The following is a 57,671-nucleotide window of genomic DNA, read 5'->3' as shown; positions in this document are numbered from 1 at the left end:
AATTGAGGAACAGAAAGGACAAGGCATTGGATAAGGACAGTGTCCTTTAATAGAAGGGCATTAGCCATATAAAACCAAATAGAAATTGCTCCGTGAGCCGGTCAATATAAAACGCAGGCGTTGGAAAAATCCATAGAACTTAATAAAGTAGAAAAGCAAAAAGGAAGCAGTTATAGACAGATCATGAAGGCTACCTCCATTTTTGGAGGGGTACAGGTCTTTAATATCCTAATTTCTATTTTGCGATCCAAAATTATGGCGGTGCTACTAGGTCCTGCCGGCGTTGGTATTTTGGGATTGCTCAATACTACAATATTATTAATCAGTTCGTTGACGAATTTTGGCCTTGGAATCAGTGGCGTAAAGGACATTGCCACGGCGAAAGATTCCAATGATGAATTCCGCTTGGCCAAAACGATAAGTGCACTTAACCGATTAATTTGGCTAACAGGAGTTGCAGGTTCCTTGATTACACTCTTTGGGGCGAAATGGCTGAGTCAAATGGCTTTTGGAAATACAGAATATACCATCGCCTTTATCTGGTTGTCCATAACCGTACTTCTAAAGCAATTGGCCAGTGGCCATTTTGTGATTTTACAAGGATTACGGAAACTTAAGGACTTGGCAAAAGCCAATATGATCGGTTCCGCCATTGGCCTTGCATTGTCGATACCTTTTTACTACTATTTGGGTCTGGAAGGGATAGTGCCAGGTTTGGTGATAACCGCTCTAGCAACTTTTATCGTTGCACTTTATTTTGGTAAAAGCATTAAAAAAGAACGGGTTCCTTTACCTTTCAAAGAATTGAAGGCGGAAGGAAAGGGCATGATGACCATGGGTTTTATATTGAGCCTCAGCGGAATTATGGTATTGGGCGAATCCTATATTTTAAGGGTTTTTATCAATTATTCCGGAGGCGTGGAGGAAGTAGGGCTTTACAATGCAGGAATTGCCCTGATAACTACGTATGTTGGATTGCTTTTTACGGCGATGGAAACTGACTATTACCCTAGGCTTGCTTCCGTGGCCTTAAATAATTCAAAGGCAAATGAACTAATTAACCAACAAACCGAAATAGCCTTGTTGATTTTGGCACCGGTATTGGTGGGGTTAATGGTATTTATCGATTGGGTCATTATCATTCTGTATTCTTCAGAATTCCTGGCAGCCAACGTAATGATTTATTGGGCCTTTTTAGGACTCTTCTTTAAGGTTCCCGCATGGGTGATAGGCTTTATATTTATTGCGAAGGGAAAAAGTAAACTGTTCTTTTGGAACGAGTTGATTTCCAATCTCTATCTCTTGCTATTCAACATCCTAGGTTATCATTATTGGGGGCTGGAAGGTTTGGGAATTTCCTTTTTGGTGTCGTACATGGTTTACCTAGGGCAGGTTTATTTTATAGCCAGTAGAAAATATCGGTTTTCCTTCCAAAAGGGATTCTCAAGGATTTTTGGTTTGCAATTCATCTTTGGAGTGCTGTGCTTGGTCGGTATTACTATGTTGAATACACTTTGGATGTATATCTTGGGCGTCCTTCTTATCCTTTTGTCCGGGTATTTTTCCCTTGTGGAACTGGACAAACGACTAGGGCTAAGGCAACTCATTTCGGGGTTTTTTGGTAAGAAATAAGGAATCGGCAGAACTAATTACAATGAGCGATATTAAAAAACTGGCACTTTATGGGGTTTTGTTCGTTCTGATCTATTTAGGACCTGTACCTGTGGGCCCAACCACGTTTTCCCAATTCTGGAAGATTCCCCTTTTTCTTTTTTTGGTTTGGCAGGTTTTGATCATCCGTAATCGGAGAAAACCGAATTTCTTAAAATGGTCCTACGCCAGGGCCGGAAAAAACCTGGTGACGGCAAACTTTTCAGTAAGCTATTTTGCCAGCATCATCGATTTTGTCCGATACATGATGTTTCCGCTCATGTTCGAATATGCTATGATCAAGATAAAGGACCTTAGGAATTTGGACAAGATTCTTTTAGGTTTTGCCCAGTTCGTGATTTTGTCCGGGATTCCCTTTATTTTGGGCATTTTGGAAACCAAGGCAAAGGATACGGTAGACTATGAAAGCTTCGGTACTTTTTCAGGTATGTTCCAAAATACGCACGGTGCCGCCATTACTACCACCACCGCAGTTTTGATAATGATCGCCTTTTTAAAGGCAAAATCGAGTATCATCAAGTATACGAAATTGAATTACGCCATCGTCGCATTTGGTATTTACCTGGTTTACTTGACCTATGTTAGAACGGGATATGCCATGTTGGCCATTGGGCTCGTTTTCTTGTTTCTTCCCAAGAAATTCTCCATAAAGCAAATCGCTACGGCGACCCTCGCCGTTGCGGTATTGGGCGTTGGATTCTTTTATCTTTTGGAAACCAACGAGACATTTTACAACCGGATTTTTGACATACGAAACGGTAAACAGACCGCAGCAGGCTCTGGCCGACTCATTTTTTGGCAAACGGCAGTTGAATTATGGTACAGTGGAAACCTTTCTGAAATGCTCTTTGGTTTTGGCTTCGATGCCTTGGTAGACAAGATAAAGGAGGCGACCGGGATACGCGTGTACGCCCATAACGAGTTTTTTACCCAATTGGGCCAGAATGGGGTTTTGGGAATCGTTTTTTTCTTCGGATACCTTATTTCACTCTTTAAATTTATCTGGAAAAGAAAGAATAGACCTTCGTATCGCTTGGCATTGTCCGTATATTTTCTGTACCTGTCCTTGATGCTGACCCAAGGGGGAATGTGGTTTGAGCTGGATGTCTTTATGGTACTTGTCTACGTAAAACTGGAGTTTGAGGACATGATGTTTAAAAAAGTGAGCGTTCTAAGAAAAAAGAGGAATATGGAAAAATCATATATACCTGCCACCGCGCATTAAATCCCTTAAATGTTATTGACCACCCATGGCAAAGATTCTTGTGACCGTACCAAACCTTAAAACTCCGGGAGGGGTAAGTTCCTTTTGGAATGCCCTCTTGCCCGAGTTTCACCTAAAAAAGGATTTGAAAGTTACACCTTTGGAAATAGGAGGGCATGGCAAAAACCCCCTAGGTCCATTTTTGGATCAATGGAAACTTATGGGTTCCCTTAAGAAGGTAGATTTGGTGGTACTCAACCCTTCCCTAGGAGGACGTAGTTTCTTTAGGGACGGATTGTTCGCCAAACAGTTGGCCGTATGGAACAGGAAGTTTGTGGTCTTTTTTCATGGCTGGGACCTGGATTTTGAAAGGAAGGTAACCAAGAGCTATGTAGGTTTTTTTAAGGGTTCATTCGCTAAAGCCGAACAGATTTTCGTCCTCTCCAAGGATTTTGAAACCAAACTCCGGGAATGGGGCTATACCGGCAAAATATCGATAGCGACCACGACCATTGAACGTGGGCTGATTACCGGTTTTTCTATCAAGGACAAAAATGAACATATTAGAAATTCAGGAAAACTTCGAATACTGTTCATGTCCAGATTGGTAAAGGAGAAAGGTATTTACGAAACGATCGATGCCTTTAGAAAGCTCCGGTTGTCGTTCCCCAACATCGAACTTTTTATTGCCGGGGACGGTGCGGAAATGGAGTTGGTAGCCAATGAAACCAAGAACGATGCTGATATTGTACTGCTAGGACATGTGGAAGGAGATAAAAAAAGGGACCTATTGATGAAATCCCATGTGTATTGCTTGCCCAGTTACACGGAGGGGCTGCCCACATCGGTTTTGGAAGCAATGGCCTTTGGAATGCCCGTAATTACGACGGCTGTTGGCGGACTGAAATATTTTTTTAAGGATAAGGAGATGGGCTATTTTGTGGATTTGGAGAAGAAGGAGGATATGGTCCATCGGCTGAAAGATTTGATTTCAGATACCGAAAGGATGGTCACAATCGGCACTAATAATCATGGGTATGCCCTCAATTATCTCACGGCGGACAAGGTCGCCCATCGCTTGGCCGAATCTTTTAAAAGTATTATCGGGCGTCCTTAATTCCCTCATAATCCTATGAATGAAGACAAAAATTTAAAGCGGATAGCATCGGTTTGCATGAAGGATGATCTGTCATGTTACGACCCGTACGATATATGGATGACCGATTTGGGCATTCAGGTAAAGTCTTTGTTCAATAAAAACAAGTATTTGGGAATACTTCCCGCGGCCGGTGTAACGTTCTTTGACCATTTCCTAAACAACAATACCCGGCTCGGATACAAAAGAAGGGAATACCCAACCGCAAGGGCCATGGCGGCACTTACACTTTTGAATCTCTATAAAAGAGAAAATAAAGAAGAATTGTTGCAGGGTGCCAAATTGCATTTGGACTGGCTACTTGAGAACACCTGTACAGGCTATGCCGGACTCTGTTGGGGATTAGGCTTTAAATGGGCCGCCGGCGAGGGTTTGGACTACAATGAGAACACGCCGTTCAGTACCCACACCCCCTATGCCCTGGAAGCGATACATACGTATGTGCAAATAACCAAGGATACGAGCTATATACGGCACATAAAAAGCATATTTGATTTTTATGAAAACGACATAAAGGTCCTTTATGAAGACGATACCGAAATGGCCACCTCCTACGGCCCGTCCAAGGACAGACTGGTCACCAATGCGGTTTCCTACACCATGTACGCCTATGCTATTTTTTTAGGCTATTTCACCGATAAAGAAGATGCTATCAAGGAAAAAATTGGCAAGTTGTACGCCTTTATTCAAAACAGGCAGCGAAACGATGGTTCATGGTTGTATTCGCCCGAGGATGAAGATTCCTTTATAGATTGTTTCCATAGCTGTTTCGTGCTTAAGAATATCCATAAAACGCATCAAATTGTACCCTTAAACGATGTGAAGAAAACCACAAACATGGGCTATGATTATTTAAAGCTTCATTTTTACGCATCTAAGGATGGACTTTTCAAGAGATTCAGCCTTAGCAACAAACCGTCCATTATAAAATACGATTTGTACGACAATGCGGAGTTTTTACATTTGGCCGTGCTATTGAGGGATCTTGATTTTGCCCAGAAACTGGCAAGTGCCATAGATGTAAAGTTTGGGAAGGGAGAAGACATTTATTCGGTCATTGATATGTTCCATTTCCGGAAAAACAAAAACACCTTACGCTGGGCCAAAATGCCCTATTTATATGCGCTTTCCGCATTCCATCTTTTTCAAAAATAAAACTTTAGAGTCCCGATGATGTTCATTTTGTAGTGAATAAACGTCGTTCGTCTAGCGGCATTCCTTTTTTTGAAACGGTTATTTTTTGTCCATTTTCATTTTGTCCATCGCTTATGGTGTTTAATCGTGTTTTTATGTTATTGCAGTTACGATGGATTTTCTTTGTCCTTGGTAACTTTTGCATGAAAACACTAACAAACTAGCTATATGTGCGGAATTTTAGGATCGGTAAACATACCCTTTTCGGAGGATATCCTCGCTTTGATCGCACATAGGGGTCCGGACGATTTTGGTATCGAAAGGTTCCATAGTGGCGAACACGAAGTGCATTTTGGACATCGCAGGCTCTCTATAGTCGATTTGAGTCCAGCAGGGCATCAGCCCATGGTTTCCCCTTGTGGAAATTATGTCCTCATTTTTAACGGTGAAATTTATAATCATCAAGAATTAAGACAACGGTTACCCAAAAATTTCGAATTTAAGGGGCATTCGGACAGTGAAACCCTGTTGTATTTTCTCATTCATTTTGGAGAGCAAGGCATTGCGGACCTTAATGGAATATTTGCCTTTGCCTTTGCGGATAAGGCGAAGAAGCGAATGGTTTTAGCCCGGGATCCCTTTGGTGTAAAACCTTTGTATTATTCCCATAGTGACAACGGACTTGTTTTTTCATCTGAAATTAGACCGATTCAGGCACTCCTGAATGAGAACGAACTCGACGGACAGGCACTAGCCAGTTTGTTGAGATTGCGATACAATGCCGCTCCTAGGACACTTTTTAAAAACGTTCAAAAAGTCCCTTCCGGTCATAGTATTACTTGGGATATTTCCGATGCCAAAATCACCCATGAATCCCATTTTTATGCTTCCCAATTGCCCAAAACCATAAAAGGCGGTAAAAAGGAATTGGTTGATAATTATGGAGCAAACCTTGAAGCGGCCGTAAAAAGACAATTGCTATCCGATGTTGAAGTAGGGGTATTGCTAAGCGGGGGCATAGATAGTGCCTTGATCGCGGCCCTGGCAAAAAAGCATTATCAGGGCACCTTAAAGGCCTTTACCATTGGTTTTGAAGGAGAATTTGATGAGGACGAAATAGCGGACGCCAAGGAAACTGCAGATCTTCTTGGCCTGGAACATCATGTTGAAAAAATATCATTCCACGATTTTCTAGGATTGATAAAGGAGTGCTCCCGCATCGTGGAGGAACCCTTGGCAACCACTTCCATGATTCCTATGTACTATTTGGCCAAATTGGCCTCCTCACATGTAAAGGTCGTATTGACCGGGCAAGGTGCCGATGAGCCTTTGGGAGGCTATACCCGGTATCGCTCTGAAATCATTAGAGAACATTTGCCTTCCCCGATAAGGTCTGTATTGAAACCTACATTTCAATTCTTGGGAACCAAGAACGATCAATGGATCAGAGGCGCAAAAACTATGGAAATTTCGATTGAAATGGAACGGTTTTTATCAGTCTATGAAATTTTCGAGAAGGAAGAAATAGCACGATTGATAGGTGAGGATGATCATCTCAGTGAAGGTTTGATCGGTCATTTTTATGATAGGTTGGACTGTAAATCCCGTATACATCCCGCTGAAAAATTGATGGCTTTGGACACCCGACTCAACCTGTCTGACGACCTATTGAACTATACGGATAAAATAACGATGAATTTTGCGTTGGAATGCAGGGTTCCCATGTTGGATTTGGAATTGGTTCGTTTCATGGAATCACTTCCATTGGAACGGAAAGTCAACTACAGGGAGGGAAAATTGATCCATAAGGCATTCGCGGAAAAATTCTTGCCCAAAAAGATTATAAATAGGAAGAAAAAAGGCTTCCAGTCCCCAACCAATACATGGTTTAGGGAAGAAATGGACCTCTTGAAAGGGTTGCTGCTAGATACAACATCTTCGTTCGCAAAGGTTTTTAATTTAAAATATGTAGACCAAATTTTAAATGCTCATACCTCTGGTTTCAACAAAGAGAAACAGATTTTTCTTTTGTTGGGCATTTATTATTGGTTTGATTCTAATGACACTAACTGAAAAAAATATGGTTTGGGAAATGTTGAACGGGGTCAAGACCGCTGTTCCCAATTCACGCGAAGAACTACTGGAATATGTTTTTGAAAACAAAAATATTCTGGTTGCCGTAAATGCCGAAAAAATCCATCATGCCACGGACCTTTCAAAGGAAATTATCAACAGGAATGTGGGGTATCCTGATGGCGTAGGTGCTGTTTGGGCCCTCAATAGAAAGGGACATAAAAATGTCCAGAAAATTCCGGGATGTGAGCTCTGGTTGGATATTGTGGCCAAATACCATGACAGCAAGAGTTTTTTTCTCATGGGGGGGGAAGATGCGGTTATCAACAAAACGGTGGAGCTTTTAAAAACACGGTATCCCAATATGAACCTAGTAGGATACCGTAACGGTTTTCTAAAGGATCAAAAAGAAAAGGAAGACCTATTGGAAGAAATTGCTTTAAAACGCCCCGATGTGGTCTTTGTGGCCATGGGCAGCCCCAGACAGGAGCTTTTGATGGAAGAGATGGCGAAGCTACATGCTGCTGTCTATCAAGGACTAGGCGGAAGTTTTGATGTTTTTACCGGCAAAGTTCACAGGGCACCGGAATGGTGGATCAAAAATGGCCTCGAGGGTGTTTACAGGACCATGAAAGAACCCAAGAAGCGTGTAATGAGAGATATTAGGGTATTGCCCTTTTTTATGAATTTAATATTGAACAGGCTATGATACATCTCGCAAAAGCATCCGATCTTAAGGCTTGGAACGGTTTCCTCGAGGAGGAGAAGGAGCGACAGCTTGTTACCATTGCCCACAACCCTTCCTTAGGACGCATTTTAGCCAAGACCTTTGGTTACAAGGAAGAGAATATGTTTATCATGAAGGATGACCAGATCATTGGTGTCCTTCCCGCTGTAAAGGTGGGTAAAAAACTAGTATCCATGCCCCATTTTTCATATGGTGGTCCTATTTTTTGTTCCAAGTCCAAGGAAAATCTAGAGGTTTCCAACCTTTTGAACGAAACCAGTTTTGAGGTCAGGGGGCTACAGAAGGTGACGGATAATTTTTATGCCAATAAAATCCTGTCCAAGGTGAAACTCAAGAATTGTCCGGAAGAACAGTTTATGAACATATCTTCATCGGCGCGTAGAAAGATTAGACAGGCTCGAAAAAGAAATTTTCAAACGAAGCATGGAGGCTTGGAGCTGCTGGACGATTTCTATAAAGTTTATTCTAAAAGAATGTTCCAAAAAGGTTCTCCTCCGTTGGGGAAGGATTTTTTTAGGAACCTCTTGTCGGATTATGAACATGGCAAGGCCCAAATATCCGCAATATATTCCAACGGGAACGTTGCGGCAGCCGGACTAACGCTATGTTACAAGGATTTTAATGAACTATGTTGGGTAAGTTCAGACAAAAAGTATGACAGGTATAATGTAAACTCTTTGTTATACTGGAATATCATTAAGGACTCCATTGCAAATGGTTACTGTTATTTTTCCATGGGAAGGTCCACGGTCAATAGTACCAACCACAGGTTTAAAAAACAATGGAACCCCATAGAATTGCCACTGTTTTTTAACCACTCCCATTCCGTAGGAAAATCAATTAAGGAATTCACGTTTTTAACGAAGCTCTGGAAGCTCCAGCCATTTAAAACATCCGTTCTTTTTGGGAAATACATCTCCAAATATGTGTATTGACGTCGAATGGAAACCAAAAAAAATAAAATGACCAATAACCCTAATGATACAGTTCATCAACGTGCTGTTTTGGAGTTGTGCCAGGATACAAACGTTTGGAATTCCTTTTTGGAACATGAAAAGGAACACCAAATGGTAACCATAGCGCATAACCCATCCTTGGGCGAAATATTGGAGAAAAGCTTTGGGTATAAGTCCTTTAACTATGCAGTAAAGGAACATGGTGAGGTGATAGGGCTTTTTCCAACCGTTCAAATAGGGAGGAAATTGGTTTCAATGCCCCATTTTTCCTATGGAGGCCCATTCTTAAAACATACTGTTAAAAGGAAGTATAAAGTATCCGAGATGCTCCCTACCAAAAAGTTCGAGGTTCGATCTTTTGAAAAATTGACGGGGGAGGTATTCGATAAAAAAATCAGCTGTGTCGTACCACTACAAGCTACGGTCAAGGAACAGATAATGACCTTCAAACCCAAACTGCGCCAAAAGCTTCGGAAGGCCTCAAATCTGGATTTTTCGGTCAGGGTAGGCGGCTTGGAACTGTTGGATGATTTTTATGATTTGTACAGTAAAAAGATGTTGAAATTTGGGTCTCCTACCATAGGTAAGATTTTTTACAAAAACCTCTTGGAATACTATCAATTTGGTGAGGCGGGGATTACCGTACTTAATAATGGCGATAAGGTGATTGCTGCGGGGTTTTCCTTGTCCTACCTGAATTTTAATGAAATCTGCTGGTCTGCCACGGACTGTGCCTATGACAAACACAATCTACATGCCCTGATCTGTTGGGAAATGATGAAAAACTCCATTGGAAAGTATGACTACTTCTCTTTTGGTAGGTCTACGAAGGAGAGCAACAACCATCGATTTAAAAAACAGTGGAACCCCTTGGAGCTTCCCATTTATTATAATTATTCGGAGCCTGTGGGAGCATCTCTGAAGGAAATGACATTTCTAACAAAAATCTGGAAATTACAGCCTTTAAAAACTTCGGTATTTTTTGGGCACTATATTTCAAAATACGTTTACTAGATGAATATTCTGACTTTTGACATTGAAGAGTGGTATCATATTTTGGACAATCCGTATACAAAAACCCCTAAGGAATGGGCCAATTTTGAAGCGCGGATCCATCAAAATATGGAAACCATCCATGATATATTACATACGGGAAACCTGAGCGCAACATTTTTTGTTGTGGGTTGGATAGCAGAAAAATTCCCTGAGGTGGTGCGTGAAATTGCCTCAAAGGGATATGAAATTGGTAGTCATACCCATTTACATCAATTGGCCTACGAACAGGATAGAAAGACTTTTAAAAAGGACGTAGAAAAATCCATAAAGACCCTGGAGGATTGTACCGGGAAAAAAGTCCGCGCATTCAGAGCTCCCGGTTTTTCCATTACTGAAAGCAATAAGTGGGCATTTGAGGTTTTATATGAATTGGGTATCACGGTCGATTCCTCCGTGTTTGCTGCCAAGAGAGGTCATGGTGGACTATCCGAATACGGGACAAGTAAACCTTCCCTACTTAGATACAACGGTGTGGAGTTAAAGGAATTCCCTATTAATACGCACCCTGTAATGGGTCGGCAACTTATCTTTTCGGGTGGAGGATATTTTAGGTTATTTCCATATCCGTTTATCAAGCAATTCAGTAAAAATTCGGATTACATAATGACCTATTTCCACCCAAGGGATTTTGATCATGGACAGCCCATTCTACAGGGTCTTTCTCCATTCAGGAAATTCAAGTCTTATGTCGGCCTTAAAAATTGCAAGTCAAAATTGGAGCGATGGATCCAGGACTTTGAATTTGTGGACCTGGATACCGCGATAAGGCAAATAGATTGGGCCAGGGTAGCCACTGTGGAATTGGAAGCGGCGGAACAAGAGTGCGTCTCCCTTTTGTCAACAAGGGCCTAAAAAGGACTATATCCAACCGAAGAAATTTGAAGATGAAAAAAATAACCATTATTGCAGGTGCAAGACCCAACTTCATGAAAATTGCACCAATTATTCACGCATTGAAGGAGGCCCAGGAAAAAGGCAAAAAAATTGATTATAGGCTGATCCACACCGGTCAACACTATGACGAGAAAATGTCCGGTAGTTTTTTTGAGCAACTTCAAATTCCGGAACCCCACGTAAACCTTGCTGCTGGTGGAGGTACGCAAGCGGAACAGACTGCAGCGATCATGCTCAAGTTTGAAAAGGAACTCTTGGAAAACCCTGCGAATTTGGTCTTGGTTGTAGGCGATGTCACCTCTACCATGGCCTGTGCAATAGTAGCCCAAAAACTCCATACAAAAGTGGCCCATGTAGAGGCCGGAATACGATCAAATGATTGGAGTATGCCCGAGGAAATCAACAGGCTTTTGACCGATGCCATCACCAATTACTATTTTACCACTTCAGAATTGGCGAACCAAAACCTTTTGGCAAGTGGGGCAAATCCTGAAACAATTTTCTATGTAGGTAATACAATGATCGATACGCTTTTAAAGCAGCGCCCCCGTTTTAGAAAACCGTCTTTTTGGGACGAGCTTGGATTGCAGGATAAAAGTTACATGGTCATGACCTTACACAGACCGGCCAATGTAGACGAGGAAGCGAATTTGAAGACCCTCATCGATGAGATCATTCTGCATTCTGCACCCTATGATTTGGTATTTCCCGTACATCCTAGAACGGCGAAAGTTTTGGAAAGACTTAAAATTGCTGACAAACGCCTTCATTTGGTGGAACCTATGGGATATTTGGAATTCAATTACCTGGTAGAACGCGCCATGGCCGTTGTTACGGATTCCGGTGGTATTACCGAGGAAACCACCGTGATGGGTATTCCTTGTATGACCCTTAGGGACAATACGGAACGACCTGAAACGATTACCATTGGAACCAACGAACTTTTGGGTACTGATCCAAAGGCCATTAGGCCCGCCATGGAAAAATTGCTATCCGGGAATTGGAAGGTGGGTAGTATTCCACCGCTTTGGGATGGCGCCACGGCCCCCCGTATTATCGAAAATATATTGGGATTGAACGAATTATAATTAGACGGCAGGCAATTATCCGTAGCTTCGTCCGTTGAAGCCTGCAAAAAATTACTAAAATTCTGCGGTTCAATATAATCAAACAGTATCCTAAAATAGAGGTATGCAGCGTTTATTGGAGTTCTGTTTTTTCATTAAGTGTATCTAAAAGATTGCACGTACATTATGAGTGAAAGGCCATATATCTTAGATTTTAAGGAGGAGGACGAAACCGTTTCCATCCAAGACATACTTTTGAAATACACTCGGTTTTGGCCATGGTTCTTGGTTAGTTGTGCCATTTTTTTAGTGCTGGGGCACTACTATAGTAAATATGCACCTAAGACCTTTTATACAGAGGCCAAGATCAAAATTTTGGATGATGCCAAGGAACCCAAAATCATACCCAATGATAGGGTCGTAAACAATCCAAACCTTGGGTTGAACCTGGAAAACCATATAGAGGTTTTAAGATCTTACCGACTTTTAGGTGAGGTTGTGGACGAATTGGGACTGGATATTGATTATTACCAGTCCAACAACTTGGTGTTTTCCCAAATTTGGACGGCTCCTTTCGTTTTGCAAAAGCTTATGGATGATGAGGAAATCTCCAATCCATTGATCTACGAAATAGAAATGACATCCGCAGGATTCAATATTACGGATGCCGATGGTAACTTCTACCTTGTTTCTTATGAGGAAGAACGTGACCGAGAATTTAAATTGCCCTTTCGGATCATTTTGGGAGATATTGACCATGTAAATAGCCATAAAGATATTGTATACCGAGCAGTGCTACGTTCAAAAAGACAGGCCACCATGTTATTGTCAGAGGCATTGAAAATTGGAACATCTGAAAAACAAAGCGATGTAATAACACTTTCCATGAAAGGCAACAGTACGCAACGTACAGAAGCAATTTTGGATGCCATCGTTTACAAATTCGATAGCAACAGTTTGGAGGACAAACAACTTGTGGCCCAACACACATTATCCCTTATTGACCAACGATTCAAGGATTTGTCCACGGAATTGGATTCCATCGAATTGAGCAAGGAGGACTTTAAGAAATTGGAAGACCTTTCCTATATACAGGCCGATGCCAACGCGAGCTTGAGTAAGAGGACGATTAGTGAGAGTGAGGTATTACGATTAGAAACACAACTATCTTTGATTGGCATTTTAAAGAAGTCGTTGTACTCAGATGAGGCCTACGGCCTTTTGGCGGCGGATATAGGTCTAGCAAACCAGGCTTTGAACACTATGGTCCAGGATTATAACGAGTTGGCCAGGGAACGCCAAAAATTAATGCTTTCCGTAGGCAAGGACCACCCGAACCTCAAAAACCTTTCGGAGCGATTGGATTTTGCCAGGGATAACATCCTTAAGACAGTTGGGGTTTACGAGGCACAGATGAGAACTTCCTTGCGCACCTACAATGAGGAAAAGAGTAGGGCCGGTTCTGAATTTTCACAAATACCGGAACAGGAGCGAATTCTTCGATCTATTGAAAGACAGCAGAATATCAAGGAAAACCTTTATTTATTGCTCTTGCGAAAGCGGGAGGAAGCGGCCATTGACTATGCGGCACCCGCCTCATCGATCAAAGTAATCGACTACAGTGTTAGTGGACTTAAACCCGTTTGGCCCAAAAAAGTGTTGGTGTATCCAGTTTCACTGCTATTGGGTTTCATTTTGCCCTTTACCTTCATATTTTTCAAATCTTCCATGGATACCAAAGTCCAAGGTAGGGAGGAAATCGAAAAAATCAATCCGGAGATACCCACATTGATAGAGATTCCCTTTTTTAAGTACAAAAAGAATATGCACGGATTCCAAGAGGGCTCTGCATTGGCGGAATCGTACCGAATCTTAAGCACCAATACAGATTACCTAGTTCCCAAAAAGGAAGGTGGAAAAGTCGTTTTTGTGACTTCCGCGATCAAGGAAGAAGGTAAGACCATGACCGCCCTTAACTTATCGTTGGCCTATGCCAGTTTGGGAAAAAGGGTTCTATTGGTTGGGGCGGATCTCCGCAATCCAAAGTTGCACAGTTATATGGATTTGGATAGGAATTCACCTGGGCTTTCGGATTATTTAAAAAATGCTTGGTTTGATTTTCAGGATGGTATCCAATTCGGTTTTAAGAAAAACTTTAATCACCACGTTTACCTAAGTGGGTTTATTCCAGAAAGTGCCCCTGCGCTACTTTCCAATAAGCGTTTTGCTGAATTTTTAGAGGAAGCCAAAAGAAGTTACGATTATGTTGTAGTGGATACCGCACCTACAATGTTGGTTACGGATACCTTCCTTATTTCGGACCTTGCAGATGTCACCTTATTTGTGTTGCGTTCAGGTATGACGGACAAAAACCTATTGCATTTTTCAAAGGAATTGCACAAAAACAAAAAGCTAAAAAATATGGCCTATGTAGTGAACGCCGTGGGTAACCTCAAGCATAGGAAGTACAATTATGGCTATGCGTATGGCTATAATGGCTAATTGCCTTCTTCAACATTGATAGGTGTAATTCAAGGAGTTTGCCTAGGCAGATATAACCCTTTTTTAAATAAGGAACTTTGGTGAAAAAAGTTGGATTCGTTTATTCTACAGATGCACCAATGTACAATTGGCAGCAGCGATTTGTCAAGAGTGTCGTGGAAAACCAAAACTTTGAAACGGTGTTTCTTTACTTGGACCAAGCTTTCAAACGAGAAACCGCACCAAATTCCACTATAAATTCGCTCGCCGGAACGCTTTTAAATCTTCATTTGGTTTTCGAAAAAAAACTCTTGAACACCATGCAACCAATATCGGTTACATCGGATTTTTTAAAAAGTACCTATCCTTCTATTACAACCATCAATGTAGCCTCCTTAAGGAAAGATGGTCCTAAAAACCCTGATTTTGAGGTTATCGTAAACCTAACCGATGTTTTGCTATCGGAAGATGATATTAATGCATCCAAAAACGGTGTCTGGAATATACTATTTTCCGATGCCGAACAAAATAGACGCGGTCCCATTGGTTTTTGGGAGGTTTTGGAGGGTGATTCGGGTATCGGGGCAACTTTATGTACCATTGCCGACAACAACCAAGATCGTTGTAACATACGAAGTACGTGCTTTTTTAACCGGGCATGGTCCATGTCCGAAACATCTAGAACCGTAACCGAGGGAGCCGTTTCCATGGTGTTGAAGGAATTAAATGCCCTGTCTGATGACAATCGGACTATTTCCTTAAAACCCGATTCCCAACTTCCAAATATGAAATATCCAGGATTTTCAGATGTTTTTAGGTATATGGGTAGATTTTATAATGGATTAGGGGCCAAGGCATTAGAGAAATTGGGGAATGCTTTTTTTGGAATACGGCCGGAAAAATGGTCACTTTTTTTAGGTTATGGCGATTTTGAAACCGCTTCGTTGGACAAATTAAAGTCGGTCCCCATGCCCAAGGACGAATTCTGGGCGGATCCCTTTTTATTTGAACACGAAGGGAGGGACTATGTGTTTTTTGAGAACTATTCCTATCATACCAAAAGAGGAAAAATTTCTTGTGGAATTTTGGAAGGCCCTACCTTGAAAGATGTCAAAGATGTAATGGTAAGGGATTATCACCTTTCCTTTCCTTTTATATTCAGGGAAGGGGAGCATATTTATTTGATGCCCGAAACTTCGGCGAATAAAAGGTTGGAGCTTTACAGGGCTGTCGATTTTCCCGTTTCTTGGGAACTATACAGTACCGCTTTTGAAGGGGAACTTGTGGCCGACCCTCTTTTTTACACTGATGCCGACAATCAACGGTGGCTCTTCATTAATAAACAGGCGGACGGGGCGTCACCTATGAACAGTGAACTATTCATCTATCGGGCAGATTCACTACATCTGAAGGAGTTGGTTCCCCATCGCCAAAACCCGGTAATTATTGATGCCCGTGTAGCGCGCAACGGGGGTGGTATTTTCAAAAAGGGCAATGTACCCTTTAGACCTTCACAAAGAAATGAGGATGGGATTTATGGTAGGGCACTGAATATCAATCAAATCAAAAAGTTGAGCTTAGAGGAATATGAAGAAGCGGTGACGGCAGTTTACCATCCAACTTTTGACAAAGGCCTTATGGCCATGCACCATCTACATCAAACCAAAAAAGCCTTTGTTTTTGATGCAGCCTACCGTAATTCCTTAAAAATGAAATCCTAAGGCAATGATTATTGGGGCAATCCGCTCCAAATCTCAACATCGTCTATCCACTGATGCATTGGGTGGGTATTTCCATAAACTTGGGTAAGTATGATAAAATCCAAATTGTCGCCTCTGTTGGTAGTAGCACCGTAATGCTCCGCTACCAAGTTTCCGTTCACCCGCATGGAAGCATAACCATCTGAATCTTCGCTCCATTTTAAAAAATACTCAACCTTGAACCATTCCTCCCTAGGTATGGGCACCTGATAGTTTCTAACTTGCCAGATAGGTTCCGTAGGGTTTATGTCTCCTTGAAGTAGCCAATGGGGAGTACCAGTATCGTCAGTGGCTATGAAGGCGATCATACGAAAGCCATCCGTGCGGCTTGTATTGTATTTTTTTGTTTTGTACTCCCAAATGGCACGCCAATTATCGGGTCCATTCAAGGAGGTATCATCGATTTTCATCCAGTAGCTCATATAAAGCTCCCTTGGATTTTCCCTGATATTGTTAATCTGATATGGTGTTTGGGTTACCCCGATGTCATAATTGACACGTTGGTAAAGGCTCGTGGTCTGGGTGCCATTTACGCCTTCCACAGTATCCATGTAGTTCTCAATGGCGGCGCCTCCATCATCTTCAATTCTATGGATGCCACTAAAATTTGAACCCAGGATTTTGATGGGCCATGAAAACCCTGTTTCATCGTCCATGCCCCGAATGACCTGATAGCTGTCCTTGATTTCATCCATATAGGTATTCGCCTCAAAACCGGAACGGAACAATAATTGCGGTGTGGATGGAAGTGGATCGGTACCTCCATCCTTATTACAGGAGGCGACCAGTAGCAAGGCCAAAAAATATGGCACTAATGTTTTCATAATGGGCTATAGGATACTCTGACAGCAATGAAATCGGAGCATAACAATTTTTTTTCAAATATAAATAATATCAACAATCTAAAATCAATCGTTTCTTTTTGATTGCCATTATATCCGTCAAATGACCTTTTAGCCTGACTCGGTATTTATTGTTGGGATTAGGGGGTAGGGACGCCATCCCAAATTTGTAGGTCGTCCATCCATTGGTACATGGGGTGCGAATTTCCGTAAACCTGGGTGAGCATTATAAAATCCATGGGGTCAGCGTTGTAGGTCGTTGGACCATAATGTTCCCCAATAAGTTGGTCGTTGACCTTCATGGAAGCGTATCCGTTGGAATCATCGCTCCAACGCAGAAAAAATTCCAGCTTGAACCATTTGCCCATAATCAAGGGGATTTTATAGTTTTCCACTTGCCAAACGGGCATTTGCGGATTTCTATCGCCCTGAAACAACCAAAAGGGTTTTCCCTGAATGTCCTTTGCCATGTAGGCGATCATCCTAAAACCGTTGTTCTCCGCATAGTTCTTTGTCTTATATTCCCAAAGCGCACGCCATTCATCATTTCCCAACAGCGATATGGTGTCCGTTTTCATCCAGTAACTTATGTACAACTCCTTGGGATTCTGTTGAATATGATTTATTTGATACGGGGTTTGGGTTACCTCAACGTCATAGGATACTTCCTGATACAGCGTGGTGGTAATAGTTCCATTTGGCCCTTGTGCTTTTTCCAACCGATTTGAAATAGCCTTACCATTATCGTCATTTACCCGATGAATGCCACTAAAGTCGGACCCCAAAATAAATAGCGGCCAGGAAAATCCCGTTTCGGTGTCCTTACCTGTCAAATACTGGTAACCTTCCTGTGGCGCACTTAGCGAAACGCCTTCAAATCCGGATTTAAAAAGTAGGGTGGGAGCAGGGTTCTGAATTTGGGCCACCGGAGCTATTTCTTCGGATGCAAATTTTTTGGATTTCCCTCCTTTAGTATTGTTTGGTGAGAAAACAAAGAAAGTAATTCCTAAAGCTATTGCTACTAATATCAGGAATTGCCTAATCATTTTCATCACCCGAAAAAATTCTTGATTGGTTAACTGGCGTTAGTATTATTCCTCCATTGTATGATAAACGTTCTGGACGTCATCATCTTCCTCAATTTTCTCCAGGAGCTTCTCCACATCGGCCGCTTCTTCCTCGCTTAAAGGTTTTGTGACCTGGGGGATGCGCTCAAAACCGGAGGATAGGATTTCAATACCCCTATTTTCCAATTCTTTTTGTATCGCACCAAAGCTTTCAAAGGGAGCGTAGATTAAAATACCGTCATCGTCCACAAAGACTTCTTCGGCACCAAAATCTATCATTTCCAATTCCAGCTCTTCGGGGTCGATACCTTCTGCAGGAATCCTGAAATTACAGGTATGGTCGAACATAAATTCCACGGAGCCGGAGGTTCCCAAACTTCCGTCACATTTATTGAAATAGCTTCGGATATTGGCAACTGTTCTGGTATTATTATCCGTTGCGGTTTCAATTAATATAGCAATTCCATGTGGACCGTAACCTTCGAAGAGTACTTCCTTATAATCGCCTTGGTTTTTGTCAGTGGCACGTTTAATGGCCCGTTCAATGTTGTCCTTGGGCATGTTGACCGCTTTCGCATTCTGGATCACCGCCCGTAGCCTTGAATTGGCATCAGGGTCCGGACCTCCTTCCTTAACGGCCATTACAATGTCCTTCCCGATCCGGGTAAAGGCCTTGGACATAGCGGCCCATCGCTTCATTTTACGTGCTTTCCGAAACTCAAAAGCTCTTCCCATAGTCTATTTCTTTAATGCCGGCAAATTTAGTAAAAATCCCAAATCTTATAGCCGCAAACCGGTCTTTGAAAGTATACGGTTAATCACTCTCAATGATATCCTCAATGCTTCTTGCCAATACAAAGTCTTTTTCAGTAACGCCATTAGCTTCATGGGTACTTAACCGAATATTGACCGTTTTATACACATTGCTCCAATCAGGATGATGGCCCTGGGCCTCACATTCAAAAGCTATTCGTGTCATGACGGAAAACGCTTCCTTGAAATCCTTGAATTCAAAAGTGGTCTCAATGGCTCCGTCCACATATTCCCAGCCGTCCAACTGGCCTAAATAATCATAAATCTGTTTGTCCGTAAATTTTTCCATGTGTTATTCTTTAATAATATGATGGTCTATAATTTCCTGATATGTAAATCTTAAATTTTTGGGCAATAAGTTCGATTTTGGAAGCACTGCCAAATATCTGTCCTCATTGGTGGTATAAACCCTTTTAATTATTGGGTTGAAGGTACCCACACGTTCCAAAACTTCCTTTATAAAATCCTCATGGTGTACCAAATCCGTACTACCAAGATGGAAAATTCCCGTTTTATTTCTATTGATAAGATAATGAATTTGTTGTGTTAGCCTGTCATCATTGGTCACATTTAATATCAAATTAGGAAAAACCTCCACAGGTTCATTGTTAAGGATGAGATTTTTCATTTCCCGCACCCTTGGCGAACCATTTCCAAATACCATAGGGATTCTCAAAATGGCCATTTTGTCCTTTGGCAAACGCATGAGCATATTCTCTATTTTTATTTTTAATCGGCCATAAATACTTTCCGAAAGTGTTTTGTCATTTTCATAGGAAGGATATTTACTATAGGCATCAAAAACGTTCGCAGACGATAGAAAATAGAGTTTGCAATCTTGTTGGCCAATATACTCCGCCAGATGTTGGTGCATGGTTATTTGTGCCGCAAAATTACCTCGTATGGCGGAGATGATTATCTGTGGTTTAACGGTATCAAGTATCTCGAAAATATCATCCTCCTCCAGATTGAAATGGAAAAATTGTTTGTTGTTTTCAAATGACCTCCGTGCATTGAAATAGGTTCCATAGGTATCAAAATAGTTGCACAATTCCTTATAAATGGCATTGCCAAGGAACCCGCTTCCTCCTAATATTAAGACCTTCTTTTTTTCCAAACTAGAAAATTGATAAATCGGATAATGTGGTCAGTCGCTCCAGGGCCGCCATGCCCCTTGTAGAATTTCCTTTAGGGTTTAGGCCAGGCGACCAGACGGCCACGCAGAATTTTTTTGGTAATAATGCCACAATTCCACCTCCAACACCACTCTTGCCGGGTAGCCCTACTTCGAAGGCAAATTCGCCGGCCTCATCATAGAAGCCACACGTAAGCATAATGGCATTGATCCGTTTGACCTGACTTACGGTCAAAAAATCATAATTCTGTAGGCACTTGCCCCGGTTTATGAACAGATAGAACGTATTGCAAAGCTGGGTACAGGACATGGATAGGGAACACTGGTAAAAGTAGAAATCCAACACCTCAATGACATCGTTTTTTAAGTTGCCGTAGGATTTTAGCAGGTTTGCGGCAGCATAATTTTTAAATCCGGTCGCTTTTTCGGAACTAGCTACTTTTTCATTGTATGAAATTGAAGTGTCGCTACTGACTTTATGTACAAACTCCAAAAATTCCTTCTTGGGGTTTTTGAGCTCGCTAACCAAAATATCCGCGATGACAATGGCTCCTGCATTGATCAACGGATTTCTAGGGATACCATTTTCCTGTTCCAAAAGGGATAGATGGTTGAAGGGATCCCCTGAAGGTTCAACGTCAACCCGGTCCCATATTTTTTCACCAATAAGACCCATGGCCATGGCCAATGTGAGCACTTTGGAGATACTCTGCACGGAAAAACGCTCGTCAAAATCCCCGATTTGATACGATTCCTTTTCAATATCCAATAAACAGATCCCAAATTTATCCTCCGGTACACAGGCCAGTTCAGGAATATAAGTGGCAACCCTTCCCGTATCGGACAACTGCTTCGTCTCTTCGTAAATGGTATGTAGTATATTTTTGAAATCTAGCATTTAACCCTTGTAAAAAGGTAGTTTCACTACGGTGGCCGGTACCGAATTTTTTCGAATCTGAATATGGATTTTACTTCCAATTGCGGAGAATTCGGTCGAGACATACCCCAGTCCAATGCCCTTTCCCAAAGAAGGGGACATGGTTCCAGAGGTTACGATGCCGATTTTATTTCCATCGGCATCCACAATGTCATAGTCATGTCTTGGTATTCCCCGTTCGTCCAACTCAAAACCAATAAGCTTTCTTTCGGGCCCTTTTTCTTTTTCCTTTTCCAAAGCTTCGCTATTGACAAAATCCTTGGTGAACTTGGTTATCCATCCCAAGCCTGCTTCAATAGGGGAGGTTTCATCGTTAATGTCATTTCCATACAGACAGTAGCCCATTTCCAATCGTAAGGTGTCCCTAGCGGCCAAACCGATCGGTTTGATACCAAAATTTGCCCCGGCCTCAAAAACCATGTCCCAAACTTGCTGTACCTCGCTGTTCTTGCAATAGATTTCAAAACCACCGGAACCCGTATACCCTGTTGCCGAGATGATTACATACTCGATACCGGCAAAATCGGCCACTTCAAAATGGTAGAACTTGATTTGTGACAAGTCAACGGAAGTCAGGGATTGCATGGCTTCCACTGCTTTTGGACCTTGTATGGCCAGCAGCGAATAATCATCGGAGAGATTTCGCATTTCTGCTTTGAAATCGGTATTATACTTCGAAATATGTGCCCAATCCTTATCTATATTTGAAGCATTGACCACCAAAAGATATTGTTCCTCCTTGATCTTGTAAACGATCAAATCATCCACAATACCACCGGTCTCATTGGGCAAACAACTGTATTGCGCCCTGCCTATTGTCAATTTGGAGGCATCGTTGGAGGTCACTTTTTGTATCAAGTCCAACGCGCGGGGACCGCTGATCAAAAATTCACCCATGTGCGAAACATCAAAGACACCAACACCGTTTCTAACCGTTTCATGTTCCACATTTACGCCTTCGTAGGAAACTGGCATGTTATATCCTGCAAATGGTACCATCTTGGCACCTAATTGCTCATGGGTTTTTGTTAAGGCTGTATTTTTCATAGTATCGAATTGTGCATGGCAAATTTAAGGGAATTAAATAGGATAGCATTCTAAGGGCATCGTATGTTTTCCCCAAATTTTATAGTAACTTGTCCTTTCCTATTTGCAATAATAAAGAATGACTATGAAATTATCTATACTGTGGATTGCCATCCTTTCTATAGTAACGGTAACCGCTCAAAACCTTCCGCAAGACTATTTGTCAGCGGAATTTCATAAGGATAGAAGGGAGAAAGTCCGTGAATTAATGTCCCCAAACAGTGTTCTAGTCTTTTTTGCCAATGCGGAACGCAACAGGGCCAATGACGTGGATTATATCTACCATCAAGATCCCAATTTTTATTATCTCACCGGATATAAGGAACCCAATGCCGTGTTGCTTATCTTCTCCAATATGCAAACCGATGCCGTTGGAAAGGAATTTAATGAAATGATATATGTACAGGAGCGAAATGCCAAGGAAGAGCAATGGACTGGAAAGCGTTTGGGTGTGGAAGGGGTACGGGAGCAACTGGGCTTCGATAAGGTTTTCAATGGTAGTGATTTTGCCGATGTTCCCATCGATTTCAAATCCTTCGATAAAGTTTCCTTTTTTGATTTTGAGAATGATTACCGTGATAAAAGGGGAGCGGCCGATTTGTTCGATCTTATCAAAACGTTTAAACTAAAGGCTAATTATCCTTCGGATTATGACCCGATAAAGCAGAATCTGTATGCCATGATCCAATCGGTCACACCCAATAATGCCGAAAACGTTGTGAAGGCTGTGAGTAGGTATTTAGCATTTTATGAAAACCTAAAAGACGATGAATTCCTGACGGACTTCGTGAATGCCACCGATGAATCAAAAAGGCTGGAAGTAAAGGAAAAAGTAAATTTAGTGTTGGCTTCCAACAATCTGGACTCCAGAATGATTTCAGAAATAATGGCCACGCTCAGGGAAACCAAGACTCCGGAGGAACTGAAATTATTGAAAAAGGCCATAGAAATTTCCGCAGTGGGTCAAATTGAAGTGATGAAGGCCATGCATCCCAACATGTCCGAAACGGAAATCCAAGGCGTCCATGAGTACGTCTATAAGAAATATGGCGCTGAATACGAAGGCTATCCTTCCATTGTGGGGGGCGGCAATAACGGTTGTATTTTGCACTACATTGAAAATAATAAAATGGAGGTAGGCAATGATTTGGTCCTTATGGATTTGGGAGCGGAATATCATGGCTATACGGCCGATGTTACCCGAACCATTCCCGCCAATGGGAAATTCTCTCCTGAGCAAAAGGCCATTTACGATATTGTTTATGAGGCCCAAGAGGCAGGGATAAAGTCCAGTGTGGTTGGTGCTGAATTTCAAGCCCCCGGAAAGGCCGCCTTGAAAATCGTGGAGAATGGATTGATGAAGTTAGGTATCATAAAGGAAGCCAGTGAGGCGAGGACCTATTTTCCGCATGGTACATCCCACTATTTAGGTTTGGATGTGCATGACCAAGGAACCTACCGTCCGTTTCAGGCCAATACCGTCATCACAGTGGAGCCCGGTATTTATATTCCGGAAGGCAGCGATTGCGATGAAAAATGGTGGGGCATCGCCGTGCGTATCGAGGATGACATCCTTATTTCGCATGAGGGTCCGGTGAATCTATCGGCTATGGCTCCAAGAACGACAGAAGCCATCGAGGCCATGATGAAACAGCCAAGTCCGTTGGACGATTTTCAATTGCCAAAGCTGGATTAACGGTTCAATAGGAAATCGCTTAAATCCGAATAAGTCTTGATTTTTATCGATTTCTTCTCTTTGTCCATTACCTTTTGGATCTGTGGGGGCAGGGGAAGTTTTTTGCCAATGGTCTCTTCCACCACATCCAAAAATTTCACGGGGTGTGCGGTTTCCAAGAAGATGCCATAGGTATCCGGGTGTTTTTCCTGATACTTTTTTAGTCCCAAATAGCCTACGGCCCCATGCGGGTCAGCACAGTACTCACTGGACTGGTAAATATCCAAAAGTGCTTTTTTCGTCTCGGTGTCCGTAAAGGAGTAGGAGGAGAGGTGATGCTCTAAAATGTCAAAATCGTCCTCGAACAAATGTCGTATTCTCACAAAATTACTCGGGTCCCCCACATCCATCGCATTTGAGATGGTCGCCGTTGAAGGTTTGGGGTCGTAGCTCCGTGTTTTCATGAACTGTGGAACGGTATCGTTTACATTGGTGGCGGCAATAAAATGGGTTACCGGCATTCCCAACTTTTGTGCGACCATACCGGCGCATATATTCCCAAAGTTCCCGGAAGGTACTGAAAAGACAATTTCCCTTCCCTTACTTTTTACTTGTTTATAGGCGAACAGAAAGTAAAATAACTGTGGAAGCCATCGGGCTACATTGATCGAGTTGGCCGAGGTCAGTTTCATGTTACTTAAAAGTGCCTCATCTAGAAAAGCAGTCTTGACCATCGCCTGACAATCGTCAAAAGTACCTTCCACTTCCAAGGCCGTAATGTTCTGCCCCAAGGTGGTCAATTGACGTTCCTGGATATCACTCACCTTTCCGCTTGGATAAAGGATCACCACCTTTACACCATCCACCCCTAAAAATCCATTGGCTACGGCACCTCCCGTATCTCCAGAGGTGGCCACCAAAACGGTGACCTCATTTTTTTCGTCTTTAGAAAAGTAGCCCAAACATTGCGCCATGAAGCGTGCACCTACATCCTTGAACGCCATGGTGGGCCCATGAAAAAGTTCCAAGGTAGCGACGTTCTTATCGATTTCAACAACGGGAAACTCAAAATCCAACGTATTCTTTAGAATCTCGCGGAGGACATCGTTCTGGATTTCATCACTAACGAATTGATGGATGGCATTGAACGCTATTTCCTGATTTGAAAGGTCCTCGATGGTTTCAAAGAAACTTTTGGGTAGCCGTTCAATGTTTTCGGGGAAATAAAGTCCCTTATCCGGGGCAATGCCATTAATAACTGCTTCTCTAAAGGAAACGTCAGGGGCTTTTTTATTTAAACTGTAGAATTTCAATGTGCTGACTTATATTTCTTTAGGCCACGGAATTAAATTGTCCGTACACCTTCATGGTTAATTTTGGATACATGTATATCATGCTCCACACCTATTTCTTGATACACTTCTTTCATCGCCCGGGCAACTTTTTCTGCATTTTCCCTTCCATAACTCAAAGCGAAGATGGAAGGTCCCGACCCTGAAATTCCAGCGCCCAAGGCCCCAGCTTCTAGCGATGCTTTCTTCACTCTATCAAAACCAGGAATTAAGATAGAGCGTATGGGCTCAACGATATGATCTTCCAAGGAACGACCTATCAACTCGTAGTCATTTTGCAATAGACCGGCAATCAATCCGCCTACATTTCCCCATTGTTTTATGGCGGTTTGAAGGGATAATGTAGTCTTTAAAATTTTTCTGGAGTCTGATGTTTTTATCTCGATTTGCGGATGTATGACCGATGCAAACAATTCTTCGGGTGCTTTTATGGGTACAATGTCCAAAGGGGAATAGCTTCGTACCAGTGTAAAACCGCCAAACAGCGCCGGTGCTACATTGTCCGCATGGGCTACGTCACTGGCCAGGCGTTCCCCTTCCATGGCGAAGGTGACCAGATCGGTTTTTGAAAAAGGGTTTCCCAATAAATGATTCATGGCCCAAACCGCTCCCGTAGAACTTGCCGCACTACTACCTATGCCGCTTCCAGGTTTTATTTTTTTATTTATTTCGATTTCAAAACCTCCGGCGTAATCGGCTTTTTCCAATAAGGCAAGACCTGCCACACCTGCTACATTATTTTCGGTTTCAAGGGGTAAATTCTGTCCTTCAATTTTGGATATAAAAACTCCTTTTCTGGAGGTCTTTCGAACGACCATTTCATCCCCTACCGAATCCAAGGCAACGCCAAGAACATCGAATCCGCAGGAAATATTGGCGATTGTCGCCGGGCAGAACACCTTTACTTCGTCGATCATCTTACTTTTCTAATTATCCAAGTAGCACATATTCTCTGTAGGTCGATTGAATAGTAATTTGAATTTTTTTAATGCTATCTTCATCCTATTTCATATTTAGTAAGTCCCTTCCCCTTTGGGGAGGGGATAAGGGGAGGGGCTAAAAGTTACCTATTCTAATAATATCCGCAAAAATACCCGACGCCGTTACATCGGAACCTGCTCCCGCGCCCTTGATAATCAGGGGAAGGTTCTTGTATCTTTCGGTAAAGAACAAAACGATATTGTCACTTCCCTCCAGGTTATAAAAATCATGGTCTTCCGGAATTTCCTGAAGTCCTACGCTGGCTTTGCCATTTTCAAACTGGGCCACATATTTGAGCTTACAGTTTTTAGCTTTGGCATCGGCATAAATTTTCTGAAAATCAGACTCATACTTTACCAAGGATGTAAAGAAATCATCATTGTTCGTGGTATCCAAACTTTCTTTGGGCAGAAAGGAATTATTCTCTATGTCTCCAATTTCCAAAACATAACCGCTTTCACGAGCCAAGATGAGAATTTTCCGCATCACGTCGATGCCGCTTAGGTCTATCTTTGGGTCGGGCTCCGTGTACCCCTCTTCTTGGGCCCTTTTTACTATGTCGTGAAAGGTATTGGAGTCATTGAAATTATTAAACACAAAGTTCAAGCTACCTGACAGAACCGCCTGAATTTTAAGCACTTTGTCCCCTGAAGCAATGAGATTTTTCAAGGTGTCCAGGATAGGCAGTCCCGCACCCACATTGGTCTCGAACAAGAAAGGCGCGTTGTATTCCCTGGCAAGGGATTTTAGGCGTGCATAATTGTAGTATTCCGATGAACAGGCAATTTTGTTGCACGTTACCACGGATATGCTGTTGCTCAAAAAATCGGCGTAGGTGCCCGCTATTTCAGCACTTGCGGTGTTGTCCACAAAAATGCTGTTGCGGAGATTTAGGTCGTTGACCCTATCGATAAAAAGCTGCTTATCTGCCTTTTGTCCGGTCGACAAAGTATCTTGCCACGTATCCAAGGGAATTCCTTTTTCATCGAAATGCATGGTCCTAGAGTTGGATATACCAACCACCCGAACATTCAGCTTTAAATTCTTTTTTAGATATTTTTCCTGCGATTTTATTTGGTTCAGGAACTTGGCTCCAACGTTTCCAACACCCATGACGAAAAGATTGAGCTGCTTTACGTTTTCCTCGAAAAACTCCTCATGAAGGGCATTTAGGGCCTTTTTTACATCCTTCTCGTTGATGACACAGGATATATTACGTTCTGAGGCACCTTGGGCGATTACCCTAATATTCACATTGTTCTTACCCAGCGTACTGAACATTTTTCCACTGAGTCCTTGGTGGCTCTTCATGTTGTCGCCCACGAGTGCCACAATGGCCAGTCCCTTTTCCGGTATCACTTCCTTGATCTTTCCCCTCTCTATTTCGTAGGCAAACGCCTCGTTTACGACTTCAACGGATTTTTCAACATCATCCGCCGAAACCCCTACGCAAATGGAGTGCTCTGAAGAGGCCTGGGTAATGAGCACGACACTGATATCGGCCTGTGACAAAACCTCGAAAAATCGTTTTGAAATTCCGGGTATTCCCACCATTCCAGGGCCCTCCAAGGATAGTAGGGCCATATTGCCTATGTGGCTGATACCGCGTACGGTCTTTCCGCCTTCGTTCCTTGATTTTGTTATCAGGGTTCCTTCCTCTTCGGGCTTGAAGGTATTTTTTATGAGTATCGAAATGCCTTTGGACAGAACAGGCTGTATCGTTGGAGGATACAGGACTTTGGCGCCAAAATGCGAAAGTTCCATGGCTTCCTCATAGGAAATATGGGTAATCGCCTTGGCCTGCTTTACCATTTTTGGATTGGCCGTGTACATGCCGCTCACATCCGTCCAAATCTCCAAAATGTCGGCTTCCAAAGCGGCGGCATAGATGGCCGCGGTATAATCGGAACCGCCCCTGCCCAATGTGGTTATGTCATTATTTTTGGAAGTGGCAATGAATCCCGGGCAAACGGTTATGAAAGCCCCGTTGTTTTTGAAATATTCCTTGCAATTGGTATCGGTCAACGTAAAGTCCACCACATTTTTACCGGCGAGCTTAAAGGTTTTGATCAGTTCCCGACTGTCCTTGTAAACGGCGTCCAGACCTTCCGAAGCCAAATACTCGCTGATGATATACGACGATAACAGTTCCCCAAAACTTACGATTTTATCGGAAAGCTTAGGTGTAATCTCACCAATAAAATAAGCACCTTCCAATAGGGTTTCCAGGATGTTCAATTCAGACTTTACCTTGCTAAGCACCTTGCTTTGCGCGGTTATGGGAATCAGTTCCTTAACGGTATCCAAATGTCTGGTCTCGATTTCACTGAGGATATCCTTATATCCGGTTTGTTCCTTGGCCGCCATCTCACCTGCTTGAAGTAGTTGGTCCGTCACTCCTCCAAAGGCGGATACCACTACAATGATCGGATCATTATAGGCCAAAAGGATGTTTTTGATTTTTATGATATTTTCTGGGCTGGCTACGGAAGAGCCGCCAAATTTCAAGACTTTCATGCTAGAATAATGTATAAATTGACTTTATGGGAATCGTGTTGAAAAACACTATAACGGAGGTGTATAATTATTACCCCATAGGGGTGGTGTACACGGTACGTGTAAGAAATTGGTTTTTTATTGTATTGGATACAAGCATTATGTCCTTTTGGGATATTTACTTTGATGAGGCTCAAAAGTAGTACATTTGGCTAGCTATTCAAACGTTTCCACAATTTTTTATGGGATCGTTACTTTTTAATTCAATCCAAAACTATTATGAAGGTTTTTACCGCCGCCCAAATTTATAAAGCCGATACATTTACTATTGAAAAACAACAGATAACAAGTGATGCCCTTATGGAGCGGGCCGCTACCCAAATCTTTAATTGGATGCACGTTAGGATGCAGGGGGCACCGGTAAAGATCCATCTGTTTTGTGGCATTGGGAATAACGGGGGCGATGGTATTGCGCTTGCCAGGCACTTGTTCGAGCATGGATATGACATTGCTGTGTACGTTGTTAAGTATAGCGATAAACGATCCAAGGATTTCCTGACAAATTTGGACCGATTGAAAGACCGGAAAATTTGGCCTATTTATATGGATGCCGATAGCGATCTACCGGAAATACATCCTAACGATATTATCGTGGATGCTATTTTTGGGATTGGGTTGAACAGAACGCCCGATGCTTGGGTAGCAAAAATAATCCAGCATTTGAATACTTCCAAGGCGTTTATCCTTTCGGTAGATATTCCATCCGGGTTGTTTACGGACAGTGTTCCAGAGGACAAAGAAGCTGTAATAAAGGCCAATTATGTGCTAAGTTTTCAAGTGCCAAAATTGGTTTTCTTTCTTCCCGAAACCGGAATATATGTGGAACAATGGGAGGTTTTGGATATTGGTCTGGATGCGGAATTCTTGATGAACGAGAAAACAGATTTCGAACTGATTTCTAAGAACGAGGTTCTTCAGTTTTATCGGCCTCGGACAAAATACTCGCACAAGGGTACTTACGGACATGCCCTCATTGTGGGAGGTAGTTATGGAAAGATGGGCGCGGTCATTTTGACGAGCAGGGCCGCATTGAAAGCGGGCAGCGGTTTGGTGACGGCGTACGTTCCGGAATGCGGATATGCAATTTTACAGACAGCGATACCAGAGGTGATGGTCCTAACAAATGGCAAAGAGGCTATCGAAGCTATTGAATTCGACATGAAGCCAACGGTCATTGGTTTGGGAATAGGAATGGGTATACATGACAAAACCGTAAAGGCATTGGAGCATTTCTTAAAGGCAAATAAACTACCACTTGTCTTGGATGCGGACGCGTTGAACATCCTTTCCAAGAATCAGGACCAGATGGATTTTATACCGGAGAATTCCATTTTAACACCACATCCAAAGGAATTGGAGCGGTTAGTGGGGAAGTGGAAGGACGATTTTGAAAAGTTGGAAAAGGTAAGGCAGTTTACGGATAAGCGAAAAGTTGTCATTGTAGTCAAAGGGGCTCACACCATCACTTTTTTTGAGGGTAGGGGGTACATCAATACTACTGGAAATCCAGGGATGGCCACCGCGGGCAGTGGTGATGCCCTTACCGGTATCATTACCGGACTAATCGCACAAGGCTATTCCAGTTTGCAAGCGGCTATTTTTGGGGTTTACATCCATGGAAAATCAGGAGATATATCCGTAGAAAATACGGGATATCAGGCATTGATTGCTTCGGATATTATAGAAGGCATTGGAAGTGCTTTTTTGGATTTGTTCAAGGTACCGGAGGAGCGTCCGGATACCTCTGAAAAGGATGGCTAGACCCTTACTTGGCGCTGATCCTTCTCTTGACCCATTTAAGCGCATTTTCGTATTCAATGAAAAACTTCATCGGCTTTTTATAAAAGAGTTTTTCGATTTTGAAATTGTGCATATCGATTTCCTTTACTGATACGATAGCAAATGCCTTCAAGTTTTCCAATTCTTTTAAATAGCTGTATATCGTGGGGTCTATGGCATAGGAATTTTTTCTTAGACTGATAAAGCCGAAGTTTTTATCCCTAAAATGGATTTCAGAAATCCCAATGATTTGATATGCCCTCTCTAAAGTTAACGTGGCTCCTTCATCAAAAATGGATACCATATAATCGTCAAAAACCTGAATTTTTCCAACCTCCAGGTTGTACTCGCGCACGATGATCTTTTTGTTCACAGATCCTACCTTCATTTTATATTCATTATAGTGTCTGGAACGAAAATATACCGATTATCCTCCACGGAATAAATTATTAGATTAAAAGCGTAAATATCGCACGTAATACGAAGCGGCGAAAGGGCTTGTGTTTTAATTCTTACGAAGGTTGATGTATTTCATTTAAAAAACAAAGGGCATCCTACTTGGATGCCCTTTCATATTTTTGAAATTGTATTTTACTTATTCGGATTTTGGAGATTCCTGGGGCTTATCGATTTTAATGGTAAGCTCCTCATTTTTCTCATCCAAATCCATGGTAATTGTATCCCCTTCCTCCAATTTGGAATTGACAATTTCCTCGGCCAAGGCATCCTCTATATACTTCTGGATGGCCCTTTTTAAAGGTCTTGCCCCGTATTGCTTGTCAAAGCCTTTTTCGGCTATATAGTCCTTCGCGGTTTCTGACAATACTAATTCGTAACCAATCCCTTTGATACGTTTGTACAATTTGGAAAGTTCAATATCAATAATTTGATGAATATGCTCCCTTTCCAAAGGATTGAATACGATAACATCGTCAATTCTGTTCAAGAATTCCGGAGCAAAGGCCTTCTTAAGCGCATTTTCAATCACACCTTTCTGATGGGAATCCGCTTGTTCCTTTTTGGCCGCCGTTCCAAACCCGACACCTTGACCAAAATCCTTTAATTGACGTGCCCCAATGTTGGAGGTCATGATAATAATGGTATTCCTAAAGTCGATTTTTCTACCAAGACTATCGGTAAGGTAACCATCATCCAACACTTGTAACAGCATATTGAAAACGTCCGGATGGGCTTTTTCAACCTCGTCCAATAAAATTACCGAATAGGGTTTTCTACGCACTTTTTCGGTCAATTGGCCACCTTCTTCGTAGCCAACATATCCCGGAGGTGCACCTACCAATCTTGATATGGCGAACTTCTCCATGTATTCGCTCATATCGATGCGTATAAGGGCATCCTCGGAATCAAAAAGTTCTTTAGCCATTACCTTGGCCAACTGTGTTTTTCCAACACCTGTCTGTCCTAAGAATATGAAGGAACCAATAGGTTTGTTTGGATCTTTTAGACCGGCCCTATTTCTTTGAATGGCCTTCGATACCTTGGCAACTGCTTCGTCCTGTCCAATTACGTTCGCTTTTATGAGCTTGGGCAATCCTGCCAATTTGTTGCTCTCTGTCTGCGCAATTCTATTAACGGGGATGCCGCTCATCATAGAAACCACATCGGCTACATTGTCCTCGGTAACGGTCTCTTTGTGAAGCTTGCTTTCGTCTTCCCATTTTTCCTGGGCTATGGCCAAATCTTTTTCGAGCCTTTTTTCATCGTCCCTCAATTTGGCAGCCTCCTCGTATTTCTGCTTTTTGACCACGGAATTCTTTAGTTCCCGCACATCTTCCAGTTTCTTCTCAAGTTCAAGAATCTGTTTTGGTACGTCCATATTTACGATATGTACCCTAGATCCTGCCTCGTCCAAGGCATCAATCGCCTTGTCCGGAAGGAATCTATCGGTCATATATCTGCTGGTCAGTTTTACACAAGCTTCAATGGCTTCATCCGTATAGCTGACATTATGGTGGTCTTCGTATTTACCTTTAATATTGTGCAATATCTCAATGGTTTCCTCAACGCTGGTAGGTTCAACGATAACCTTCTGGAACCTGCGCTCCAAGGCGCCATCTTTTTCAATATATTGCCTGTATTCGTCCAAGGTGGTGGCTCCTATACATTGAATCTCGCCCCTTGCCAAGGCAGGTTTGAACATATTGGAAGCGTCCAAACTACCGGTAGCACCTCCAGCGCCCACAATGGTATGGATTTCGTCTATGAACAGAATGACGTCATCGTTCTTTTCCAATTCGTTCATAACGGCCTTCATACGTTCCTCAAATTGGCCACGGTATTTTGTACCAGCCACAAGGGAAGCCAAATCCAAGGTTACTACCCGTTTGTTATAAAGGATACGGGATACTTTTTTGTTTATAATGCGTAAGGCCAAGCCTTCTGCAATGGCACTTTTACCCACACCGGGTTCACCGATCAACAGTGGATTGTTCTTTTTTCTTCTACTTAAAATTTGGGAAACCCGCTCTATTTCCTTTTCCCTACCAACAACGGGGTCCAATCTGTTTTCTTCGGCCATTAGGGTAAGATCCCTTCCAAAATTATCCAAAACCGGGGTTTTGGATTTTTTGGAGCCTTTGTTCCCAGAATTGGTCCCAAAAGTACTTTCCTTACCTTCATTGGATTCATCGGAATCACTTGGGAAGGATTCAGAAGTAGGTGAATCCACGATTTCGTCATCGCTGGTGATCATAAACTTGAATTGCTCCTTGACCCCATCGTAATCCACTTTCAACTTGTGGAGCAGTTTGGTCGTAGGGTCATTTTCGTTCCGTAGGATGCAAAGCAGTAAATGCGCCGTATTGATCGATGAGCTTTGGAAAAGTTTTGCCTCCAAAAATGTCGTTTTTAATGCTCTTTCCGCCTGTCTCGTCAAATGAAGATTTTTCTTATCTTTTTGAACGTTCCCTGCATTTGGGTTGGAAGGACTAAGTATTTCTACCTTTCTACGTAAATGATCTAAGTCTACGTCCAGGGCATCCAAAATACTTATTGCTTTTCCACTGCCATCCCTCAAAAGGCCCAACATCAAATGCTCCGTTCCAATAAAATCATGACCGAGCCGTAAAGCTTCCTCTTTACTGTAGGCAATTACATCTTTTACTCTAGGTGAAAAATTGTCGTCCATATATTGAATTATCAACTATAAAATTACTAAATATCAATGAATCATGGGCAAATACCGTACCTATATTCGTTAAAGTTGTTCTAAATGACGAAAAAAGTTCACCAAATCAAAGTACATGTTGGTTTAATTATCAACCAATGCACCCAGGTTTTATGTTGATAAAATATTGAATAAATACTTCGTTCAGTTCTTTCAACCCCTCTATTTTCCGTATATTGGCATGCTTTTTTACGAATAAAAAACAATTAAAAATTTACCATGGCTGAAGGAGAAAAATTGATTCCTATCAACATAGAAGAAGAAATGAAATCTGCCTACATTGATTACTCAATGTCGGTCATAGTGTCACGGGCACTGCCAGATGTGCGAGACGGTCTAAAACCGGTACATAGAAGGGTGCTTTTTGGAATGCACGAACTTGGGGTAAGGAGTACAAGTGCCCATAAGAAATCCGCTCGTATTGTGGGTGAGGTATTGGGTAAATACCATCCCCACGGCGATACTTCCGTTTACGATACTATGGTGAGAATGGCCCAAGATTGGAGTTTGCGCTACATGTTGATCGATGGTCAGGGTAACTTTGGCTCGGTGGATGGAGATAGTCCGGCCGCAATGCGATATACCGAAGCGCGCATGCGCAAGATCGCTGACGAAATGTTAGCGGATATCGATAAGGATACCGTAGACCACCAATTGAATTTTGACGATTCTCTACAGGAACCCACGGTACTGCCTACCCGTATACCAAACTTATTGGTGAACGGAGCATCGGGTATTGCTGTAGGTATGGCCACAAATATGCCCCCGCACAATCTTGCCGAGGTAGTGGACGGAACGGTGGCCTTCATCGACAACAACGATATAGAAGTTGATGAGTTGATCACCCATATAAAGGCTCCGGATTTTCCAACCGGGGGGATAATTTATGGATATGACGGCGTAAAAGAGGCATTCCATACGGGTAGAGGTAGAATAGTCATGCGGGCGAAGGCTCATTTTGAGGAGGTTCAAGGGCGTGAATGTATCATTGTTACCGAGATTCCGTATCAGGTGAACAAGGCGGATATGATCAAAAAGACGGCCGACCTTATCAACGAGAAGAAAATAGAGGGGATTTCCAACATTAGGGACGAATCCGACCGAAAAGGTATGCGCGTCGTTTACATGTTGAAAAGGGACGCGATACCCAATATTGTGCTAAATACGCTCTTTAAGTATACCGCTTTACAGACTTCCTTTAGCGTAAACAACATTGCTTTGGTCAATGGAAGGCCACAATTGCTGAACGTAAAGGACATGATCCACTATTTCGTGGAGCATCGTCATGAGGTGGTTGTTAGACGGACCGAATTTGAGCTGAAAAAGGCCGAAGATAGGGCGCATATCTTGGAAGGATTGATTATTGCATCGGACAATATCGATGAGGTCATCGCCATTATTCGTGCTTCCTCCAATGCCGATGAGGCCCGTGAAAACCTCATGGAGCGATTCAAGCTTACAGAAATTCAGGCCAAGGCAATCGTTGAAATGAGGTTGCGTCAATTGACAGGTCTGGAACAGGACAAGTTGCGTTCTGAATATGAGGAAATCATTAAGACCATTGCTGACTTAAAGGATATTCTCGCCAAAAAAGAGCGAAGAATGCAAATCATCAAGGAAGAGCTTCTTGAGGTAAAGGAAAAATATGGTGATGAGCGTCGTTCCGAAATTAATTTTGCCGGTGGGGACTTGAGTATGGAGGATATGATACCCGATGAACAGGTAGTCATTACTATCTCTAGGGCCGGTTATATCAAAAGAACCCCACTATCGGAATATAAGACCCAAAATAGGGGCGGGGTTGGTCAAAAGGCTTCGTCTACACGAAACGAGGACTTTTTGGAATACCTTTTTGTGGGGACCAACCATCAATACATGTTGTTCTTTACCCAAAAAGGAAAGTGTTTCTGGATGCGTGTGTTTGAAATCCCGGAGGGAAGCAGAACTTCCAAAGGAAGGGCCATACAAAACCTAATCAACATTGAGCAGGATGATACCGTAAAGGCATTTATCTGTACGCAGGATCTAAAGGATGAGGAGTATGTGAACAGTCATTATGTTATAATGGCTACCAAAAAGGGTGTCGTCAAAAAAACCCTGTTGGAACAATACTCCCGTCCAAGACAGAACGGTATCAATGCCATAACCATTAGGGAGGGCGATGAACTTTTGGAGGCAAAATTGACGACAGGTACCAGCCAAATTTTCTTGGGTCTAAAATCTGGTAAGGCAATTAGATTCGAGGAAAGTAAAACAAGACCTATGGGTCGTAGTGCATCCGGTGTACGTGGTATTACCCTAGACAGCGATGAAGACGAGGTAATTGGAATGGTTTCCGTTCATAATTTTGAGGATGAGCTCCTTGTTGTTTCCGAAAATGGATATGGCAAAAGGTCCAGTATCGAGGATTATAGGATTACAAACCGTGGTGGAAAAGGAGTAAAAACCATCAGCATTACCGAAAAAACGGGTAATTTGGTCGCCATCAAGAATGTTACGGATTCCGATGATCTTATGATTATCAATAAATCCGGAATAGCCATAAGAATGAGCGTTGAGGACCTTCGGGTTATGGGAAGGGCCACGCAAGGTGTGAGATTAATCAACATAAAAGGTAATGACTCTATCGCGGCCGTAGCTAAGGTTATGAAGGAAGAAGATGACTTAGACGGGACCGATATTAATGACATTGAAGTGAACCCTGAGTAAAATTGGCATGGGAATTGATTAAATTTGCACCGAAAGATATTTAACACTAATTAATAATTAATAGAATCAAAAATGAAAACTAAGATTTCAATAATAGCGGCAATGTCCATTGCAATGGTGGGTTTAGCCCAAAAAAACGAGATAAAGGATGCCGAAAAGGCATTGAAAGACGGGGATGTGGCAGCTGCTAAAACCTCTATTGAAGCCGCCATGGGTAGTATTTCTGGCGCAGACGAAAAAATGCAGGCCCAATATTATTATACAAGAGGAAAAGTGTATGCCGATTTGGCCAAAAAAGGAGATGATTCCGCATTTGAGCCTGCGGCCAATTCCTTCCAAAAGGTATTGGAAATAGAAGAGCAATCCGGTAAAAGTAAATACTCCAACGAGGCAACCCAGTACATGGCAAGTATATCTGCAGATTTGGTAAACTCCGCAGTATCCGATAACGAACAACAAAAGTTTGAATCCGCTGCCGATAAGCTTTATATGAGCTATAAAATCAGCCCAAAGGATACTACATATTTGTACTATGCTGCAAGCAGTGCCGTGAACGGCGGACACTATGAAAAAGCTTTGGAATATTACAATGAGCTTCAAGAAATAGGTTACGATGGCAGCGGTATCGTTTATAAGGCCACCAATACTGAAACCGGTGAGCAGGAAATTATGGACAAAACGCAACGTGACCTAATGGTGAAATCTGGAACCTATAAAGATCCAGTTGATGAGAAAACACCTTCCAAAAAAGCTGAAATCGTAAAAAATACTGCCCTAATCTACACCCAATTAGGACAGGATGACAAAGCTTTAGAGGCATATAAAGCCGCTAGAGCTAATGACCCAGAAGATGTCAACCTTATATTGAACGAGGCTAACCTATATTTTAAATTGGGCGATAAGGATAAATTCAAGGAATTAATGGCTGAAGCGATAGCATTGGCACCTGATAATGCAGACTTACACTATAATGTAGGTGTAATCAACATGGAGCAAGGGAATTTTGAGGAGGCTAGAGAGTCATACAAAAAGGCAATTGAAATTAATCCTAGTTACACTAACGCCTATTTAAACCTTTCCACTACCTATGTTAATCAGGGCAACGCTTTGATTGACGAAATGAATTCTTTGGGTAATAGCAGAGCCGACATTGCCAAGTATGACGAGCTTAAAACAAAAAAGGATAATTTCTTCACACAGGGAGCCGATATTTTGGAAACCGCATTAAAAACAAACCCAGACAATCAAGGTATATTAACGCAGTTGAAGAACATCTATGGTGCTATGGGCGATAATGAAAACTTCATGAGAATAAAAAAGTTGCTAGGGGAATAATTCTTTAAACAACATAAATTATAAAAAGGGTCCAATAATTTTAGGACCCTTTTTTTATAGGATTCTTTTTAAGACCCTTAGTTGATGCGAATAATTTCTAAGATCGTAATTAAAAATTCCGGTATGGTCTATCCTGTCTATTCGTACCATACCGTTTACATGAATGATAAAATTATTTTTCATTACGATACCAACATGATTGATATGTCCGTAGGAATCATCGAAAAAGGCCAAATCCCCAGGTTCACATTCTTCTATAAAGCTCAGAGCTTCCCCTTGTCTCGCCTGTTCCTGTGCGGTGCGTAATAAATTGTAGCCGTTAATTTTATAGACCATTTGTGCAAATCCAGAGGCGTCTATACCAAATGGAGTTTTACCACCTTTTAATTCCGGCGCATTTAAGTAATTTATTGCAGTATTGATTATGTGCTCTTTTGTTTGTTTCCCTTCCGTCTTATTTCCTTCAACCGTTACATTAAGAATGTCGGTCAAATGGATTGAGGAACCTAAAATTATTGAAATCGGTGTGCCGTTTGGATGTCCTGCAAAGCTTAAGAGATCTGTAGCAAAAATTGGCTGTTTTTCTTCAATTAATATAAATTCCTCTTTGGTGATAAAATGTACTTGATTATTTGGTACCCATCCCTCACATTTGTCCGACGAAACTCTGATTTTTGACCAATATTTGCGGGATTCCAATATCTTAAAATGCTCTCCAAAGAGTACTTGGCTCGTCATTTCCGAAGCTTCTTCGGGCGATATTCTCAAAGGAATAACACTTAGTGGGCAAATACCGTATTGCATCTATTTTCTAGGATGTTTAGGCTCGCTCCAAAATCATGGAAGAAGCACCACCGCCTCCATTGCAAATAGCTGCTGCACCAATTTTTCCATTTTTTTGTTCTAAAACATGTATTAGTGTTACAAGAATCCGTGCTCCGGAGCATCCTAATGGGTGTCCCAAAGAAACGGCACCACCATTAACATTTACATTTACATCGGTAAGACCCAATATCTTCATATTCGCCAAACCTACTACTGAGAAAGCTTCGTTAAACTCAAAAAAGTCAACATCTTGAAGTGTAAGCCCTGCTTTATTCAAAGCCTTTGGTAAAGCTTTGGCAGGTGCGGTCGTAAACCATTTTGGTTCTTGTGCGGCATCGGCATAGCCCTTAATGGAGGCTAAAGGTTTTAGGTTCAATTCCTTTGCTTTTTCGGCACTCATCAATACCAGGGCAGCGGCGCCATCATTGATGGTGGAGGCATTCGCGGCCGTTACCGTACCATCCTTGGAGAATGCCGGTCTTAAATTTGGGATTTTATCCAAGAAAACGTTCTTGTATTCCTCATCTTCGGAAACGATCAATGGCTCCCCACGTCGCTGAGGTACCGTTACGGGAACAACTTCATTTTTGAAAAGGCCTTTTTTCCAAGCTTCTGCAGACCTTTTGTAGGACTGTACGGCGAAAGCGTCTTGGTCTTCCCTTGAAAATTTATATTCAACGGCACAGGCATCCGCACATACGCCCATAGCATTTTGATCATAGGCATCTACCAAACCATCTTTTTGCATTCCGTCTACCATGGATGACGGACCAAATTTCACCGGTGATCTCAAGTAAGCATAATGCGGAATCAAACTCATATTCTCCATTCCTCCCGCTACTATGATGGAGGCATCTCCTAGGGCAATGGCTTGGGCTGCCTGCATCACGGCCTTCATTCCGGAGGAACAAACTTTGTTCACCGTGGTACACGGTACGGTATCCGGAATTCCTGCATAAAGAGCCGCTTGTCTTGCAGGGGCTTGTCCCGTGCCCGCCTGTACAACGTTTCCCATTAAAACTTCTTCCACCATATCCGGCTTTAAATTGATTTTTTCTAGGGCTCCCTTTATCGCGGCGGCACCAAGTTTAGGAGCAGGAATTGTGGACAAGGCACCCATAAAACTTCCTATTGGCGTTCGTACCGCAGAAACTAAAACAACCTCTTTCATCTTATATTTTTATTGCTTTTTAAAAATGGATTTGTCATGATGTAACGTTTAGGCGGGTGTAATTATTCATATCATTATCCTTTGTTTTCAAAAGTTTTTGAAACTTTGATTTCGCCATCTTGATAGCTATCGGTACATCTTGATAAGTATCAAGGATCCCTATCGCTCATTTCATGTATTTTCAAATTTATATAAACGAAATTACTAAATTCTAAACCAAAACCTTGGTTATTGACCTAATTCCTTATTGTACATTTATATTTTCTATTTTTGGAATAGCTACGCAAAAATTGAACGTTTGGACAACCTTTACAAAAAACAATCCCTTATATACAAGTACTTCCTATACTTTGTTTCCATAGGATTTATTGTTTTCTTTTTTCCTAAAGGCGGAAAGTTCAAGTATGAATTTCAAAAAGGGAAACCATGGCAATTTGAAACCTTATATGCACCTTTTGATTTTTCGATAAAAAAATCCGATTCCGAGATTGCTCAGGAAAAGCAGCAAATAGAAGAGACAAGCGGACAATATTTTAGGTACGACCATCAGCAGGTTAGCAGGGTTTACGAGCGATATGATAATTCTTTCCAGAGCATTTTTGGTAATTCGGCTTACACAAATGCCCAAAAGGATTTTTTAAAAAAAATAGGTGAAACCCTTTTAGATTCCATCTACCAAAATGGTGTACTGGATAGTAGTGCTAAACAGATTAGGGGAGGTTCTGTTTTTTTGGTTAAGAACAACGCGGCCGCGAAAAAACAATTTTCCTCGTTTTACAGGCTTTCTGATGTTGGGAATTTGATTCAAAACAAACTAAAGGAAGAGAATATTCCCCATTTGAACCAAGAATTTCAAGACCTGTTTTTTGAGCTTATTGAGCCAAATGTCAGTTACGATGTTAGCCTCACGCAAAAGAGCCGGGAGGACGCTTTATCTAAGATAAGTTACACTCGAGGTACCGTAGATGAAGGTAAACTAATTATTGCCAAGGGCGAGGTTGTAGAAGGCGAAAATCTGAAAGTATTGGAGTCTTTGAAGTCGGAATATGAATCGGAGTTATGGACAGCTCACAATTATTATATCATACTTATTGGGTATACCGTATTGGTGGCCTTGGTACTTTTAATGCTCTTGCTTTTTCTGAAGAAATACAGACCAGCCATCTATGGTAACAATACAAAAGTAACCTTCATTTTTTTCAATATCCTCCTGATGGTTTTTATCACAACCATGGTTGTAAAGTATGATGATTCCTTGGTGTTCGTAGTGCCGTTATGTATACTACCCTTAATTCTAAAAACCTTCTTTGATGCGAGATTGGGGCTATTCGCCCATGTACTGACCGTACTGATTTTAGGGTTTGTAGTACCCAATAGTTTTGAATATATCTTCCTTCAGATTATTACGGGTATTGTTACCATTTTAACAGTTTCTGAATTGTATAAACGGGCCAATCTATTTATTTCTATAGGACAGATTATTTCTATTTATGTAGTGGGGTATTTGGCATTTCACATAATACACGAAGGCAACCTCAGTAATATCTCATGGTATACACTAGGGCTTTTCTTACTCAATGGTATGATAACCTTGTTCGTACAGCCCTTGATTTATATTTATGAAAAAGTCTTTGGTCTAGTATCCGACGTCTCCTTGTTGGAACTTTCGGATACCAATTCAAAGTTATTAAAAGAATTATCCAACAAAGCCCCTGGTACGTTTAACCATTCCCTTCAAGTAGCCAATCTCGCAGAATCCGCGGCCAATGAAATTGGGGCAAATGCCATGTTGGTAAGGGTAGGGGCACTCTACCACGATATAGGTAAAATGAACAACCCTACCTATTTCACCGAAAACCAGATTACCAATGTGAACCCCCATGACGAAATCACTCCTAGAGAAAGTGCCAAGATTATTATTGGACATGTTATAAAGGGCATAGAGATAGCAAGAAAAAATAAATTACCTGATCGTATTATCGATTTTATTAGATCCCATCATGGAACTACATACGTTTACTATTTCTATAAGAAGGAGAGGGACTTGGAAATAAATATCAATGAAGAGGATTTTAAATATCCAGGCCCTCTTCCATTTTCAAAAGAAACGGCCATATTGATGATGGCAGATTCTGTAGAAGCAGCCTCAAAAAGCCTAAAGGATCCCACCTATACCATGATTGATGAATTTGTAGATAAGATAATTGCAGGACAAATGAAAGCCAATCAATTCATAAATGCGAACATCACCTTTAAGGAGATTGAAATCATCAAGAAAATCTTCAAGCAAAAACTGACCAATATTTACCATTTAAGGGTAGAATATCCTGAATGACAGACCGTTTATTTTTTTTTAAAAAACCTAGTAAAATAGTTGCGTGCTTCTACGGTAAAATTTACATTTGCATCCGCAATTTGAGCGAACGTTCCTGAAAATAGATTATTGGAGAGGTGCCGGAGTGGTAACGGAGCAGATTGCTAATCTGTCGACGCGCAAGTGTCGCATGGGTTCGAGTCCCATTCTCTCCGCAATTTCTTTTAATTTAAGATAGCCTCGGGGTGTAGCGTAGCCCGGTTATCGCGCCTGCTTTGGGAGCAGGAGGTCGCAGGTTCGAATCCTGCCACCCCGACTTGATTATCAGAGGTTTACAGAGTAAAATTTGTAAACCTCTTTTTATTTGCACTCAATTTGCACTCATTTCATTCTCAAATACTCTCTATGCTCACAGTTTTACATTCACTTCTTTTTCTGGCAGTGTGAACTTAATATGGGGATATCTATTAGTGAGACCAAATAAGAATTTTACTTGGAATGAAGTTTTAGAAAATAAGCAGTTCTATCTAGGAGAAGCTTACATTTGTAATAGGATTAACGCTTTTTATAACTGAAATCGGATTGTTCTTTATGATTATCCATTTTGAAGCATTAATTGATATCATTTATTTCTTTGATATGAAGTTTTCAATTTAATGGGATAAATCCTTTAATACTTCAAAGCTTATTTTGTTACTAATGGGTTTACCATAAGTAGTAAAACCATTCAAAGAGATTTCGAATTCTCCCTCTATATCGGAAGTGAAAAACTCAAGATCAATTATTTCTGAATTAATTTTTAAATGAGGTTGCCAAAATAGCAACCTTCTGTAATCCGGGATTCTTGAAATATTTGGATTATCTCCGTCATACTTTTGTTTGTAATAGTTTTTTACAGGAAAGGGCTTCACTAAATCGGTAACCAAACCGTTCTTTATGTTATAATACTCCAAAAAGTTTTCATCTAAAGTATCAATTGATAAGATACCATGATAAATCTTCCCTCCTAGAGATAACTGACCTCTAAATAAACTAATTTTATCAATCCTTGATGCATCAAACTTTTTGATTTTTTCATGCTCTAGTATGAAAACTCCATCAATTAAAACTATTGCGGGAAGATTGTCTAGGGCTTCTTTATAAATTTTAACATCTTGAGTAATCTTTATGTAATCACTACGAGAGCCTCCTTCTCTATAACCTGCAAATTTTATAACTTCAAGAAGTGTTTCTTCAAAAGTAGGAAAACGAGTATATTCATCTAAGTAAAATACTTCTGGTTTCCCTAAATAGTAAGTTTCATAATTATCATCTGATAAAATGGAGTCGGGTTTAGCCTCAAAAAAAAGGTTTTCAAGTTGATTTTGGATGCTTCTTTCCTTAATTATATTTTCGTAATTTTTAGATGCATTTAATTCTTGAAAATTCAGATTATCAAAATCTAAATTTTTGATTTTACCTTTATTAATTGTGTAGGACCTGAATTTTTCGTCAACTTGGATAACTGCTTTTCCTTTGTTATAACCCTTTTTTAGATAAAAAAAGAACAATCCGTCTTCATCAGTTTTAGAAAACTGAAATAAAAAACCTTCTCCAGGAATGGACAATAGGACGGGAGCATCTTCAATTGCTATGCCTGTTACAGAATCCGAAATAGAGCCAAAAAAAAGCTCCCCCCTTTGTTCGGGTAAAAACACATAGTTTTCTATTTTTGGTTGTACTTGATTTTTTGCGGTTGAGAATTGAGTAGCATATTCTATAGCACTTAAAACTGGCTTAGTTGCGATTTCATTCTTTTTTATGACTTTTATAGTGTAAGTACCCCTTCCCAAAAGACCTTTATAGTTTTTTATGGAAAGAGTTACTTTTTCTCGAGGTCCATAACTCTCTTTAGGGAGTTTGAGGGAAATAACCGAAGAATCTAATTTATAGATTAAGTCGTTTTTGGAATTATTGAGTTTTTTGTCATTTGAAAAGATTGACGAAAATGATGGATTGGAAATATAAGGATTGATTATAATAATATCGTCTTTGTAAAGTTGTTGTAGTCCACCATTTTTCATCCAATTTGTGTAGGCCAATAATTTATACTTTCCAGTAGGGATGTTGGTGGTTAAAAAGAAATCTCCATGCGCTAGGCCATTCTCGATATTGAGTTTATGCTCAAAGACCATTTCTTTGGACTCATTTATTAATGATACGTAACCAATTTTACTAATCTCACTTAGTTTATTACTTTGAACATTAAAACAATAAAACGCATAGTTCAAATACTCGCCCGAAAATACTACTGGGCCAGTATGGTCTAGATACGTCTTCTCTTGTGGTAATTTTATTAAACTTTCCAGTTCACCACTTGATTTAACTACATATTGTGCTTGAGTACTACCGCACATTACTACTAAACATAAAAACCAAAAACTAGTTATTTTCATAATGATAAGTATTATTAATCGATCCAAAAATCAGGTTTTATGTTACTACCTAAAAGCGTACAATCGCCACAAATTCTAAAGACAAAAATATGTGGTCCTGGACAAGAACCAAGTCCTTCTTCGTTTGGTCTTACGTAGCTAATCAAATCAAGGTTGACCTGTTCAATAATAGATTGTGGACATCCTCCTGGTGCCAATCCTGGAAAACAATAAGAAACATGTGATTCTGGAGAGGAAAGTTCCCCACAGTTAAAAATAAAAGGCGGTAATGATTCTCCTGGATATATATCCGTAAAATTAAAAAATAATCTCTTTTTTGAAATGGAAACTACATCGAAAAAACCGATTACTAATCCGCTTTGTCCATTATTTGCACTTAAATTTCCTTCTAAAAAACCTGGCTGAATTTGTGAAAAAACACTACCAGACTGACTGAAATTATTTAATTGTTCATAGAAGCCAAACGATTCTTCACTCGAAACCTGTTGTGTGACCTCAATGCTGTATCTGTGCGAAAGAATAAAGTTGTTCTTGCTTATAAAACGTACCATGAACCTCTTTAAACTACCTGTATCTGAATTGGGCTGTCTGGCTTGTATGATGGTGTTTGACAAAGCATTACCGTAACAAACCTGCTGTTCTTCCTCTCTGGGAACTATTTCCAAATCATAGGTAGGAACAGGAAGTGCACAAGGATCATAATTGGTCAACTTAAAATCGTTTTCGTCCCAAAATGGAGCTACAATTTTGTAGGTTTCATCATAGGTGAATCGAAGATTGTTCACACTTCCTTCTTTAGTTGTGTTATCGATAAAGATTCCAATGCCTTCCTCGCCTGCATCGCTGATTGTTTTTTCGGCATAGATATTCTCAATCTCGGCAAGGCCATGAAGTGCCATCTCCTTTGAGGTATAGCCAATGCCATCTGCTGTGGTTATCTGTAAACGATAGGTGGTACCTATTTGCGCACCAAAAGGCTCGATCGACTCATAGTTTCCTGGACTAACTTCCAAAAACGGAAAGATCGTTCCAGAACCATCTACAATAATTACATTGGCATTCTCTTCATAGGGTATCAAATCTCGGTCTATATCTCGTATTGGGGTGAAAGGATTGAAAACAGAATCAATCTGCAGGTCCAAAAGCGTATCGATTTTACTTAACACAATACGATGATTTGAAACTTCGTTAGTCAATTTACCCTCAACTATCAAGATTCCCTTAGCTCTTTCCGAGCGGCCTATACCTAAATCAACCTCTTCGATACAGGAGGATACTATTATCGACAAGATTATAAAATAAGAGATTCTACTTGGGATATATTTTAAATAATTCATAGCGGTTTTAATTCAAAACTTAAAATTATAGGTGATAGAGGGTATGGGAATAGCAAAAATGGAACTTTGTAAGGCCTTTACCTCACCGTTTTCCGTCACAAAGAATACCGAATAGGGATTGTTCCTTCCCAAGACATTATATACCGATATGGTTACAAAACTATGGGCGAGTTTGTTTTTCTTGTGGTTCCCTTCGATATTCAGCCCTAAATCCAACCTATAAAAATCCGGAATACGGAATTCGTTTCTGTCACTAAAGGCCACAAAATCGGCATTATTAAAACGAAAAGTACCTATTGGGTAGGTAACTGGCCTACCCGTCTGATACACAAAGTTTGCCGATAGGCTATACCTTCTGGTAATACGATAATTGGTGATAACACTTACATCATGGGGCCTATCAAAATTGGATGGGAAAAATTCGCCGTTATTGATACGCTCTTCGCTGAATTCACTATCAAAACGATACAATGATCTGGAATAGGTATAACTAAGCCACCCATTTAGATCACCCCGATTCTTCTTTGCCAAAAATTCCACTCCATAAGCTTTGCCATCCCCTTGCAGTACTTCGGTCTCCACGTTCTCGTTTAGAAATAGGTCGGCCCCCGTCTTAAAGTCCAGCACATTGTCCATACCCTTATAATATCCTTCCAAGCTTAATTCATATTCGTTTTCCTTGAAGTTTTTGTAAAGTCCCAATGATGCCTGATACCCCGTCTGAGGGGCTATGTTCAAGTCGGAAAGTTTCCAGGTGTCGATTGGGGAAACCGTAGTATTATTGGAAAGCGTATGTAAAAACTGATATGAATTGTTAAAACTGGCCTTTATGGAAAAATCCGGAGTAAAAAGATACCTTGCTGAAACTCTGGCCTCTGGTCCACCGTATGTCTTTATAATTTCTGCCCCATCATAAGAAATTGTTTCTTGGGCAGTGGATTCATTTTTTGGTAGCCCTTCTTGATAGCGCTGCTGTGTTCCCGGACCCAAAGCGGCAAAAAATGCGTATCTAACGCCTAAATCCAAAAGCAACCTATCATTTAACTTGAATTCATCCCCCAAAAATAATGCACCCTCCAAGGCCTGCTCATTGTCTATTAGAATCGTGCTTATACTGGATTCATTCCCGTCCGGGCGAATACTTCCCGGGTTGACCGAGTAATATTTGGCAGAAATTCCATAATCCAGCGTATTTCTTTCATTCAGTAAGGTTCTAAATTTATATTTGAACTCGGTTTCATTAATACTATAATCCAAGTTGAAATCGGTATTCGCCTGTCCGTCAAAATCGATTCCAAAACCATAGTTACTATTGCCCAACACCATGGCCGTTGTGGTCCTCTCGCCCATTTTTCTGTCCCATCTCAACGAAAACAGCCTGTTATCATAATTGTATAACGAATCCGAGGTTATACTAAAGGCGTCCTTACTATAATACGCCGTTGCCTTTACCTCGTTATTGTCATTGATTTTATGGTGGTATTTTACGATTCCATCAAAAAAACTGGCATTGCTATTATTCAAGGAAGGCTCGTCCAAAGAGCGCAAAATCCAATCGGCATAGGCACCTCGTCCCCCAACAACAAGGGAGGATTTTTCCTTAACTATGGGAATCTCAAGAGCCAGATTACCGGTAACCGGACCTATTGATCCTTCTCCTGCCAGCTTCTCCACATTGCCGTTTTTGGTCCGTATGTCAAAAACCGAGGAAAGTCGCCCCCCGAATTCCACGGGCATAGCACCCTTATAAATATCCACGCCCTTGGTGGTAAAGGGATTCAAGGCTTGAAAAATACCGAAAAAGTGTTGTGGATTGTAAATGACCGCATCATCTAAAAGTACCAGATTTTGGTCCGTTTTACCTCCGCGGACGTTTAACCCGGTAGCACCCTCCCCTGCCGAAGAAATACCTGGAAGTGCCTTTGCCACTTGTAAAATATCACGCTCTCCCAATACCAGGGGTATGTTTTTAGAGGCTTCGGAATCTATCTGTTCACTTCCGGTATCGGCATCTTCAACGTTCCTTGCCGCGTCTGCCTGAACCACAACCTCATCCAATTGTTGGAGGCCTTCTTCCAAAAACAAATCCAAATTCCCATCATTGTACATGATCACTTCACGTTCCATAGAAGCTATACCCATGGCCCTTACTACCAAAATATTATAACCCGATGATAATTGGATTGAAAAGTTTCCATTGCTGTCCGTTATTACAAAACGATCTGCATTCTTAACCCGTATGGTCAAATCCGGAACAGGCTCACCTGTAACCGAGTTTATGGCTTTGCCTGATAGCGTATACTCCAGTTGCAGGTTATTGGGATCCGACTTTCCAATGCGAGCAACAGGGTATTTTTTTGTTGTTGGCCTAATATCTTCATTGTAAAAAGTGGGAGGCGGGGCATTTGACGGTTGCCCAATTGAACTTTCCTCTTCTTCTTTTGTCGAATCCTTAAAAAATCCATCGGGCAATTCATCATAAATAATGGCATTTTTGATAATGAATATCCGTTTTTCATCTTCCTTAATGTAATAATTAAGTTCTGTCTTCAGCAAAATTTTTTCCAATAAACTCTCCACTTCTTCATTATTAAAATCAAGTGAAATACTATCTGAAGTAATCCATTTATCTAGATAAAACATTCGATATCCCGATTCGGATTCTATGTATTCTATAACCGAACTTAAAGGAGTATTTGAAAAATTACCTGTTAATGGCAAAGATTCTTGAGAGTAAACCATTTCTAAATGAACAAACAGAAAAAGATAAAACGATATTGAATATAGTTTCAAACCAAAAAAAGGTCTCAAATTAAAAATATAAAATGAATAAGTTTTTTTTTGTAGTCGCATCATTATTAATTACTTCACTTCAATTATTCAACATCAAGAGCTTTAAATTCAAATTCAACGTTCAATCAATTCCCTTTATAAATTCTTTGTTAAAATTCATTTTTGCAATCATTTCATTTTAAAATATTTCAATGGTCAATCCGATTTTTACTATCGAATACAAAGTAGTTCAATTGTAATTGTTGTTCTATCCTTACCTTTAATTTAAATTTATATATTACTCAATATTCTTATATCTGATTTTATGCTGGCGCATGAAAAATCATTGTTTGTAGAGGCCCTTTAACCGATTTAAAAAACGATGTGCTAATCTCAAATCCTCTGTAATAATTTCGGCAGATCCGGTCATATTCTGGTTAAATTTAATTTCCTTTCCGTATGAGGTTACCAACTTATCTTCAAGATTCACATCGATCCAATAATTGTTTTGTTCATCTGGTACTAAAGAAACATTTGAAATTATTCCTTCCAACACTCCAAATTCATTCTGAGGATAACTATCCAATCCTATGTTCACTTTTTGCCCAATTTTAATTTTACCAAAGTTCTTTGCAGGAGTTTTAAGTTTGGAAATATATGATAAACTGGTTTTTGGTATAACAGTAAAAATCAATTCACCTTGTTTGACCGTCTGATTTTTATCCCAAAAACCATTAAATGCAACTGTGCCATCTATTTTGGACTTAAAAACATAATTATTTTCCCAATCCCTTATTTCCTTTCTTAGTCGCGTATATGACTGGACTAAATTGTTATAAAGTTTTTGTTTTGTTTCTATCTTGTTGATGAATAATTCTGAAGCATTATTTAATGCTAAACCTAAAGCCTCTCTCGTTGAAGATATGGTATTTATTAATGACTTCAGTTTATTCTCTACTCTAATAATTTCCAATTCCTGTTTTTCGAACTCACTTTTAGATAAGACTCCCTTTTGGTACAATAGTTTCATGCGCTCAAAATTGTTTGTTGAAATTTCCATTTCAGATATACCTAAGTCTTTCTGACTTTCAAGGTTACTTAATCTTGCCCTAAGTTCATTTGTTGATATTTTGTTCGCCTGACTTTTGTTTAACTGCGGATTAAGAGTGTAATTTAACTCATAAATTAAATAATTTTCTTTAAAAGCCGTATAACTTGTTTCCAATTCCCCCAATAATAGTAGATTAGGTAATTTTATGGATATATCTAATTCGGGTTTGATTTCATAGTTTTCCAAGATTTTTTTGATAAAAAGGACATCTTGTGTATCGGCCGAGTTTTCAAGTATGGCCAATATTTGATTTTTATTTACAGCTTGAAAATTATTGACAAAAATGGTGTCAAAACTACCGCTGTATTTTGCAAATTCCGTTTGCGGGGGAATATCTGTCGTAATAAGTGCCTCTGTTGCAATAATATCTGGATATTTAAAAATCCAGCTCAATGAAAACAACAGTAACAAAGTAAAAAGGAAGATGCCGTTTCCCGTTCTAATCAACAGACTTGGTGGTTGTGTAAGGATATCTTTTATTTCCTCACTTCTTAATTCTAAATTTCTTGACTTTTTTACCATTTTAATCCAAATCAAGTTGATTTTTTACCAATTCATAGTAATTTTCTTTATTTTGTGTAAGCACTTGATGTGTGCCAACCTCTACAATCTCTCCATGGTCTAGTACCACAATTTGATGGGCATTTTTAACCGTGCTTAAACGGTGAGCAATAATTACTACTGTTCTATTGGCGAAAAATTCATTTAAATTACTCATTATTAAAGTTTCATTATTAGCATCCAAAGCACTGGTTGCCTCATCGAAAAAAAGAATTTTTGGATTCTTATATACTGCTCTGGCAATAAGCAACCGTTGTTTTTGGCCTGTACTTAAACCCATACCCTCCGTACCGATTTTCGTTTGGTAATCCATAGGTAATCCTTCAACAAAATCTTGGATATTTGCAGTTTTAACTGACATTTGTAGGCGTTCCATGTCGATATCATTATTTCCCAAAGCGATATTATAAGCAATTGTTTCGTTGAAAATGTACCCTTCCTGCATTACTACCCCAAGTTGGGAGCGCCAATCTTTTTTGGATATTGATTCAATGTTCTTATCATTGATTAATATTTTACCTTTATCTACTTTATAAAAACCCAACAACATTTTCATCAAGGTAGTTTTACCACTGCCACTAGTTCCAACGATAGCTGTAATTCTGTTTTCCGGTATTTTAAGAGTAAGATTTTTGATAACTGGTTTGGCATTTCCTGGATACCTAAAATGGACATTTTCAAGGGTGATCGAAATACTTTTGTCAGCATCGTACTTATTTTTGAAGGTATTTGCATCTTCTTCCTCCATATTATTTATTTCACTTAATCGATCCAATGATATTTTCGCATCCTGCACATCTCGAATAAAACTTACCAGCTGCAAAATGGGGCCATTTGTCTGCCCAACAATATAACTGATAGCCAATAACATGCCTAGTGTTAGCTCCCCACTAATAACTAATTGTGCTGCGACTATGGTAGTGAGAATGTTTTTTGACTCATTAATAAAGTTTGACCCCACACTTTGAGTCTGTTCAAGTGCTAAATTTTTGGTAGCCACTTTGAATAGACTTGCTTGGACATGTTCCCAATTCCACCGCATTTTTTTTTCGGCATTATGCATTTTTATTTCTTGCATACCATTTATCAACTCAATTACTTTGCTCTGTTCTTTACTGGTTTCATCGAATCTTATGTAGTCCAATTCTTTGCGTTTTCTGAGAAATAAAAAAACCCATCCTATGTATAAAGTGCTGCCAAATAAGAAAATACTAAATATTATAATATTGTAATAAAATAGTATAATGCTAAAGATGAATAGGTTAAATATGGAGAAAAGTATGGTTAGTGATGATGTTGTCAAAATTCGTTCAATTCTTTTATGGTCGTTAATTCTTTGTAGAATATCCCCGGTCATCCTCACATCAAAATAAGCTATTGGCAGTTTCATGAGCTTTATAAAAAAATCAGAAATCATAGAAATGTTAATTCTTGTACTTAGATGTAGTAGAATCCAACCTCTAATTATTTCAACACTTGACCTGCCAATAAATAAGAATATTTGAGCAAGCAGAACCAGATATATAAAATTTATATCCCTGTTCCGTATACCAACGTCGACTATACTTTGAGTTAGAAAAGGAACCAAAAGTTGCAAAAGGCTCCCAGCAAGTAATCCTAAAGTTAATTGAACAAGAAATGATTTGTACTGGAACAAATACTTTAAAACGAAACCTAGTCCGATTTTTTCTTCCTCGTTGAATTCTGAAGCAAATAATTTTGGAGTAGGTTCCATCAATAATGCAACACCAATATTCCCTTCACTTGGATTAATTCTAGCCCATTTTTGAACAAACTTTTTTTTTGAGAAGGTGACTAAACCAGATGCAGGGTCTGAAATATAGAACTTGTTTTTTCCAATTTTGTACAAAACTACGTAATGCTTAGATTCCCAGTGTAAGATACATGGTAGTTTGACCTCGACAAGTTTATCTATATTTAATTTAACTCCCAAAGTTCTTATTCCAATATGTTCCGCAGCATCGCTTAACCCCATTAGGCTGCTACCCTGCCTTGTGGTTTCACACAATTTTCTAAGAACCTGCGTAGCAATATTTTTGCCAAAATATTTGGCAACTATTTTAATACAGGTTGGACCACAATCTTTCTCCTCGGTCTGTCTGTAATTCGGAAATTTTGGCATCCAAAAAAAGTTAAATTCAAAAACCAGAGAGCACAAAGCTCTCTGGTAAAACCATTTTTAAATACAGCAACTTGCGTAAACCGGATTAGGACAATTATAGGTCCCGTAGGCAAATTGGCATCCTGGTGCTGGGTTCGCACAACTAGTGCAACCAGATGGTATTGGTTGAGGTACACAACACGTTACTGCAGGATCGCAGCAACCTGATCCTCCTCGACCCCCTCCTAAGTACTCGCTTTGTTCATCTTTTGAGAGCTGATAAACACCTTTTAAATTCAAGATTTTTTTTAACATAATACTTTTATTTAATGATTACTTTTGCCGGGAACATTTATAGACACTCCCAGTGTATGTCTATCCTTGCAAGAATGTTTATTGGGCCTTTCTTATGATTGGCCCATTTTTTTCTCTAGATTCAGTCACAAGTAAATGGTCTATGAACATAGGTAAGTCTTCAATATTGTATTTTTTAGGGAAAGGTTTAGAATTAATGATTGTAGCGGGTGAATAGATTATATCATTGCCAATAAACCAATTATAATGCTTATTCAAAATGAAGAGATCTTCCTTTTGCATCGGCAACCCATATTTTTTTTGCCACTTTTCTAAATTTCTATCTTGATACCAAACCTGTAGTGCTTTCAATGCTTCATCCTGATTCTCTTTGTATATTTCAATAACCTTTTGGGCTATTTTGGCATTATCATTTTCTAAATTGACTGCAACGTTAAATACTATATTTAAAAGTATCCTATTAGGATATCGCTCAAGTAATTGGTTATATACTTTGAATGCTTCGGAGCAAAATCCGCACATCGGATTAGTAACTCCTGTGATAATCAAATTTGCTTTTGGGTTGCCAAACGTTATTGAATGAGCATTATTCGTTTCGACAGGTAATTTGAGTTTTCCCTTATTAAGAAACTCCATAAAGAGTTTATAGTCCCATTTAAACTTATAGAATTCCTGTTTCGAACTTTCCAATGAAATCTTTTCTTCAAGGACTTTTTTAATGTTTGTCCATGCAAAATATATCATACTAAAAATTGTAAATGCGAGAAGGTTGTATCCCCAATTAAATTTTAGATAAGTATAGTTAGATATAACTAAAACAAATTGTAGAATTATGATAAGTGAAATACCTAAACATAGAGGGCACCATTTTTTTACCATAAATGCTTGTGAATAGATAGAATATAGAATGACAGGAATACTAAAAATAATGAGTACTAAAAAAAATTCAGTTCGGAAACCTAAAAAGCTCGTAATCAATGTTGTACCAAGAAAGTATGAGACAGCCGCATCACTAAGAGATATAAAACCAAAAAGTGTAGCTGATTTAGAATTAATAACGTCATTACAACTACTATTGATGGCGGTAGAATTACATATTTTAGAGGTTAAAGGTTGGCCAATTCCTAATTCCTCTCTTGCAATGAAATAAGCAATGACCAATCCAGATATTGAAAGCAAAGTGAAAATGAATGCATTTAAGGATTGTGATAAAAGCACAGAAAACAATAAAACTGTAAACAGAATTAGTGCAATAATTGGATTGTAAAACTTACCATAAGGTTTTTTAAATTTTTTCCCTTCATTCTGTTCAATTAATATAACTCCGCCAGTCCAAATTTTATTGAATTCGTCAAATGTTAACTTTCGTTTTGTACCATCATCAAAATATGTATTCACACTTTTATACCCAACGTTGACTTCTGCTATATGCTTTTGGTTGTCGAATTCTACAGATGCCAGGAATTTTTTAGGCAGTTCTTTTAAAGATTCCTTCGGTATTATGGCGGCAATATTTGGTATTGAAAAATAGTCTAGTGTATCGGTTATGGATTTGATACTTGGATAACTTGGATTACTCAGTAAGTGTAACTTAAACTTGTCCGTAGAAATTTGTCTATTTTGCTTTCTGGAATAGTTAATTAACATCTTTAAAATAGGATACGACGGTTTTTCCATAACAAAAACGATTAAAATGAATACAAAAAATGAAGGGGGAATACTATAAAATAATAATAAAATTCTTACAAAATAATTTTTTCTCATCACTAAAGTGTTAAATCTTACTTTTTTTTGTATATGGTTTTTTCGAAACACAGCGTTTTTTGGGTTCATTTCACTAAAAAAAAATGTACTATGTAGTTATATTATTCGAGGACATTGTGATTATTCTAAATACTTTATTTAGAAACTTTGGGCTACAGAGTTTTGGTACCACTATTTGTTTCTAATTTTTGCAATTGATGGTTAAATGAAAGAATTGTTCTTCTTTTAACTGCTATCACCAATAATGAAGGTAAAAGAGTTCCGGATTAAAAAGAAAAAACTAATCTTCCAGAAAGTTCAATAGAAAGATATATTCCCCAGCTTCGCAACGCTGGTCTGATAGAATTCAGAGGAGATGCTCCTCAGACCGGCGGGTATTTTTTGAAAGATACAGTTAGACAATTGATAGATAACGTGAAATCGTAGTATCGGATAAATTGCAGGATAAATTTTAGGCTTCACTATTTCTGAAAAAAATGTTGACCTACAGAGTCAAGACAATTATTATTCGGTCATTCATGGTTTTAATAAAGAGGTGGTTAAACTAATCATATCAGACCTTGGTTTGTATCAAACATTGGATAAACGAAGCTCCACAACGAATTAATGAACGACTGGTCGAAATGGAAGTTCCCAAAACAAGAAATACAGTAACTTAAAAAATCCATTTTCTTTTCAAGAACCTATGCAAGTCGTCTGTCTACAAGAAGAAGCCTTTTATGCCTTGTTCACCAAGGTTATCGAACATGTAGAATCGAAAAGGCAGGATACGCTCGACAGATGGATTGATGGTGAAGAGGCCATGTCCATTTTACGAATCAAGTCGACTACAACACTTCAAAAGCTTAGGGACGAGGGGAAGATTAGGTTCTCCCAGCCCCAAAAGAAAATTATACTGTACTATAGGGAATCGATTATGGAATATATCGAAAAACACGCCCGAGAAACTTTTTGACTATGGAAGAAGATATCAAAGTAGATGAAACGTTTAAAAAATCCTTCAATTTGGGCTATCGAGTTGCCGCCGAACTAAATCTCAAAGTTCCCTTACTTCATAACCAAGAAAAAATAATACCCGAAAACCCTATGCATTTGGGTATGCAACAGTTTATTGAAGAGGCCAAACTTGCAAAGAACAAAAGGCAGCAAAATTCAGTAGAAAAAAATGAAAAAGGTAGAAAGGGCAAAGGTTTAGGACTTTGAATCTATAATCCAATTTAATAGTCCTTGCTTCTGTAACAATTAGTTACTAAAAAAGAAGCCAACTTTCCCAATTTTAAATCTTCATATGGCCAAATGATGAAATGAGCATATGATTATAGGGATATAGCTATAAAGCTATAGTAGAATAATCAAAGTTTCTATAGTATCAAATTAGTCCTCTAATACCTCTCCCTGCGGAAGTTCAAAAATCTTCCACTCCAATCCTTCCGTTCGGACACGCTTCGCCTGTCCGCCGCTCAAGTCTTTCCGTTCCATATTTTTGAACCCCCTCGGAGCCGCGCGAAAGCAAAAGCGGCGCAAAAACCGCTTTACCTTTCTTCTCCCTACCCACAAAACCGTCATCGACGGATATTTACCAGATTTTCAATTCCCATATTGGACCATATAAAAGTTCGACTTGTACCCATCTATATTGATATGGTTCCATATGATTTTATGATGTAAATAATTGATTATAAGTTGGTTAAAAACTAATATGATTATCTATATTTATCCGTGAAACGGATAGCGAGGTACATTCTAAGTAACTTAGAATTGGCTACTTCTGGCGAAGTGTTTTGCTTAAAAAGCAACCAAAATGGAACATAAGAAAAGAGGCAGGAAACGATTGGGAAACAAGAAGAGATTCCATAACATAATGCTGCGTTTCAACGATTCCGAATATGAAAGATTGCGAAAAATCTGTGAATCCTATAATCTCGATATTTCGCAAAGGGGAACGATAAGTCCGCTTTTAAGAAGATTGGTTTTGCAAAGTATATCTGAAGAAAAGGATAGGCTCCCAGATACTTCAAACCTTGCCTACCATATCAACAAAATAGGAAACAATATCAACCAACTTGTAAAGATAGCGCACCATAAAAATTTGAGAAACCCGAACAGTAGTTTGCAGAACGAGATACAAAAAACGAACGAATTGCTTTGCACACTATTGAAAATTACGATGGTAGAAAAACCAGCATGATAGCAAAGATTATTTACGGCCAAACCTGTACCGGAACATTGAACTATGTCTTCGGAAAGGAAGGTATGCAAATTCTTGGCTATGGAAATACGTTTTCCCAAAGCATATCCCCAAAATTCTTCGCGAGCGTGCTGTATTTTCAAGGACAGCGCAACGCCACCAAGAACCGGTATGCCCATATCAGTTTGAACCTTCCCCATGGCGAACATTTGGACGATAGGACCTTCTATAAAATCTCCGAGGAGTATATGGAAAATATGGGCTTTGGAAATCAACCTTATGTAGTGGTGCGCCACAACGACACCAAGCACGAGCACGTACATATTGTAACCACTACAGTGAAGGAAGACGGAAAAGTACTCGGAATCTATAATAGCCACAAAAGAAGTATTGCAATAAGGCAACACCTCGAAAAAAAATACGGACTTACACCTGCACCGACCAAAAAACAGAAAAGCCAACTACCGATATACCGATTGCCGGAAAAACAATTCGGGATGGAAGCGGAAAAAGGAACGAAGTACTATCTACAGGATGTCCTGAACAGCATTAACCAAAAATACAAGGTGCGCAGTTTTGATGAACTTGCACGATTGGTAAAACGGTATCATATAGAGATAAGGACCACAAAGAACAAAACGGGAAGGATAGGGGTCGCTTATGGGCTAAACAACCAAAAGGGATATAAGACCCGATTTATTAACGGCTCCGAAGTGCATAGAGGGTTGAGCGGCCCAAAACTTCAAAAAGTATTCGATGTACATTCAAAATCGAAGCTTTTGCCGATATACCGACAACGGCTCTTGAAACAAATAGAGACCACTTATAATCTTTTCAAGACCATCCGTCCGCATGACCTTGAAGCCGTGCTAAAGGAATATCAGGACATCGACATCAAACTGGACATAAAGGAAGATATTATAGAAGGGTATACCATCTATGACAAATCACGATATGTGTTCAAGGCACGGGAACTCGGCAAAAATATACGGATGCAGAACCGTTTGGAAATTTTTGGTAATGGCGATGCCTTCACAGAAATCGATACCGAGAGCAAGCAGTTCAAATTGGAAGTCCAAAAAACAATAAAAGAGGCATTGAC

42 protein-coding genes and 2 tRNA genes (2 of these 44 running past the window's edge) are annotated in these 57,671 nt (G+C 40.2%); 24 read left to right on the top strand and 20 right to left on the bottom strand.

All coding sequences use genetic code 11. The features are described from left to right. The 13 genes from FEK29_RS11900 to FEK29_RS11840 all read left to right on the top strand — a co-directional run. Positions 1–50, top strand: partial view of an MraY family glycosyltransferase gene (locus FEK29_RS11900; protein WP_161595352.1) — the 3' end only. 1,285 nt of this gene lie to the left of the window's left edge; 50 of the gene's 1,335 nt are visible here — the last part of the coding sequence; its start codon lies beyond the left edge, outside the window; the stop codon is at positions 48–50. Positions 51–120: 70 nt separating this feature from the next. Next, a complete protein-coding gene (locus tag FEK29_RS11895; RefSeq protein ID WP_205123418.1) occupies positions 121–1,632 on the top strand; it encodes an O-antigen translocase in 1,512 nt (503 codons plus the stop codon). 22 nt (positions 1,633–1,654) lie between these two features. Then, entirely contained in the window at positions 1,655–2,896 is a 1,242-nt protein-coding gene (locus FEK29_RS11890) for an O-antigen ligase family protein (RefSeq protein WP_138258651.1), read from the top strand. A gap of 25 nt (positions 2,897–2,921) precedes the next feature. After that, positions 2,922–3,992, top strand: a complete 1,071-nt coding sequence (locus FEK29_RS11885; protein WP_138258650.1) for a glycosyltransferase family 4 protein — start codon at positions 2,922–2,924, stop codon at positions 3,990–3,992. Positions 3,993–4,007: 15 nt separating this feature from the next. After that, positions 4,008–5,186, top strand: a complete 1,179-nt coding sequence (locus tag FEK29_RS11880) for a hypothetical protein (protein WP_138258649.1) — start codon at positions 4,008–4,010, stop codon at positions 5,184–5,186. Positions 5,187–5,393: 207 nt separating this feature from the next. Then, complete coding sequence (gene asnB, locus FEK29_RS11875) at positions 5,394–7,238, top strand: asparagine synthase (glutamine-hydrolyzing) (RefSeq protein WP_138258648.1); 1,845 nt, start codon at positions 5,394–5,396, stop codon at positions 7,236–7,238. Continuing rightward, positions 7,225–7,947, top strand: coding sequence for a WecB/TagA/CpsF family glycosyltransferase (locus FEK29_RS11870; protein ID WP_240042742.1), 723 nt, complete (start codon positions 7,225–7,227; stop codon positions 7,945–7,947). The genes asnB and FEK29_RS11870 overlap by 14 nt, the downstream gene beginning before the upstream one ends. Continuing rightward, on the top strand, positions 7,944–8,921 hold the full coding sequence (locus tag FEK29_RS11865; protein ID WP_138258646.1) for a GNAT family N-acetyltransferase: 978 nt from the start codon (positions 7,944–7,946) through the stop codon (positions 8,919–8,921). Before FEK29_RS11870 ends, FEK29_RS11865 begins: the two co-directional genes overlap by 4 nt. A gap of 27 nt (positions 8,922–8,948) precedes the next feature. Continuing rightward, complete coding sequence (locus FEK29_RS11860) at positions 8,949–9,956, top strand: GNAT family N-acetyltransferase (RefSeq protein ID WP_138258645.1); 1,008 nt, start codon at positions 8,949–8,951, stop codon at positions 9,954–9,956. After that, the gene (locus tag FEK29_RS11855) at positions 9,957–10,850 is read left to right on the top strand and encodes a polysaccharide deacetylase family protein (RefSeq protein ID WP_138258644.1); all 894 of its coding nucleotides are present in this window, start codon (positions 9,957–9,959) and stop codon (positions 10,848–10,850) included. It begins immediately after the preceding gene. Between the two features lie 32 nt (positions 10,851–10,882). Then, a complete protein-coding gene (gene wecB / locus FEK29_RS11850; RefSeq protein ID WP_138258643.1) occupies positions 10,883–11,980 on the top strand; it encodes a non-hydrolyzing UDP-N-acetylglucosamine 2-epimerase in 1,098 nt (365 codons plus the stop codon). 165 nt (positions 11,981–12,145) lie between these two features. Further along, positions 12,146–14,461 carry a GumC family protein gene (locus FEK29_RS11845; protein WP_138258642.1) on the top strand — a complete coding sequence of 772 codons (2,316 nt, stop codon included), beginning with the start codon at positions 12,146–12,148 and terminating at the stop codon, positions 14,459–14,461. Between the two features lie 80 nt (positions 14,462–14,541). Next, positions 14,542–16,161, top strand: a complete 1,620-nt coding sequence (locus FEK29_RS11840; protein ID WP_138258641.1) for a glucosamine inositolphosphorylceramide transferase family protein — start codon at positions 14,542–14,544, stop codon at positions 16,159–16,161. Positions 16,162–16,169: 8 nt separating this feature from the next. Here FEK29_RS11840 and FEK29_RS11835 read toward each other — a convergent pair whose 3' ends face one another. The 7 genes from FEK29_RS11835 to gcvT form a co-directional block, all read right to left on the bottom strand. After that, entirely contained in the window at positions 16,170–17,024 is an 855-nt protein-coding gene (locus FEK29_RS11835; RefSeq protein WP_138258640.1) for a hypothetical protein, read from the bottom strand. A gap of 158 nt (positions 17,025–17,182) precedes the next feature. Continuing rightward, the gene (locus FEK29_RS11830; RefSeq protein ID WP_138258639.1) at positions 17,183–18,094 is read right to left on the bottom strand and encodes a hypothetical protein; all 912 of its coding nucleotides are present in this window, start codon (positions 18,092–18,094) and stop codon (positions 17,183–17,185) included. Positions 18,095–18,133: 39 nt separating this feature from the next. Then, complete coding sequence (locus FEK29_RS11825; RefSeq protein WP_138258638.1) at positions 18,134–18,844, bottom strand: YebC/PmpR family DNA-binding transcriptional regulator; 711 nt, start codon at positions 18,842–18,844, stop codon at positions 18,134–18,136. A gap of 79 nt (positions 18,845–18,923) precedes the next feature. Beyond that, positions 18,924–19,211: a 4a-hydroxytetrahydrobiopterin dehydratase gene (locus FEK29_RS11820; RefSeq protein ID WP_138258637.1), complete on the bottom strand. Its 288-nt coding sequence runs from the start codon at positions 19,209–19,211 to the stop codon at positions 18,924–18,926. 3 nt (positions 19,212–19,214) lie between these two features. Continuing rightward, positions 19,215–20,039, bottom strand: coding sequence for a sugar nucleotide-binding protein (locus FEK29_RS11815; protein WP_138258636.1), 825 nt, complete (start codon positions 20,037–20,039; stop codon positions 19,215–19,217). 1 nt (position 20,040) lies between these two features. Further along, positions 20,041–20,955: a glutaminase gene (locus FEK29_RS11810; protein ID WP_138258635.1), complete on the bottom strand. Its 915-nt coding sequence runs from the start codon at positions 20,953–20,955 to the stop codon at positions 20,041–20,043. Continuing rightward, on the bottom strand, positions 20,956–22,041 hold the full coding sequence (gcvT, locus tag FEK29_RS11805; RefSeq protein ID WP_138258634.1) for a glycine cleavage system aminomethyltransferase GcvT: 1,086 nt from the start codon (positions 22,039–22,041) through the stop codon (positions 20,956–20,958). Between the two features lie 124 nt (positions 22,042–22,165). Here gcvT and FEK29_RS11800 point away from each other — a divergent pair, with 124 nt between their 5' ends. After that, positions 22,166–23,776 carry an aminopeptidase P N-terminal domain-containing protein gene (locus FEK29_RS11800; RefSeq protein WP_138258633.1) on the top strand — a complete coding sequence of 537 codons (1,611 nt, stop codon included), beginning with the start codon at positions 22,166–22,168 and terminating at the stop codon, positions 23,774–23,776. Here FEK29_RS11800 and thrC read toward each other — a convergent pair. From thrC to thrA, 3 genes are all read right to left on the bottom strand, one after another. Beyond that, a complete protein-coding gene (gene thrC / locus FEK29_RS11795) occupies positions 23,773–25,068 on the bottom strand; it encodes a threonine synthase (protein WP_138258632.1) in 1,296 nt (431 codons plus the stop codon). The two genes, FEK29_RS11800 and thrC, sit on opposite strands and share 4 nt — an antisense overlap. Before the next feature lie 32 nt (positions 25,069–25,100). Beyond that, positions 25,101–26,021 (bottom strand): homoserine kinase, encoded by a 921-nt coding sequence (locus FEK29_RS11790; protein ID WP_138258666.1) that lies wholly within the window; start codon positions 26,019–26,021, stop codon positions 25,101–25,103. A 142-nt stretch (positions 26,022–26,163) separates the two neighbouring features. After that, complete coding sequence (thrA, locus tag FEK29_RS11785) at positions 26,164–28,605, bottom strand: bifunctional aspartate kinase/homoserine dehydrogenase I (protein ID WP_138258631.1); 2,442 nt, start codon at positions 28,603–28,605, stop codon at positions 26,164–26,166. 258 nt (positions 28,606–28,863) lie between these two features. On the opposite strand from thrA, the gene FEK29_RS11780 reads away from it, so the two are divergent. Then, positions 28,864–30,405: an NAD(P)H-hydrate dehydratase gene (locus FEK29_RS11780; RefSeq protein WP_138258630.1), complete on the top strand. Its 1,542-nt coding sequence runs from the start codon at positions 28,864–28,866 to the stop codon at positions 30,403–30,405. Between the two features lie 4 nt (positions 30,406–30,409). On the opposite strand, the gene FEK29_RS11775 is transcribed toward FEK29_RS11780, so the two are convergent. Both FEK29_RS11775 and FEK29_RS11770 read right to left on the bottom strand, forming a co-directional pair. Continuing rightward, on the bottom strand, positions 30,410–30,811 hold the full coding sequence (locus FEK29_RS11775; protein ID WP_125222690.1) for an STAS/SEC14 domain-containing protein: 402 nt from the start codon (positions 30,809–30,811) through the stop codon (positions 30,410–30,412). Positions 30,812–31,018: 207 nt separating this feature from the next. Beyond that, positions 31,019–33,571, bottom strand: a complete 2,553-nt coding sequence (locus tag FEK29_RS11770; protein ID WP_138258629.1) for an ATP-dependent Clp protease ATP-binding subunit — start codon at positions 33,569–33,571, stop codon at positions 31,019–31,021. Between the two features lie 258 nt (positions 33,572–33,829). Between FEK29_RS11770 and gyrA the strand changes: the two genes are divergently transcribed. Both gyrA and FEK29_RS11760 read left to right on the top strand, forming a co-directional pair. Next, the gene (gyrA, locus tag FEK29_RS11765; RefSeq protein WP_138258628.1) at positions 33,830–36,319 is read left to right on the top strand and encodes a DNA gyrase subunit A; all 2,490 of its coding nucleotides are present in this window, start codon (positions 33,830–33,832) and stop codon (positions 36,317–36,319) included. Between the two features lie 72 nt (positions 36,320–36,391). Continuing rightward, positions 36,392–37,654, top strand: coding sequence for a tetratricopeptide repeat protein (locus FEK29_RS11760; protein WP_138258627.1), 1,263 nt, complete (start codon positions 36,392–36,394; stop codon positions 37,652–37,654). A gap of 54 nt (positions 37,655–37,708) precedes the next feature. Here the strand turns inward: FEK29_RS11760 and FEK29_RS11755 are convergent, their stop codons facing one another. Further along, positions 37,709–38,458: a C40 family peptidase gene (locus FEK29_RS11755; protein WP_138258626.1), complete on the bottom strand. Its 750-nt coding sequence runs from the start codon at positions 38,456–38,458 to the stop codon at positions 37,709–37,711. A gap of 16 nt (positions 38,459–38,474) precedes the next feature. Beyond that, positions 38,475–39,650: an acetyl-CoA C-acyltransferase gene (locus tag FEK29_RS11750; RefSeq protein ID WP_138258625.1), complete on the bottom strand. Its 1,176-nt coding sequence runs from the start codon at positions 39,648–39,650 to the stop codon at positions 38,475–38,477. 298 nt (positions 39,651–39,948) lie between these two features. Between FEK29_RS11750 and FEK29_RS11745 the strand changes: the two genes are divergently transcribed. From FEK29_RS11745 to FEK29_RS11735, 3 genes are all read left to right on the top strand, one after another. After that, positions 39,949–41,985, top strand: a complete 2,037-nt coding sequence (locus FEK29_RS11745) for an HD family phosphohydrolase (RefSeq protein ID WP_138258624.1) — start codon at positions 39,949–39,951, stop codon at positions 41,983–41,985. A gap of 110 nt (positions 41,986–42,095) precedes the next feature. Then, positions 42,096–42,179: transfer RNA gene (locus FEK29_RS11740), tRNA-Ser, on the top strand. A gap of 26 nt (positions 42,180–42,205) precedes the next feature. Next, a tRNA-Pro gene (locus FEK29_RS11735) sits at positions 42,206–42,280 on the top strand. Positions 42,281–42,617: 337 nt separating this feature from the next. Here FEK29_RS11735 and FEK29_RS11730 read toward each other — a convergent pair. From FEK29_RS11730 to FEK29_RS11705, 6 genes are all read right to left on the bottom strand, one after another. Then, positions 42,618–44,399 (bottom strand): hypothetical protein, encoded by a 1,782-nt coding sequence (locus tag FEK29_RS11730; protein ID WP_138258623.1) that lies wholly within the window; start codon positions 44,397–44,399, stop codon positions 42,618–42,620. A 14-nt stretch (positions 44,400–44,413) separates the two neighbouring features. After that, positions 44,414–45,736: a DUF4249 domain-containing protein gene (locus FEK29_RS11725; protein WP_138258622.1), complete on the bottom strand. Its 1,323-nt coding sequence runs from the start codon at positions 45,734–45,736 to the stop codon at positions 44,414–44,416. Positions 45,737–45,748: 12 nt separating this feature from the next. Continuing rightward, positions 45,749–48,379, bottom strand: coding sequence for a TonB-dependent receptor (locus tag FEK29_RS11720; RefSeq protein WP_240042740.1), 2,631 nt, complete (start codon positions 48,377–48,379; stop codon positions 45,749–45,751). Positions 48,380–48,851: 472 nt separating this feature from the next. Beyond that, positions 48,852–50,141: an HlyD family secretion protein gene (locus tag FEK29_RS11715; RefSeq protein ID WP_138258621.1), complete on the bottom strand. Its 1,290-nt coding sequence runs from the start codon at positions 50,139–50,141 to the stop codon at positions 48,852–48,854. 1 nt (position 50,142) lies between these two features. Beyond that, positions 50,143–52,323, bottom strand: coding sequence for a peptidase domain-containing ABC transporter (locus FEK29_RS11710; RefSeq protein ID WP_138258620.1), 2,181 nt, complete (start codon positions 52,321–52,323; stop codon positions 50,143–50,145). Positions 52,324–52,695: 372 nt separating this feature from the next. Continuing rightward, positions 52,696–54,381 carry a vitamin K epoxide reductase family protein gene (locus tag FEK29_RS11705; RefSeq protein WP_161595349.1) on the bottom strand — a complete coding sequence of 562 codons (1,686 nt, stop codon included), beginning with the start codon at positions 54,379–54,381 and terminating at the stop codon, positions 52,696–52,698. Between the two features lie 685 nt (positions 54,382–55,066). Between FEK29_RS11705 and FEK29_RS11700 the strand changes: the two genes are divergently transcribed. From FEK29_RS11700 to FEK29_RS11685, 4 genes are all read left to right on the top strand, one after another. Further along, positions 55,067–55,336 (top strand): helix-turn-helix domain-containing protein, encoded by a 270-nt coding sequence (locus FEK29_RS11700; RefSeq protein ID WP_138258618.1) that lies wholly within the window; start codon positions 55,067–55,069, stop codon positions 55,334–55,336. 2 nt (positions 55,337–55,338) lie between these two features. Beyond that, positions 55,339–55,584 carry a hypothetical protein gene (locus FEK29_RS11695; protein ID WP_138258617.1) on the top strand — a complete coding sequence of 82 codons (246 nt, stop codon included), beginning with the start codon at positions 55,339–55,341 and terminating at the stop codon, positions 55,582–55,584. Between the two features lie 598 nt (positions 55,585–56,182). Then, a complete protein-coding gene (locus FEK29_RS11690; protein WP_138258616.1) occupies positions 56,183–56,569 on the top strand; it encodes a hypothetical protein in 387 nt (128 codons plus the stop codon). Further along, positions 56,566–57,671, top strand: the 5' portion of a protein-coding gene (locus tag FEK29_RS11685; RefSeq protein ID WP_138258615.1) for a relaxase/mobilization nuclease domain-containing protein. The gene runs 1,198 nt beyond the window's last position; the window shows 1,106 of its 2,304 coding nt (coding positions 1–1,106); the start codon lies at positions 56,566–56,568; its stop codon lies off the right edge, out of view. The genes FEK29_RS11690 and FEK29_RS11685 overlap by 4 nt, the downstream gene beginning before the upstream one ends.

This window comes from Maribacter aurantiacus (assembly GCF_005780245.1).
In the GTDB taxonomy this organism is placed as follows: Bacteria; Bacteroidota; Bacteroidia; order Flavobacteriales; family Flavobacteriaceae; genus Maribacter; species Maribacter flavus.
This window is presented reverse-complemented; position numbering and strand designations above follow the sequence as displayed.

Excerpts from the sequence above, each read along its gene's own strand:
- FEK29_RS11890 (WP_138258651.1), top strand. The coding sequence starts at position 1,655 with ATGAGCGATATTAAAAAACTGGCACTTTATGGGGTTTTGTTCGTTCTG.
- FEK29_RS11885 (WP_138258650.1), top strand. The coding sequence starts at position 2,922 with ATGGCAAAGATTCTTGTGACCGTACCAAACCTTAAAACTCCGGGAGGG.
- FEK29_RS11880 (WP_138258649.1), top strand. The coding sequence starts at position 4,008 with ATGAATGAAGACAAAAATTTAAAGCGGATAGCATCGGTTTGCATGAAG.
- asnB (WP_138258648.1), top strand. The coding sequence starts at position 5,394 with ATGTGCGGAATTTTAGGATCGGTAAACATACCCTTTTCGGAGGATATC.
- FEK29_RS11870 (WP_240042742.1), top strand. The coding sequence starts at position 7,225 with ATGACACTAACTGAAAAAAATATGGTTTGGGAAATGTTGAACGGGGTC.
- FEK29_RS11865 (WP_138258646.1), top strand. The coding sequence starts at position 7,944 with ATGATACATCTCGCAAAAGCATCCGATCTTAAGGCTTGGAACGGTTTC.
- FEK29_RS11860 (WP_138258645.1), top strand. The coding sequence starts at position 8,949 with ATGACCAATAACCCTAATGATACAGTTCATCAACGTGCTGTTTTGGAG.
- FEK29_RS11855 (WP_138258644.1), top strand. The coding sequence starts at position 9,957 with ATGAATATTCTGACTTTTGACATTGAAGAGTGGTATCATATTTTGGAC.
- wecB (WP_138258643.1), top strand. The coding sequence starts at position 10,883 with ATGAAAAAAATAACCATTATTGCAGGTGCAAGACCCAACTTCATGAAA.
- FEK29_RS11845 (WP_138258642.1), top strand. The coding sequence starts at position 12,146 with ATGAGTGAAAGGCCATATATCTTAGATTTTAAGGAGGAGGACGAAACC.
- FEK29_RS11835 (WP_138258640.1), bottom strand. The coding sequence starts at position 17,024 with ATGAAAACATTAGTGCCATATTTTTTGGCCTTGCTACTGGTCGCCTCC.
- FEK29_RS11830 (WP_138258639.1), bottom strand. The coding sequence starts at position 18,094 with ATGAAAATGATTAGGCAATTCCTGATATTAGTAGCAATAGCTTTAGGA.
- FEK29_RS11825 (WP_138258638.1), bottom strand. The coding sequence starts at position 18,844 with ATGGGAAGAGCTTTTGAGTTTCGGAAAGCACGTAAAATGAAGCGATGG.
- FEK29_RS11820 (WP_138258637.1), bottom strand. The coding sequence starts at position 19,211 with ATGGAAAAATTTACGGACAAACAGATTTATGATTATTTAGGCCAGTTG.
- FEK29_RS11810 (WP_138258635.1), bottom strand. The coding sequence starts at position 20,955 with ATGCTAGATTTCAAAAATATACTACATACCATTTACGAAGAGACGAAG.
- gcvT (WP_138258634.1), bottom strand. The coding sequence starts at position 22,041 with ATGAAAAATACAGCCTTAACAAAAACCCATGAGCAATTAGGTGCCAAG.
- FEK29_RS11800 (WP_138258633.1), top strand. The coding sequence starts at position 22,166 with ATGAAATTATCTATACTGTGGATTGCCATCCTTTCTATAGTAACGGTA.
- thrA (WP_138258631.1), bottom strand. The coding sequence starts at position 28,605 with ATGAAAGTCTTGAAATTTGGCGGCTCTTCCGTAGCCAGCCCAGAAAAT.
- FEK29_RS11780 (WP_138258630.1), top strand. The coding sequence starts at position 28,864 with ATGAAGGTTTTTACCGCCGCCCAAATTTATAAAGCCGATACATTTACT.
- FEK29_RS11775 (WP_125222690.1), bottom strand. The coding sequence starts at position 30,811 with ATGAAGGTAGGATCTGTGAACAAAAAGATCATCGTGCGCGAGTACAAC.
- FEK29_RS11770 (WP_138258629.1), bottom strand. The coding sequence starts at position 33,571 with ATGGACGACAATTTTTCACCTAGAGTAAAAGATGTAATTGCCTACAGT.
- gyrA (WP_138258628.1), top strand. The coding sequence starts at position 33,830 with ATGGCTGAAGGAGAAAAATTGATTCCTATCAACATAGAAGAAGAAATG.
- FEK29_RS11760 (WP_138258627.1), top strand. The coding sequence starts at position 36,392 with ATGAAAACTAAGATTTCAATAATAGCGGCAATGTCCATTGCAATGGTG.
- FEK29_RS11755 (WP_138258626.1), bottom strand. The coding sequence starts at position 38,458 with ATGCAATACGGTATTTGCCCACTAAGTGTTATTCCTTTGAGAATATCG.
- FEK29_RS11750 (WP_138258625.1), bottom strand. The coding sequence starts at position 39,650 with ATGAAAGAGGTTGTTTTAGTTTCTGCGGTACGAACGCCAATAGGAAGT.
- FEK29_RS11730 (WP_138258623.1), bottom strand. The coding sequence starts at position 44,399 with ATGAAAATAACTAGTTTTTGGTTTTTATGTTTAGTAGTAATGTGCGGT.
- FEK29_RS11725 (WP_138258622.1), bottom strand. The coding sequence starts at position 45,736 with ATGAATTATTTAAAATATATCCCAAGTAGAATCTCTTATTTTATAATC.
- FEK29_RS11720 (WP_240042740.1), bottom strand. The coding sequence starts at position 48,379 with ATGTTTTATCTAGATAAATGGATTACTTCAGATAGTATTTCACTTGAT.
- FEK29_RS11715 (WP_138258621.1), bottom strand. The coding sequence starts at position 50,141 with ATGGTAAAAAAGTCAAGAAATTTAGAATTAAGAAGTGAGGAAATAAAA.
- FEK29_RS11710 (WP_138258620.1), bottom strand. The coding sequence starts at position 52,323 with ATGCCAAAATTTCCGAATTACAGACAGACCGAGGAGAAAGATTGTGGT.
- FEK29_RS11705 (WP_161595349.1), bottom strand. The coding sequence starts at position 54,381 with ATGAGAAAAAATTATTTTGTAAGAATTTTATTATTATTTTATAGTATT.
- FEK29_RS11700 (WP_138258618.1), top strand. The coding sequence starts at position 55,067 with ATGCAAGTCGTCTGTCTACAAGAAGAAGCCTTTTATGCCTTGTTCACC.
- FEK29_RS11695 (WP_138258617.1), top strand. The coding sequence starts at position 55,339 with ATGGAAGAAGATATCAAAGTAGATGAAACGTTTAAAAAATCCTTCAAT.
- FEK29_RS11690 (WP_138258616.1), top strand. The coding sequence starts at position 56,183 with ATGGAACATAAGAAAAGAGGCAGGAAACGATTGGGAAACAAGAAGAGA.